Consider the following 56,488-nt stretch of genomic DNA (forward strand, 5'->3'; position numbering starts at 1 on the left):
ATCGCCGGGGCGATGTCGACGCCCGCCCACAGGCCCCGGCCGCGGACGGCCGTGACGGCCGGGCCGCCGCTCAGGAGGCCGAGTTCGTGGTGGAGGTGGTCGCCGAGGAGGGCCGCGCGTTCCTGGTACTCGCCGGAGCGGAGGATCTCGATGACCTCCAGGGCCACCGCGCACGCCAGCGGATTCCCCCCGAAGGTGGAACCGTGCTCGCCCGGCTTGTGGACGCCGAGGACCTCGCGCGAGGAGACGACCGCCGAGACGGGGACCACGCCGCCGCCGAGCGCCTTGCCGAGGATGTAGACGTCCGGGACGACGTCCTCGTGCTCGCAGGCGAACGTCCGGCCCGTTCTGCCGAGCCCGGACTGGATCTCGTCCGCCATGAAGAGGACGTTCCGCTCCCGCGTGAGCCGGCGGACGCCCGGCAGATAGCCGGCCGGGGGCACCAGGACGCCCGCCTCGCCCTGGATGGGCTCCAGCAGTACGGCCACGGTGTGCTCGTCGACGGCGGCCTCCATGGCCGCCAGGTCGCCGTACGGGACGATCTCGAAGCCGGGGGTGTAGGGACCGTAGTCCGCCCGGGCCTCCTCGTCCGTGGAGAAGCTGATGATCGTGGTCGTGCGGCCGTGGAAGTTGTTGTCCGCGACGACGATCTTCGCCTTGCCGTCGGGGACGCCCTTGACGCGGTAGCCCCACTTGCGGGCGGTCTTCACGGCCGTCTCCACGGCCTCCGCGCCCGTGTTCATGGGCAGGACCATCTCCATCCCGCACAGCTCCGCCAGCGCGGTACAGAACTCGCCGAAGCGGTCGTGGTGGAAGGCGCGGGAGGTCAGTGTCACCCTGTCGAGCTGCTCCTTGGCCGCGTCGATCAGTCGTCGGTGGCCGTGGCCGAAGTTCAGCGCCGAATAGCCGGCGAGCATGTCGAGGTAGCGGCGCCCCTCGACGTCGGTCATCCAGGCGCCGTGCGCGGTCGCGACGACGACCGGCAGCGGGTGGTAGTTGTGCGCGCTGTACTTCTCGGCGGCGGCGATGCTGCGTTGCGTGGCGGTCACCGTGAGCTCCGTTCCGGCCCGGGGCCTGCTGTTGGCTGGTACTGGCTGGTGCTGACGCCTTTGTACACCCGCCGTACACCCCCGGTGGACGAGGTTTTCCACAGCTGAACCGAGTCCGCGCCCGCACCTGAGAGAATGTTGTGCATGGCCCTTGATCGTCCGCGCGCTCTCTCCGGTATCCAGCCCACCGCAGGCTCGTTCCACCTCGGGAACTACCTCGGTGCCGTCCGTCAGTACGTGGCCCTGCAGGAGTCCCACGACGCCTTCTACATGGTCGTCGACCTCCATGCGATCACCGTGCCGCAGGACCCCAAGGAGCTGCGGGCCAACACCCGTGTCGCGGCCGCCCAGCTGCTGGCCGCCGGGCTGGACCCGGAGCGTTGCACGCTGTTCGTGCAGAGCCACGTCCCGGAGCACGCTCAGCTCGGCTGGGTGATGAACTGCCTCACCGGCTTCGGCGAGGCCTCGCGCATGACGCAGTTCAAGGACAAGTCCGCCAAGCAGGGCGCCGGCGCCACCACGGTCGGCCTGTTCACCTACCCGATCCTCCAGGTCGCCGACATCCTCCTGTACCAGGCGGACGCGGTGCCGGTGGGGGAGGACCAGCGCCAGCACATCGAGCTCACGCGCGATCTGGCCGAGCGCTTCAACGGCCGCTTCGGCGACACCTTCACCCTCCCGTCGGCGCACATCGTCCGCGAGACGGCGAAGATCTACGACCTGCAGGACCCGTCGGCGAAGATGAGCAAGTCGACGGCGAACCCCAAGGGCCTGATCAATCTGCTCGACGAGCCCAAGGTCTCGGCGAAGAAGATCAAGAGCGCGGTCACCGACACCGACACGGTCATCCGCTTCGACGCCGAGAAGAAGCCGGGCGTCAGCAACCTCCTCACGATCTACTCCACGCTCACCGGCACCACGATCGCCGAGCTGGAGCAGAAGTACGAGGGCAAGGGCTACGGCGCGCTCAAGACGGACCTCGCCGAGGTCATGGTCGACTTCGTCACCCCCTTCCGCGCCCGTACCCAGGAGTACCTGGACGACCCGGCCGAGCTGGACGCGGTGCTGGCCAAGGGCGCGGAGAAGGCCCGGGCCGTCGCGGCGGACACCCTGGCCCGGGCGTACGACCGGGTGGGCTTCCTGCCGCCCGCCAAGCACTGACGGGCACGCGCTTCGGCGGCCCCGCCGGCCGCTGAGCCATCCGGATACGGTTCACCGGCGTCCGCGCACGTCGGGACCCTTGTCCCGGGCGGGCGGGACCAGGAGATCTGGCAGTGGGAGCGGCGCAGCCGTCACACTGACCACGGGGACGTACAGGCGCCAGGAGGGAGAACGCAGTGGGGACCGTAACGCTCGGCGTTTCGATCGCGGTCCCGGAGCCGTACGGCAGCTTCCTCCAGAAGCGCCGCGAAGGCTTCGGCGACCCGCACGCCCACGGCATTCCCACGCACGTCACCCTGCTGCCGCCCACGGAGGTGGACGCCTCGTCGCTCCCCGCGATCGAACGGCACCTCGCCGAGGTCGCGGCGGCGGGGCGCCCCTTCCGGATGCGGCTCTCGGGGACGGGCACGTTCCGCCCGCTCTCGCCCGTCGTCTATGTGAACGTGGTCGAGGGCTCGGCCTCCTGCGCCTGGCTCCAGAAGCGGGTGCGGGACGGGTCGGGCCCGGTCGCGCGGGAGCTCCAGTTCCCGTACCACCCGCACGTCACCGTGGCCCACGGCATCGCCGAGGAGGCCATGGACCGGGCCTTTACGGAGCTCGCGGACTACGAGGCGGAGTGGACGATCGAGGGCTTCGCCCTCTACGAGCAGGGAGAGGACGGGATCTGGCGCCTCGAGCGCCACTTTCCCTTTGGGGCCGACGCCTTCGGGGCGGACGACGTGAGCGCGGCGGTGCCGCGCCAGGACGACGCGGGTATCCGTAGCTCATGGACTGGCTCACCCGGCTGCCCCTGATCGGCCCGCTCGTCGCGAAGGCGATGCGGACGCACGCCTGGCGCGCGTACGACACCCTCGATCGTGTGAAGTGGACGCGGCTCGCCGCCGCGATCACCTTCTCGAGTTTCGTCGCGCTCTTCCCCCTGCTCACCCTCGGCGCGGCCGTGGCCGCCTCCGTGCTCAGCGATCAGCAGACCAAGGAGCTGGAGCGGCGGGTCGCCGAGCAGGTGCCCTCCGGCGCCCTCGACGTCGGCTCGTTCACCGACAACGCCGGCACGGTCGGCCTCGTCGCCGGCGGCCTGCTGCTGTTCACCGGCATCAGCTGGCTCGGCCAGCTGCGGGAGTGCCTGCGGGCGGTGTGGGAGGTGGAGGAGGACCCCGGCAACCTCCTGCTCCTCAAGGTCAAGGACGTCACCCTGCTGCTGGGCCTCGGCGGGGTCTTCCTGCTGTCGGCGGGCTGCTCGGCGTTCGCGTCGGCGGCGGTCGGCTGGGTCGTGAAGCGGGCCGGGCTGGAAGGCGTCGGCGGGCTGCTGACGGCCCTCGGCTTCTGCATCGCCGTCCTCGCGGACTTCCTGCTGATGCTCTACGTCCTGTCGCGGCTGCCCGGCGTCCACCCCGAGCGGCGCCGGCTGGTCACCGGCGCGCTGCTCGGGGCGGTGGGCTTCGAGCTGCTCAAGCTGGTGCTGAGCGGCTATCTGCGGGGGGTGGCGGCCCGGAGCATGTACGGCGCGTTCGGCACCCCGATCGCCCTGCTGCTGTGGATCAACTTCACGGCGAAGCTCACGCTCTACTGTGCCGCGTGGACCGCCACGGACGGCGCGGCCACGCGGCACGGCGAGAAGCGCGAGCTCAGTCCTTCGGAGGGCTCGGCGGGTTCTTAGGCGGCGCCGCGTGACCCGGGCGGCGTCGCGCGGCCCGCTCCGGCAGCGGATGCCGGCGGTTGACGACGAACCCGGCCACCGCCAGCACCGCCAGCGCCCCGCCCGTCAGCCCGACGGCCGTCCACATGCCGTCGCCGCCGCCCGTGACGGCTGCCTGGGCGCCCTGCGAGGCCTGCCCGTTCGTCCCGCCCGACTTGTCGGCGGGGAAGCCGCCCTTCGGCGGGACGAGGACGCCGACCGGCTTGACGTGGCCGACCGCCTCGAAGCCCCAGTCGAGGAGCAACTGGGTCTCCTTGTAGACCTGGTTGCGCTCCTTGATCTCCGGGTTCATCACGGTGACCAGCAGCTTCTTGCCGTCGTGCTGGGCGACGCCGGTGAAGGTGTTGCCGGCGTTGGTGGTGGAGCCGTTCTTCACCCCCGCCATGCCCTTGTAGGCCGTCACCCCGTCCTGCCCGGTGAGGAGCCGGTTGGTGTTGACGATCTCCTTCGTCTTCCCCGGGTGGTCCTCGTCGGGGAACTGCGTCCGGGCCGTCGAGCAGTACTCGCGGAAGTCGGCCTTCTGCAGGCCGGAGCGGGCGAAGAGCGTCAGGTCGTAGGCGCTGGAGACCTGACCCTCCGCGTCGTAGCCGTCGGGCGTGACGACGTGGGTGTCCTCGGCCTGGAGCTCGTCGGCGTGCTCCTGCATGTCCCGGACGGTCTTGGAGACGCCGCCGTTCATCGCGGACAGCACGTGCACGGCGTCGTTGCCGGAGCGCAGGAAGACGCCCATCCACATGTCGTGGACGGAGTACGTCTGCCCCTCCTTCATCCCGACCTGGCTGCTGCCCTCGCCCATGCCCTCCATGTCGGACGGCCGGACCTCGTGCTTCTTGTCCTTCGGGAACCTCGGCAGCACCGTGTCGGCGAAGAGCATCTTCAGCGTGGAGGCGGGCGGCAGCCGCCAGTGGGCGTTGTTGGCGGCGAGGATGTCACCGGTCTCGGCGTCCGCGACGAGCCACGAGTTCCCGCTGAGCTCCCGGGGCAGCTCGGGCGCGCCGGGGCCCAGCTGGACCTGCGGGCCGGGCCGGCCCAGGAGCTCGCCGCCCACCGTCGACATCTTGGCGGGCGGCTGCTTCGGCGGCGGCTTGGCCTTGCCGTCGGCGGGCTTGCCGGGGGTCGCCGAGGCGCCGGGGGAGTGCGCCGGGGAGCCGCTGGGGCCCGGGGCCGGAACGGCGAGGGCGGGCGCGGCGGCGGCCAGGGGGAGCAGCAGCGAGGCGCCGGCGGCCAGCAGGGCCGCGCGGCGGCGTCGGGGCGTCGCGGAGTACCGCGGGGGGTGTGATGTCGTCGTCGGCACGCTGGTGAACGTACCGCCACGCTCCGCCAACCGGGACGGCGCCTCACGGCGGGCGCCCGCCGAGGACCCGATAGGACCAGTGCGGGCGCCGGAACGCATACTGAAACCCATGGCGAACGCTTCCCCCACCAAGTCCGAAGACTCCGTTCCGGCGGAGGCTCCCGCTCCGGCACCGGTCCCCGCGACCCTCTCCCGTCCCGTGTCGTGGTTCCTGCTGGCGTTCGGCGCCTGGAGTTGGGTCATCTGGGTCACTTTCGTGAAAAATCTCTGGAAGGACGGCAGCGGGCTGGCCTTCGACGACGCGGGTTCCCCGACCGCGTACTTCTGGGTGCACCTGCTGCTCGCGGTCACCTCTTTCCTTCTGGGGACGGTTGTAGGACTCATCGGGTTGCGTGGCGTGAGGGCGCTGCGGCGTAGTTCATAGCGCCGGTTGACCCATTCCCGGGACGTACGCCCGTTCCCCCTTCTACGGTGATGCGCATCACTGGGCGGGAGGGGCGCGGGGGATGCGTGAGGTCCGGGTACGAAGAGGGTTACGCGGGCGCGGGCGCGGGCGTCGGAGGCGTGCGGCCGGGGCGGCGACGGCGCTCCTGCTGCTCGCGGCGGGCGCCGGCGGCTGCCGGCTCACCCCGGGCGAGGACCGCGACCGGGGGCCCGTCCAGGTCGGCACGACCGACACGGTCACCGCGCTCGACCCGGCGGGCGCCTACGACGCCGGCTCATGGGCGCTGTACGGCAACCTCTTCCAGTCCCTGCTGACCTTCGCCCCCGGTTCGAAGAACCCCGTGCCGGACGCGGCCCGCAGCTGCGGCTTCAAGGGCGACGACCTGCGCACGTACACGTGCGAGCTGCGCCCGGAGCTGAGCTTCGCCAACGGGCACGAGCTGACGGCGGAGGACGTGAAGTTCTCCTTCGACCGCATCGCCCGGATCAAGTCCCCCCAGGGCCCCGGGCCGCTGCTGGAGACCCTGGGCTCGGTCGAGACCTCCGGCGGCGGCCGCGTCGTCACCTTCCGCCTCAAGGTCCCCGACGCCACCTTCCCCCTGAAGATCGCCACGGGCGCCGGCTCCATCGTCGACCACCGCGCGTACCCCTTCGACACGCTGCGCCGGGGCGACCGGGTGGACGGCTCGGGCCCGTACACCCTCAAGGAGTACCGGCCGGGGACGAGCGCCGAGCTCACGCCCAACGACAAGTACGAGGGCGCGGTCAAGGACGTCGGCTCCCCGGTGACCGTCCGCTACTTCCCCGAGCCGGCCCGGATGAGCGACGCCTGGCGGAACGGGACCATCGACGTCGCCGCCCGCCAGATGCCGCCCGCCGACCTGGCCAAGTACTCGCTCTCCGAGACCGGTTCCCGGATGACCGAGACCTCCGGCGCCAACGCCCGCTTCCTCGTCTTCAACCTGCGCGACGGCGCCCCGGCGAAGCCGCTCGCCGTACGGCAGGCCGTCGCGGCCGTCATCGACCGCCAGGCCCTCGCCCGGGACGTCCACCTCCGCACCGTCGAGCCGCTCTACTCGCTCGTCCCGCAGGGCTTCACCGGTCACGCCACGTCCTTCTTCGACGCCTACCCCAAGCCGGACGAGGACCGGGCCCGCCGGCTGCTGCTGGAGGCGGGCGTGCCCACCCCCGTCCGCTTCACCCTCGCCTACTCCAAGGGCGCGGCCACCGACCAGGAAGCCGCCCTGCTGCGCCGCCAACTGGAGGCCACGGGCCTGTTCGAGGTGACGACGAAACGGGTGGAGTGGACGGACTTCCAGCGGGGCTACGCCCGGGGCGAGTACGACGCGTACTGCGTCAGCTGGCTGGCCGACTTCCCCGACCCCGACACCTTCACCACCCCCCTCGTGGGCGACGGCAACGCCCTCCACTCCGGCTACTCCAGCACCCGCGTGGAGAAGCTCATCCGCAAGGCTCAGCAGAACGACCAGCGCGGCCGGGTCGCGGACGACTTCCGGAGCATCCAGAAGATCGTCGCCGAGGACGTGCCGCTGGTCCCGCTGTGGCAGCGGAAGGACTACGTGCTGAGCAACGCGGGCATCTCCGGGACGCAGTACCTGACGGACGGCACGGGCATCTGGCGGCTGTGGATGCTGGGCCGGATCTGACCGGCAGGATCTGACCAGCAGGCGCTCTTGTCCCCTCCGGGACGGTCCACTTCACTTGATCGCGCACACCTGATCGATTCCCGGAATCCTCCCGGAAGGGGACGACGTGCCGCAGCAAGAAGCTCCTGGCGCTCCTGAAGACCTCATCAAGGCCGAGACGGTGGGAGCCTGGTACGACAAGTTCGGCGACCTGTACCACATGACCCTCGGCGACAGCGTGCACTGCGGCCTGTGGGTGTCGCCGGACGAGCCCCATCCGGCGAGCCTGGACCTCGTGGCCCTCTCCTCCCAGGCGCAGGACCGCTACACCGACTACCTCATCCGCCTGATGAACGCCCGCCCCGGCGGCCGGCACCTCGACATCGGATGCGGCCCCGGCCGCCCCGCCGCCCGCCTCGCCGAGCAGACCGGGACCCGCGTCACCGGCATCTCCGTCAGCAAGGAACAGATCGCCAGGGCCCAGGAGATGGCCCGCGCCACCGGGCTGGCCGACCGCCTCGCCTTCGAGGTCGTCGACGCCATGAACCTGCCCTACGAGGACGAGAGCTTCGACACCGCCTGGGCCGTGGAGAGCCTGTGCCACATGGACCGCGCCAAGGCCCTCGGCGAGGCCTGGCGGGTGCTGCGCCCCGGCGGCCACCTGATGATCCTGGAGTCGTCCCTGGTGGCCGAGCTCACCCCCGAGGAGCTCGGCCTCTACGAGACGGTCCTGGCCTCCAACCCCCCGCTGACGTTCCCCGAGTTGTCCGCGCTGCTGGAGCGGACCGGATTCCGGACCCTGGAGTTCAAGGACCTCTCGGCCAACCTGGCGATCAGCTCGGACATGATCGCCCTGCTACTGCGCGACCGCCGCGAGGAGCTCACGGCCGCGCTGGGCGCCGAGTTCGTGGAGATGACGGACGCCGCGTACACGGGCGTCCGCACCATCATCCGGGAGAAGACGCGCTTCTTCATGATGCTGCTGAGCAAGCCCCTCGCGTAGCGGCGGGGCCCGGCCCCGGGGGCCGTCGCGCGTGGCAGTCTGGGGAGATGGACCGGATGGACCAGCACCCGTGGCGCTCGCCCGCCTCGCCGGGCGAGCCGCCCTACTACACGACCGACACGTGCGCCGGGTGCGGCGCCGTCGTCCACGGGATCCACGGCCGGTGGACGTGCGCGGCCTGCGGCGCGTGCAGCCCGTACCAGGAGCCGCCCGAGGGCTGGGCCTCCGAGATCACCCCGGAGGAACTGGCCACGAACACGGTGGGATACGACCGGCCCGCTTGAGGCCCTGTCACAGCTCGTGCCGGTCCAGGAAGTCCAGGATCAGCTTCTGCCACTCCTCGGGCCGCTCGGCCATCGGAACGTGGCCCGTGTCGATCTCCGCGTACTCCGCGCCCGCGATCCGGTCGGCCAGGAAACGGGAGTTGGCGGGCGCGACCAGCGTGTCCTGGAGGGGTGCGATGACCAGCGTGGGCACGGAGATGCCGGCGAGGTCCCCGGTGGTGTCGGACGCGCCGACCACGGCGGCCTGCTCGGCCGCGCCGGCCGGTACCCCGCGCTCCACCAGCTCCAGGAAGGGGCCGACCGCCGCCTCCGGGAGGCCGTTGAAGAACGTCTCGCCGAAGCCGGACAGCGCCACGAACCGGGCGAACGCCTCCAGGTCACCCTGCTCCAGCAGCCGCTGCCACAGGAACAGCGAGGCCCGCGTCCGGTTGTCCGCCTTGGCCAGACCCGCCGTCAGGACCAGCCCTCGCACCCGCTCCGGGTACCGGGCGGCCGCCCGTACCGAGACCAGGGTGCCCAGCGAGTAGCCCAATAGAGTGAAAGTCTCCAGCCCGGCCTCGTTCGCCGCGGCCACGATCCCGTCGGCCAGGGCGTCGAGGGCCAGCGGACCGGTGGCCCTCGGGGTGGCGCCGGAGCCCGGGTAGTCGGGGGCCACCACCGTGTGTCCGGCGGAGAGGGCGGGGAGGATGGGGGCGTAGTTGCCCTCGATGCTGCCGCCCGCGCCGTGCGCGAGGAGCAGGCCGGGGCCGGTGCCGTGAACGGTCGTTGCGAACGCGGGAATCCTTGTCATGCCCCAGAGGTTGCCCCATGACATCAGTGTCAAGGTCAAGTCTGGGTGGGGTATTCGCCAATGCGTATCGGTGAACTGTCGCAGCGTACGGGGGTCAGTGCGCGGCTGCTGCGCTACTACGAGCAGCAGGGGCTGCTCGGATCCGAGCGGGACGGCAACGGCTACCGCCGGTACTCCATGACCGCCGTCGAGCGCGTCCATCGCATCCGTGAACTCCTCGACGCGGGAATGACCACCGAGGTCATCCGCACCCTGCTGCCCTGCGCCCAGGGCGGCCCCGGTCTGCTCAGCTGCTCCCGCTCCGTCCAGGTGCTGGACGATCAACTCGCCCGGGTGGAGGAGCAGATGGCCGAGCTGGAACGGAAGAAGGAGGCGCTCGCGCGCCTGGAGCTCAGGCCCGCCTGAACGGCTGTGGGCCCGCTCCCCGAAGGGAGCGGGCCCACACCGTGAACCGGAAGCGACCGTCAGGTCAGAAGCGGCGCGTGATCAGCGCACGCTTCACTTCCTGGATCGCCTTGGTGACCTCGATGCCACGCGGGCAGGCGTCCGTGCAGTTGAAGGTCGTGCGGCAGCGCCACACGCCGTCCTTGTCGTTGAGGATCTCCAGGCGCTGCTCGCCCGCCTCGTCGCGCGAGTCGAAGATGAAGCGGTGCGCGTTGACGATCGCCGCCGGGCCGAAGTACTGGCCGTCGTTCCAGAACACCGGGCACGAGGAGGTGCACGCGGCGCACAGGATGCACTTGGTGGTGTCGTCGAAGCGCTCGCGGTCCTCGGCGGACTGCAGACGCTCGCGCGTCGGCTCGTTGCCCTTGGTGATGAGGAACGGCATGACGTCGCGGTAGGCCTGGAAGAACGGCTCCATGTCGACCACGAGGTCCTTGAGGACCGTCAGACCCTTGATGGGCTCGACAGTGATCGGCTTGGCCGGGTTGATGTCCTTGATCAGGGTCTTGCAGGCCAGCCGGTTCTTGCCGTTGATCCGCATGGCGTCGGAGCCGCAGATGCCGTGCGCGCAGGAGCGACGGAAGGTCAGCGAGCCGTCCAGGTCCCACTTGATCTTGTGGAGACCGTCGAGCACGCGCTCCTTCGGGTCGATCTCGACCTGGAAGTCCTGCCAGGTGGCCTCCGCCGAGACCTCCGGGTTGAACCGGCGGACGCGGAAGGTGACCGTGATGTACGGCGAGGCCTGCGCCTCGGCCTCCACCTTCTCGAGAGTCGGGGTGCTCATCAGTACTTACGCTCCATCGGCTGGTAGCGGGTCTGGACGACCGGCTTGTAGTCGAGGCGGATCGAGTCCTTGCCGTCCGCGTCGACCTCGCGGTACGCCATGGTGTGGCGCATGAAGTTGACGTCGTCGCGGTTGGGGTAGTCCTCGCGGTAGTGACCACCGCGGGACTCCTTGCGCGCCAGCGCGGACATGGCCATCACCTCGGCCAGGTCGAGCAGGTTGCCCAGCTCGATGGCCTCCAGCAGGTCGGTGTTGAAGCGCTTGCCCTTGTCCTGGACGGACACGTTCTTGTAGCGCTCGCGCAGCTCGGCGATCTTCTCGACGGCCGTCTTGATGGTCTGCTCGGTGCGGAAGACCATGACGTTGGCGTCCATGGTCTCCTGCAGCTCCTTGCGGAGCTCGGCGACCCGCTCGGTGCCGGTGGAGGCACGCAGCTTCTCGACCTGGTCGACGACGAGCGAGGCCGGGTCCTCCGGCAGCTCGACGAAGTCGGCCTTCTGCGCGTACTCCGCGGCCGCGATGCCCGCGCGCTTGCCGAAGACGTTGATGTCCAGCAGCGAGTTGGTGCCCAGGCGGTTGGCGCCGTGCACGGACACGCACGCGACCTCGCCGGCGGCGTAGAGGCCGGGGACGACGGTGTCGTTGTCGGCCAGCACCTCGCCCTCGACGTTGGTCGGGATGCCGCCCATGGCGTAGTGCGCGGTCGGCTGGATCGGGATCGGGTCCGTGTAGGGCTCGATGCCGAGGTACGTCCGCGCGAACTCGGTGATGTCGGGCAGCTTGGCGTCGAGCTGCTCCGGCGGGAGGTGGGTGAGGTCCAGGTAGACGTGGTCGCCCTCGGGACCGCAGCCGCGGCCCTCGCGGATCTCCGTGTAGATGGAGCGCGAGACGACGTCACGCGAGGCGAGGTCCTTCATGACGGGCGCGTACTTCTCCATGAAGCGCTCGCCGTCCTTGTTGCGGAGGATGCCGCCCTCACCGCGGGCGCCCTCCGTCAGCAGGATGCCCATGCGCCAGATGCCCGTCGGGTGGAACTGGAAGAACTCCATGTCCTCCAGGGGCAGGCCGCGGCGGTAGCAGGCGGCCTGGCCGTCACCGGTCAGGGTGTGGGCGTTGGACGTCACCTTGAAGAACTTGCCGGTGCCGCCGGAGGCGTAGATGACCGACTTCGCCTGGAAGACGTGGATCTCGCCGGTGGCCAGCTCGTAGGCGACCACACCGGCGGACTTCTTGACGCCGTCGACCTCGGTGATCAGCTGGTCCAGGACGTAGAACTCGTTGAAGAACTCCACGCCCTCCTTGACGCAGTTCTGGTACAGCGTCTGGAGGATCATGTGGCCGGTGCGGTCCGCGGCGTAGCAGGACCGGCGGACCGGAGCCTCGCCGTGGTTACGGCTGTGACCGCCGAAGCGGCGCTGGTCGATGGTGCCGTCCGGGGTGCGGTTGAACGGCAGGCCCATCTTCTCGAGGTCGAGGACCGCGTCGATGGCCTCCTTCGCCAGGATCTCGGCGGCGTCCTGGTCGACCAGGTAGTCGCCACCCTTGATCGTGTCGAAGGTGTGCCACTCCCAGTTGTCCTCCTCGACGTTCGCGAGGGCGGCGGCCATGCCGCCCTGCGCGGCGCCGGTGTGGGAGCGCGTCGGGTAGAGCTTGGTGAGCACCGCGGTGCGGCTGCGCTTGGTCGACTCGATGGCCGCGCGCATGCCGGCGCCACCGGCGCCGACGATGACGGTGTCGTACTTGTGGATCTTCATGGTCGCGTCAGCCCCGGGCTCTAGCGGATGTTCGGGTCGAAGGTGAAGATCACCAGCGTGCCCAGCAGGACGGTGAACACCGTGGCGGTGTACAGCAGCATCTTCAGCCAGAAGCGGGTGTTGTCCCGCTCCGCGTAGTCGTTGATGACCGTGCGGAGGCCGTTCGCGCCGTGCAGCATCGCCAGCCACAGCATGATCAGGTCCCAGGCCTGCCAGAAGGGCGAGGCCCAGCGGCCCGCCACGAAGGCGAAGCCGATCTTGCTGACGCCGCCGTCGAGGACGAGCTGGATCAGCAGGTGGCCGAGGACCAGGACGACCAGCACGATGCCGGACAGGCGCATGAAGAGCCAGCCGTACATCTCGAAGTTGGTGCGCGTCGCCTTCGGGGTCTTCTTGGTGCGCTTGCGCGGCGCCTCGATGACGGGGGCCGGGTTGTCGACGTCGTAGAGCGAGACGTCGTTCACGGCGGCAGCGGGGGTGGTTTCAGCGGACATCTCGCGACTCAGCTCCCGAACAGCGTGCGCAGCGTGTGCTGGAGCACGGGGTAGAAAGCGCCTGCCATCAGCACGACCCAGACACCGACAACGGTCCACAGCATCTGCTTCTGGTACCGCGGTCCCTTGGACCAGAAGTCCACCGCGATGACGCGGAGGCCATTGAGAGCGTGGAAGAGGATGGCGGCCACGAGGCCGTACTCCATCAGGTTGACGATGGGTGTCTTGTACGTGGCGACGACGTCGTCATATGCCTCGGGGGAGACACGGACGAGAGCGGTGTCGAGGACGTGTACGAACAGGAAGAAGAAAATGAGGACGCCGGTGACTCGATGAGCCACCCAGGACCACATGCCTTCCCGGCCGCGGTACAGCGTTCCAGCCGGCACGGAAAACCCTCCGGGAGCGGGGATTGGGGCCTGCCGGCTTCACTGTCGGTCGGGCCCGGCCGGGTACGGTCCACCGGCCCTGGCCATCGTAGCGACGCCTTGTCGGTTCGGTCCCCCGGGGTACGGCAGGTGTGATCAAACAGGCACGTACGGCCTAGGCCCAGCGGGAACCCGGGGCCCGCCGATGCCTTCCGAGTCCGGGCCGAGACCGCGTCGAGATCCCGTCGAGTCCTGCCCGAGACCGCTCCGAGACCCCGTCGGGAATCTGCCGCCGTCCCGTGGAATCCGCGCTTCCGGCGTGTCCGGCGGGATGTGGGGGGTAGTCAGGGAGAAAACCCATATCTTCGACATCAAAGCCCCAAATGGGAGGTTTGCTCCATGGGACGGTCTGTCAGGATCACCCGGGCTTCTGCCGTCCGGGGAACGGTGGCCAGCTGCGCCCTCCTCGCCACCATGAGCCTCATGGGCTGCCCGCGCGACGGCCACGCCGGGCACCCGGGCGCCGACGACTCCCGCTCCGCCCAGGGCTCCGCCGCCGCCCCGGCCGCCTCTCCCGCCGCCTCGGACCCGGCCACCGTCTCCCCGTCCACGCCCGTCCCGCAGGGGCCCCCGGCCGTGGTCCCGGCCGTCCGGGAGTTCACCCAGCGCTCCGGCCCCGGCTGGCGGCCCGCGCCCGGCGCCCGGGTGGTGGCCGCCGCCGGGAAGCCGGCCGACGAGGCCCGCCGACTCGCCGCCGACCTGGGGCTCACCTACGACGCCGGGCCCGCCCGCGCCGGCGACGTGGAGCTGATCGCGCGCGCCGGGCAGGCCGGCGGCCCCGAGTCCTACGAGCTGACCGTCCAGGACCGCAAGGTCACCGTCACCGCCCCCGAGGCGGCCGGCCTGTTCTACGGCACCCGGACCGTCGTCCAGGCCGTGCGCGGCGGCGGGGGACTGCCCGAGGGTGTGATCAAGGACGCACCCGACCGCCCCCAGCGCGGCCTCAACCTCGACACCGCCCGCAAGCACTTCACCGCCGACTGGATCGAGTCCCGGCTGCGCGAGCTCGCCGACCTCAAGCTCAACCAGCTCGGCCTCCACTTCTCCGACGACCAGGGCTTCCGGATCGAGAGCTCCTCCCACCCCGAGGTCGTCTCCCCGCAGCACCTCACCAAGGCCGAGCTCCGCCGGATCACCACCCTCGCCTCCGACCTCCACATCACCGTCGTCCCCGAGATCGACTCGCCCGGCCACCTCGGCGCGGTCATCGCCGCCCGCCCCGCCCTCCAGCTCCGCGACGCGAGCGGGACGGCGGCGCGGGGCGCGGTCGACATCGGCAACCCCGAGTCCGCGCGGGTCGTCGACGACCTTCTGCGGGAGTTCGCCCCGCTTTTCCCCGGCCCCTGGTTCCACCTCGGCGCGGACGAGTACCGCGCCCTGATGTCCCGTGACCCGCAGGCCGCCTACCCCCGGCTGGCCCAGCTGGCCCGTCGGCGGTTCGGCCCCCAGGGCCGGGTCCAGGACCTGGCCACGGCCTGGCTCAACGACCGGGCGGCCGTGGTGCGCGGCTTGGGCAAGACCCCCAAGGCGTGGAACGACGGCTTCTTCGCGGGCGGGGTCGTCAGCCCGGACAAATCCATCGAAGTCGAATACTGGACGGGCAAGGAGACCGGCGCGCGCCGCCCCCAGGACTACCTGAACGAGGGACGCTCGGTGGTCAACCTGAACGACGAATACCTCTATTACGTGCTCGGCGAGCCCAACGATTTCCGCTACCCGACGGGGGAGCGGATCTACGGCGCGTGGTCGCCGCCCGTCCTGCGGGGCACGGGCCCCGTCCCGGCGAACGTCGCGACGGGCGCGGACCGGGTGCCCGGCGGGCGGCTCGCGGTCTGGTGCGACCGCGCGGACGCGCAGTCGCCGGAGCAGGTGGCGTCGGGAATCCGGCTTCCGCTCGCGGCGGTGTCACAGAGACTGTGGGACCCGAGGCCGCCACGATTGTCGTGGGCGGACTTCGCGGCACTGGCGGCGAAGGTGCGGCGGTGACTCGAGGGGGCTTGGCCCCCTCGAACCCCCGGACGGGGACGGCCGGGGCCGCCACCCCCCACAGGAGAGGCCCCGACCGCCGTCCGCTGCGAACCCTGGTGGGGCACGCATCTCTTACAGCGCCGGTAATCGAAAATTCGTCACTCCCCACTTCCCCGGACCGGGGCAGGTCGTCCGGAGCGCGTAATATCACCCGCTCGTAGCCGTTTGACCACGCCACGCCTCCCGGGGGTCTTGCTGATGTATCCGTGCGGTCGATGCCGCGCTGTCGCCGTGGGCCCCGACGGCCGGTGCGCCGCCTGTGGTGCCTACCAGCAGCCGCACCCGTCCGCGCAGCCGCATCCCACGCAGGCGCATCCCGGGCAGCCGCCGTACGGGTACGCGTACGCGTACCCACAGCCGTATCCGTACCCGGGCGCCATGCCCGGCCTCCCGGGCGGGCTTCCGTTCGGCGGGGTGGACCTGCGGCGCGGCGTACGGATCGCCCTGAACGTTCTGCTGGGCGTGGTAGCCCTGCTGGCGATGCTGCAGATCGCGGCCATCGGCCAGCAGCGCGGCGTCATTCAGGACATCCTCGCGAACGGCCATCCGGGCTCGTCCGCGAGCGACGCCGCCGTCGACGACGCCGACTCCTTCGCCGACGCGATGACCGTGCTGTCGTTCCTCGGCATGGCGGCCACGGCCGTCCTGTGGGTGATCTGGTTCCGCCGGGTGCGCCTCAACGCCGAGGTGTTCGCGCCCGGTACCCACCGCTTCGGCAGCGGCTGGGCGGTGGGCAGCTGGTTCACACCGGTCGTGAACCTCTGGTTCCCCAAGCAGATGGCGAACGACATCTACCGGGCCAGCGCCCCCGGCGGCCCGCAGAGCGCCCCCAAGGGCCTGCTCAACGCCTGGTGGACGCTGTGGATCGCGGCCAACGTGCTCAACACGGTGGGCGACGGCATGTCCTCGGTCGCCTCCAGCAGGCTCCGACGGCCCCTCGCCGACTCCGACTGGAAGGGCGCCGTGGAGCTGCTGAACAGCTCCCTCGCCGTCAGCGGCTTCTCCGTACTGCTGCTCCTGGCCGACACCGCGCTCGCCCTGCTCGTCGTCCGGCAGCTGACGCGGATGCAGGAGCAGCGGGCCATGGCCGGCCCCCCGGCGATGCCGCCCGTCCCGCCCGTCGTCCCGCCGGCCGTCCCGCCGTACGGGGTGCCGTTCGGCGGCGCCCCCTACGGCCCGCCGCCTGGGCAGAATCCTTTCAGCGCCGGTCCGGCGGCCTCCTGAACCGCGAGTACGACCTGTGGTGCAGGATGTGAGCGTGCAGGGGGACGACGCTGAGCTGACCGTCGCGGTGCGCGCGGCGCAGAGCGGGGACGAAACGGCATTCCGTACGGTCTACCGGACCGTGCAGCCGCGCCTGCTCGGGTATGTGCGCACGCTGGTCGGCGAGGCCGACGCGGAGGACGTGGCCTCGGAGGCGTGGCTCCAGATAGCCAGGGACCTGGAGCGGTTCACCGGCGACGCCGACCGCTTCAGGGGCTGGGCGGCCACGATCGCCCGCAACCGCGCCCTCGACCACATACGCATGCGCGGCCGGCGCCCGGCCATCGGCGGCGACGAGAGCGAGCTCGCCGCCCGGGCCGCCGACGCGGACACCGCCGGGGAGGCGTTGGAGGCCCTCGGCACGGGGCGTACCCTCGCCCTCATCGCCCAGCTCCCGCAGGACCAGGCCGAGGCCGTGGTGCTGCGGGTGGTCGTCGGCCTCGACGCCAAGAGCGCCGCCGGAGTGCTGGGCAAACGGCCCGGCGCGGTGCGCACCGCCGCGCACCGCGGTCTGCGGCGGCTGGCCGAGCTGGTGACGGCGGGCCCCGGCGGGCCCCCGGCCGGCGACGCCGGCCGGGACCGGCGGGCCGGTGGGGCGACAGTTTCTTCCGGTGTGACGCAAACGCGCGCGCGGACGCAGAAGGACATGTGATGGCGGACGACCACCGGTACGACCACGACTGGCTGGATGACGACGCCGTGGAGCGGCTGCTGCGCGGGTTCCCTGCCGGGGGCGAAGCCGGGGCCATGACGGGCACGACCGGCGCCGGGCCCGCCACGGGCTCCGCGGTCGGCGGCGAGGTCGGCGTCGTTCCAGCGGAATCCATCGCGGAGCGCGCCACCGGGGGCGAGATCGACGCTGCCTCTGCGGACGCTGCCGCTGGATCCCCCGCCGGAAGCGAGGCCGAGGCGCTCCTCGCCATGCGGCTGAACGCGGCCTTCCGCTCCCTGACCGACATCCCGTCCGACATCCCGTCCGCCGTCGACGCCCCGCTGCCCGGCGAGGAAGCCGCGCTCGCGGCGTTCCGCGCCGCGCGCGCCACCGCCGCGCCGACGCCGGCCTCGGCCCCGGCCGCCAAGGCCGCGGCCTCCCCCCTCGCCGCCCTGCGCGACGCGGGCTCGCGGCGCGTCGAGGCCGTGCGCTCGTTCCTGCGGCGCCCCGCCCGGACGGCCCTCGCGCTGGCCCTCGCGGGCTGCGCGGTGGGCGGTGTCGCGGTCGCGGCCGGGACGGGCGTGCTGCCCGGGCCGTTCGGCAGGTCCGGCAAGGAGCCGTCGCCCTCCGCCAGCGTGACGCTCGCCGACGAGACCGACGTCGCGACGGTCGGCCCCGGCACGCCCGCCCCCGGCACCACTCCCTCCCCGGGAGCGAGTGCCCGTCCCACCGGCCGCCCGGACCCCGCCCGTACCCCCGGTGCCAAGGAGTCCGGACCGGCGTCCGGTTCCTCGGCGAGCCCGTTCCACGGTGACGAGGACGACGCCCGGGGCGAGAAGGGCGACAAGGGGAACAAGGACGGCAAGCCCGGCAAGGACGGCGGGAACAACGATCCCGGCACCCTGGACGGCGCCAAGGCGGGCCGCGTCTGGGCCGCCAAGATCTGCCGCGAGTTCCTCGCCAACGGCAAGCGCAACGGCAATGGCAACGGGAACGGCAACGGCAAGGGCGTCGACGAGGACGAGGCCCGCACCCTGGAGCGGTTCGCCGGCGGCTCGTCGGCCGTCCACACGTACTGCGAGCGCGTCCTCGCCTCCGACGGCCAGGGAAGCAAGAGCAGCACCGGCGGCAAGGGCGACGAGGACGGCGACGGCTCGGTGTGGGACGACCTCGTCAACCGCGCCCCGCGCTCCCGCAGCCTGCCCCGCGTCAGCGCGCCGGCCCCCGCCCCGACACCGGGTGTGACACTTTTCGAGGCGTCGGCGCTGTAGGTAGTGAGCCGACTGGTCATCGGCTGCGCGGAGCCGAAGTTCCCCCCCATTAGTCGGCTCCGCGCACCTGGCGCGGGCGGGGCTCTTCCCCCGGTCCTGCCCGCGCCCCCCTTCCTCCTTCGCCGTGTGTGGCGACCGGGACGGGCACCTCCGGAGGACTACAGTCCGAAGTGGAGGCTTCCGGAACCCGAGCAGCGGGAGGCGTTTCCCATGACGACCCGATCGCGATCCACCGAGTCCGGACTGCCCGTCAAGCCGGTCTACGACCCGGAGGCCCTCGCCGGCTGGGACCCCGGCGACCGGCTCGGCGCCCCCGGCGCGTACCCCTTCACCCGTGGCGTGTACCCGACGATGTACACCGAGCGCCCCTGGACCATGCGTCAGTACGCGGGCTTCGGCACGGCCGCCGAGTCCAACGCCCGCTACCGCCGGCTCATCGCCGACGGCGGCCACGGCCTGTCCGTCGCCTTCGACCTGCCCACCCAGATGGGCCACGACTCCGATGCCCCCATCGCGAGCGGCGAGGTCGGCAAGGTCGGCGTCGCCGTCGACTCGGTCGAGGACATGCGGGAGCTCTTCGACGGCATCCCCCTCGGCGACGTCTCCACGTCGATGACCATCAACGCCCCGGCCGCTCTGCTGCTCCTGCTCTACCAGCTGGTGGCCGAGGAGCAGGGCGTGTCCGGCGAGCACCTCACCGGCACCGTCCAGAACGACGTCCTCAAGGAGTACATCGCGCGCGGGACGTACATCTTCCCGCCCAAGCCCTCTCTCCGCCTGACCGCCGACATCTTCCGCTACTGCCGGACCGAGCTCCCGCGCTGGAACACCATCTCCGTCTCCGGCTACCACATCGCCGAGGCCGGGGCCTCGCCCGTGCAGGAGGTCGCCTTCACCCTGGCCGACGCCGTCCAGTACGTCCGCACGGCCATCGCCGCCGGCATGGACGTCGACGACTTCGCCCCCCGGATCTCCTTCTTCTTCGTCTCCCGGACGACCCTGCTCGAAGAGGTCGCCAAATTCCGGGCGGCCCGGCGGATCTGGGCCCGGCTGATGCGGGACGAATTCGGGGCGAAGAACCCCAAATCGCAGATGCTGCGCTTCCATACCCAGACCGCCGGGGTGCAGCTCACCGCGCAGCAACCCGAGATCAACCTCGTGCGCGTCGCCGTCCAGGGCCTGGCCGCCGTGCTCGGCGGCACCCAGTCGCTGCACACCAACTCCTACGACGAGGCCATCGCCCTGCCCAGCGAGAAGGCCGCCCGGCTCGCCCTGCGCACCCAGCAGGTGCTCGCCCACGAGACGGACGTCACCGCCACGGTCGACCCGTTCGCGGGCTCGTACGCGATCGAGTCGATGACGGACGAGCTGGAGTTCGCCGCCCTGGAGCTGATGGACGAGGTCGAGGCCATGGGCGGGGCCGTCGCCGCCATCGAGCGGGGCTTCCAGAAGGGCGAGATCGAACGCAACGCCTACCGCGTCGCCCGCGAGACCGAGACGGGCGACCGCGTCGTCGTGGGCGTCAACCGCTTCCGCGTCGACGAGGAGGAGCCGTACGAGCCGCTGCGCGTCGACCCGGAGATCGAGACGCGGCAGTGCGAACGCCTGGCGAGGCTGCGGGCGGACCGCGACGACAGCGCGGTCACGCGCGAACTGGACGCGCTGCGGCGGGCGGCGGAGAGCGAGGCGGAGAACGTCCTGCCCCCGATGCGGGAGGCCCTGCGGGCCCGGGCCACGGTGGGGGAGGTGTGCGGGGCGCTGCGGGAGGTGTGGGGGACGCACGCGCCGGCGGACTCGTTCTGACCGCCGCCCGGACTGAGGGACACTGGTGGGATGTCCTCCCCCCGCCGGGCCTGTCCCGTATGTACCCGTGAGATCGCAGTCGTCGGCGGCCGCTTCGCCCGCCACGACCCGCCGGGCCGCCGCCCGGCCTTCACATACGAGCTGATGTCCTGCCCCGGCTCGCGCCGCTCGGCCCCACTCCTGGCGACGGAACCGGTGCTCTTCGACCCGGAGCGCCCCCCGATGGACGGCCAGCAGCAGCTGTTCTGACCGGGGGCCGAAATCAGCCCCTCCGGCGATTGAGGAGCGGGGTCTGGGGCGGAGCCCCAGGAAATGGTGAAAGGGCGGGACTGGGGCACCCCTCCCGGCCTAATGGCAGACGATATCTTCAGCCGGACGCTGTCCCGTCTTGAGAAACTCGCTGACAGCCGCGTCGCCGCAAGCGTTCCCGTTCGCCAGGTACGCCCCGTGGCCGCCGGAGTCGACGGAGACCAGCCGCGCCCGCTCGCCCAGAGCGGCCCGCATCTTGAGGGCGCCGCTGTGGGGGGTGTTCGGGTCGCGCAGGTTCTGGAGCATCAGGATGTTCGAGGGTCCCTGGGAGGTGATCCGGCCGGGCTTGTCGGCCGGCTCGTCCTTCCAGAACGCGCAGGGCATGACGCCGACGGGCATCCCCGCCGTCAGCGGGTGCCGGACCCGGTCGGCGGCCACGGCCCGCCGGTAGGCGGGAAGCGACTTCGGCCAGGCGACGTCGTTGCAGATGGTCGCCGTCCGTACGGCCGCGTCGTGCTGGGACACCGCCAAGGGCAGGACGTCGGGGACCGTCAGCTCACCGGTGGTGTCGCGGGCGGCGCGGATCAGTTTCGCCAGGGGCGCGAAACCCTCCCGTGAGGTGAGGGTTTGAAGCAGCCCCATCCGCAAACGGTTGCCGGTCAGCTGGTGCCCGTCGGCGAACGTACGCGGTGAGGCGTCCAGCTTCGCCGCCAGCGCGAGGAACATCGGCTGGACGGCCACGGGGGTGTCGGCCAGCCGGTCGGGGTTGCCGGGCGCCGACGCCCACTTCGCGAAGTCGGGGAAGCGGTCCTCGACCCCGACGGCCATGTTCGCCAGCCACCCGCGCGCGACCCGGGCGGGATCGGGGTCGCCCGAGCTGTCCAGCACGACCCTGTCGGTCCGGTCGGGGTGCTTCTGCGCGTACTGGGCCGCCACGTACGTGCCGTACGAGACGCCGTACACCGACAGCTTCCGCTCGCCGAGGGCCTGGCGGAGGAGGTCGATGTCGCGTACCTCGTTGGCGGTCGTGAACGAGCGGAGGAGCGGGCCGCCGTCGCGGGCGCAGGCGTCGGCGATGCGGCGGGCGCGGACCACGTTCTCACTGATGTCGCCGTCGGGGCCGGGCCAGGGGATGAAGTGACTGATCTCCAGGTCGTCCTTGTCCAGCCCGCAGTCGGCGAGGCTGCTGCCGTGGCCGCCGACGCCGCGCGGGTCGAAGCTCACGACGTCGTAGGCGCCGCCGGTCTTCTCGCGTATGTCCGCGCCCTTCCGCTCCAGCAGGCTGACGCCGGAGCCGCCGGGCCCGCCGGGTATCAGCAGCAGCGTCCCCCGCCGCGCCTCCGGGTGGTCGGTCCGCAGCCGGGACACCGCGAGGTTGGCCCGTGGGCCGTCCGGGGCGCGGTAGTCGACCGGTACGGACAGGTCGGCGCACTCCCTGGCGGGCGCGTCGGCGCAGGGTTTCCAGCGAAGGGAGGGCGCGCCCGCCGGTGCGGCCTGTGCCGGTGCGGCGAGGGTGGCGGCGACGGCGGAGGTGGCGAGGGCGAACAGGATGGATTTGCGGGTGCGTTGGTTCGTCATGCGGACAAGGCTCGTCGGTCGACGCCGTTCTGCCCATCCGGCCCACCGTTCCCTTAAGGGTGGGGAAAACCCCACGGTCACGGGGGAATTGGCGCCTGCGAAACGCGTCATGACCGTTAGAGGTGGAGTGTCAGTGATTGGCCGGTAACGCGGTGTTGTGGGGCGTAAGGGGCGGCCATGACGCGCCACAACGGCTTGAACGCGTCAATCCCCGACCCGCGTAACGGTGTTGGGGTGTGACTGACCTGGCTGTATACGGTGCCCGGCTGGCGCGGGTCAGCCGTCGTTTCCGGCAGGCCGTATCCGGGCCTTAGCCGCGTGCGCCCGGCCGAATAGTTTTCCAGGCGTCCGCACGGGAACGGCCTCGAGAAAGGGCACGGAATGACCACGTCCGGCAGTGAGTACACGATCCTCGTCCGGCCTTCCGTCGAAAAGCAGTGGGTCGGCGGGGGCTCCGTCCGGCTCACCGTCTACAACCTCACCGACGAGGACAAGAACATCTCGACCATCGAATTCGACGTGGCCCAGGGCCAGACCGTCAGCAACAACGTCGGCCTCGTCGTCGTCCAGCAGGGTCAGCGCGTCACGGGAACGGTCGAGAGCTGGAAGCGGAAAATCCCCGCGCACGGCACGAACTTCGTCATCGTGACCTACTCCGGCACGCTCGACCCGCTGCCCAGGAACATCAAGGTCGACGGCGTCCCGGCGGACGTGCCGGAATACGACACGCCGCCCACCCCGGTCACCGACCTGCGGGTCGAACGGGTCCTCGGGCGCTCCGTGCTGCTCGACTGGACGCCCTCGACCGACGAGGTCGCCGTGATCGAGTACCACATCACCGTCAACATGCCCGGCCGCGACCCGGTCGTGGTCACCGGGCCGCCCGCGCTCGTGGGCCGGCTGACGCCCGAGACCGACTACGAGGCGACCGTCGTCGCCATGAACATCCGCGGCCTGTTCTCCTCGCCCACCACGATCGAATTCAACTCCGGTGAGCCGAAGGGCGAACGGCCCGCCTGGGACATCCCGGTGATGCCGTTCATCGACTACGCCGGCGGAAACACCGTCTCCGGCGACTGGCACATCAACGAGATCACGCCCATCGCCCAGGCCACGGGCGTCCGCGGCGTTTCGCTCGGCTTCATCACCGTCGCGAACGACCAGATGGAGCCGTGCTGGGGCAGCATTCCCACCTACGACGCCATCAACGGCAAGCACAACGCCGACGACGTGCGCGCGTTCAAGGAGCTGGGCGGCCGCCCGGTCATCTCCATCGGCGGCTGGACCAATCACATCGCGGAATACGTCCACACGGACGTGGAGCGGGTCTACGGCTGGTACTCGGCCATTCTCGACGCGTACGACATCGACCGCATCGACTTCGACATCGAAGGCGCGGCCCAGAAGGACAAGGCGTTCCTCGCCCGCCACATCAGCATCGTCCTGATGCTGCTGGACGCCCGGCCCCAGCTCCGCATCTCCTACACCCTCCCCGTGGACGCCGGCCGCGAGCGCCGCCCCGCCGACGTCTACGGCCCCGACGACCCGAACTGCCCGCCGGACCTTGTCGCCGGGTTCAACACCGACGGTCAGGCGTTCATCGGCATGCTCGCCGACGCGGGCATCCTCCCGTCGCTGTTCAACGGGATGACCATGACCATGGGCAACGCCAACCGCCCCCAGGGCACGGAGGCCGTCATCGCGACGCGCTTCATGCACCGCACGGTCAAGCAGGCCTACCCGCACCTCACGGACGCCGAGGTCTGGGCCCGGCTGGGCGCCTGTCCCATGTACGGCATCAACGACGGCGGCGAACGCTTCCACGAGCAGGACATGCACGACCTGGTCGCCCACGCCCGCGACGTCCGGCTGGGCTCCATCGGCGGCTGGGACGCCCAGCGTGACTGGAACTCCAACCGCACGACGACGAAGTGCGGCGTCGACTCGGGCGACATCTCCCAGTGCACGTGGGAGCCCCAGACGCCGGGCACGTACCTGAAGATCGAGGCGGCCTACCAGGTCTGACGCGCACGGGGGCTCGGGTCCGGGGGCAGTGCCCCCGGACCCGTTCGCTCACCAGCCCAGCCCCTCCAGCCCGGCCGGGAGCCCGGGGCCGTCCTCGGCGTCGTATATGACGCCGAGGCGCTGGGTCGCGCGCGTCAGGGCGACGTACAGGTCGCTCGTCCCGAACTCGCCCGGCTCGACGACGATCACCGAGTCGAACTCCAGGCCCTTGGCCTGGCGCGGGTCGAGGAGGACCACCGGGCGGGTCAGGTCCGGCTCCGGCCCCGCCGAGGCCGCCGGTACGGCGGCGCGCAGGGCCGCGTGGTGCCGGTGCTGGGCGATGATCGCGATGCGGGCCATCTCGCGGGACGTCTCGGAGACGACCGCGTCGGCCACCGCGTCCGCCAGGTCCGCCTCCGAGTCGCCGTGGACGGCGCACATCCACGGCCCTTCCCCCGTGGACCGTACCGAGCTCGGCGGTTCGAAGGACGGGTTCACGGACCGGACGACGCCGGCCGCGAGGTCCATGATCTCGGCGGGCGTACGGTAGTTGACGCCCAGCCGCACGTGCTCCCAGCGGTCGCCGACGTGCGGGGTGAGGATGGCTTCCCAGGTGCCGCAGCCGCCGGGTTCGGCGGTCTGGGCCGGGTCGCCGACCAGGGTCATGGAGCGCGTGGGGCAGCGGCGCATCAGCAGCCGCCAGGCCATGGCGGACAGCTCCTGGGCCTCGTCGACGATGATGTGGCCGAACGCCCAGGTCCGGTCGGCGGCGGCGCGTTCGGCGGCGCTGCGGTGGTCGGCCTCCTCGTGGCGTTCGGCGAGGCGTTCCGCGTCGATGAGGTCGTGGGCGGCGAGGATCTCGGAGTCCTCGTCCTCGCGGTCCTCGAACTCCTGGGTGCGGGAGCCGTAGGAGAGGTCGAGGACGCCCTGGGCGTAGCGGACGCGTTCCTGGCGCGCGGCCTCGGCGGCGGCGCGGGCGGCGGAGTCGTCCTCGCCGAGGAGTTCGGCGGCCTCGTCGAGGAGGGGGACGTCCGCCGGGGTCCAGGGGCCGCCGTCGCGCCGGATGGCCGCCGCGTCCTCGTCGGGGAGGTGGGTGGGGTCGGTGAGGTAGTCGGCGATGAACTCCTGCGGGGTGAGCGCGGGCCACAGGTCGTCGATGGCGGCGTGGACGTCGCGGTTGGCGGCGACGGCCTTGCCGAGCTGGGCGATGTCGTCCGGGCCGAGGAGGCTGGGGCCGCCGTAGGGGTCGGCGCCGAGGCGGTCGGCGATCTGGGCGGTGAGGGCGTCGATGACGCGGAAGGCGAAGTAGGGGCGGGCGAGGTTGTGCGGCAGCCTGGTCTCCCGTGCCAGGCTGCGGGCCTCGGTGGCGATGTCGGTGGTGAGCAGCAGCTCGCCGTCGTCGTGCCGGATGGCGATGGGGGCGTCGGGCTCGGGCACGGTCTGCCGGTCGCGGACGTGCGCCGCGAGGGCGTCGGCCATGGTGGCCGCGCCCTTGATCTCGGCGGCCCGGGGGGTGTCGGTGCCGGTGGCGCGGACGCCCGGGTAGAGCTCGGCGGGCGTGGCGAGGAGGACGCCGGTCTCGCCGAGCGCGGGCAGCACCTCGCTGATGTAGCCGAGGAAGGCCGGGTTGGGCCCGACGATCAGCACGGCGCGGCGGGCGAGCCGCTCGCGGTGGGCGTAGAGGAGGTACGCGGCGCGGTGGAGGGCGACGACGGTCTTGCCCGTGCCGGGGCCGCCCTCGACGACGAGGACGCCCTGGTGGGGGGCGCGGATGATGCGGTCCTGCTCGGCCTGGATGGTCTGCACGATGTCGTGCATCCGGCCGGTGCGGGCGGCGTCGAGCGCGGCGAGGAGGACGGCGTCCGCGTCGCTGCCCTCGTGGCCGGTACGGGCGGTGTCGGTGAGATCGAGGATCTCGTCGTGGAGGTCGGTGACCCGGTGGTTCTCGGTGGTGATGTGACGCCTGCGGCGCAGCCCCATGGGGGTGTGGCCGGTGGCGAGGTAGAACGGCCGGGCGACCTCGGCCCGCCAGTCGATCACCAGGGGCGTGCGGTCCTCGTCGGCGGCGCGGATGCCGATGCGGCCGATGTGGTGGTCGGCGCCGTCGCGGAACAGCAGCCGCCCGAAGCACAGCCCGTGTTCCCCCGCGTTGAACGCCGCGAGCAGCCCGGACTGCTCGGCCACCATGACGTCGCGCTCCTGTCGCGCCTGGAAGGTGGTGCCGTCCATCGCCAGGGCGTCCTTGACCGCCGCCTCGGCGCCGGTGCGCAGTTCGGCGAGCCGGCGGTGAAGCAGATCGATGAATTCCTGCTCATTGCGCATGTCCGTGTTTGACAATTCCACTCCCGCACGGATATGATGGCCTCATAAAGCTTCCCCATGTGTTGAGTTGGACAACGCATGGAACCCATCAATATACGCGGAGAAATACCCCGGGCGTCAATACGCTCCGGGGTTTTGTTGTATTTACGCCTTGTAGCTGCGCCTTGTAGCCGCGTCTTGTGTTCACGCCTCCTCGTCCGTCGCCAGCCGCGCGTGCCGCTCCACGTCGTAGCGCACGCCGGAGTAGAGGAGCCGTTGCCGCTCGCGCCCCTCGACGGCGAAACCGGCCGCTGTGGCGACCCGGCAGGAGGCGATGTTGTCGACGCGGTGCCCCAATTCCAGCCGGAACAGTCCCAGCTCGTCGAAGGCCCACCGGCACACCGCGCGGCAGGCCGCCGTGGCCGCTCCCCGGCCCCGCGCGGATTTCGTCGTCCAATAGGAGACCCAGCCCGTGGAATGCCGGCGGTCGACCGCGCTCACCGTGATGTCGCCGAGCACGGCACGCGGATCCGCCCGTTCGACGACGGCGAAGGAGTATGCCGCGTCCTCCTCCCGCTGCCCGGCCCGCCGCCGTATCCACTGCAGCGCCTCCTCGGCCGTGTCGACCGGCTGGGGCGCCTGCCAGCGCATCAGCGGGTCCGCGTGGGCCTCCAGCAGGGCCTCGACGTCCCCCGCCGTCCACGGCCGCAGCAGGAACGGACCACCGGGCACCGCCATCTCCTCTGTCTCCTCGCGCATGCGGCGAGTGTGCGCCACGGACTTATGTCCGTACAACTCCAGTCCCGTTAGCGTGTGTTCGAGCGCGCGCGGGAATGAGGTTCGCGTGACCGGTTTCGTGAGCGAAGAGTTCGAGGGGCTCCAGGCACAGGTCCTGGGGCTGGCCGGGCGTCAGGTGTCGTCCCGGGAGGTCGTGGAGCGTTCGCTGCGGCGGATCGAGGCGACCCGGAGGACGCTGAACGCCTTCCGGGTCGTCCGGGCCGAGGCCGCGTTGCGCGAGGCCGACGAGGCCGACCGGCGGCTCGCGGCGGGGGAACGGCTGCCCCTGCTCGGCGTGCCCGTCGCCGTCAAGGACGATATGGACGTGGCCGGCGAGCCGACCGCGTTCGGCTGCCCGGGGGACTTCCCCCCGAGAGGGGCGGACAGCGAGGCGGTGCGGCGATTACGGGCCGCCGGCGCGGTGATCGTCGGCAAGACGAACACCCCCGAGCTGGGGCAGTGGCCCGTCACAGACGGGCCGGCCTTCGGGGTGACCCGCAATCCCTGGAGCATCGAGCACACCCCCGGCGGCTCGTCCGGCGGCGCCGGCGCGGCCGTCGCCGCCGGGCTGGTGCCGGCGGCCCTCGGCTCCGACGGCGCCGGGTCCATCCGCATCCCGGCCGCCTGGACCCACCTGGTGGGCATCAAGCCCCAGCGCGGGCGGATCTCCACCTGGCCGGACCGCGAGCCGTTCCGGGGCATCACCTGCTTCGGGCCGCTGGCCCGTACGGTCGCCGACGCGGCGCTGCTGCTGCACGCGGCGAGCGGCTCCCACGACGGCGACATCCACCGGCCGCCGACCGTCGACGTGGTAGCGGCGGCCACGCACGAACCCCGCCGCCGGTTGAGGATCGCGCTGTCACTGCGGCCCGCCTTCGCGGCCGTGCGCAACGCCCTCGCCCCCGCCGTGCGGACGGCGACCCTGCGCATGGCCGAGACCCTGGAGGCCCTGGGGCACGAGGTCGTGGAGGAGAACCCGCGCTACGGCCCCATCGGCCTCGCCTTCGTGCCGCGCTCGATGGCCGGCATCCGGGACTGGACGGCGCGCGTGCCCGACCGGGCGCTGCTGGACGTCCGTACGCGCGCCAACGCGCGCGGCGGGCTGCTGCTCGGCGGCGAGGTGCTGCGGGCGGCACGGGCGGCGGAGGCGCCGCTGCGGCGGCGCATCGGGGAGATGTTCTGGCGCTTCGACGCCGTCCTGACGCCCACCACGGCCGTACCGCCGCTGCGCACGGGCGCGCTGGCGGGGCTCGGCACGTGGGAGACCGACTCCCGGATGATCGCGGCCTGTCCGTACGCCTGGCCCTGGAACGTCCTCGGCTGGCCCGCCCTGAGCGTGCCGTCCGGCTTCACGGAGGACGGCCTGCCGATGGGGGCGCAACTGCTGGGGCCGTCGAACAGCGAGCCGCTGCTGATCTCACTGGCCGCGCAGTTGGAGGCGGACCTGCGCTGGCACGAACACTGGCCGGAGGGGCTTCCTGCGCCCCGCTAGGGGCGCGGGGAACCGCGCGACCAGCCACGACGCGCCAGCAGGCGACGACGCACCCGGCCTCCGGGCGGAGCGCTACGGCGCCAGAATGTCGAGCTCCGCCATCGCACCCGCAGCGATCTCACGGGTCAGGGCCTCCGCCCCAGCCGCGTCGCGCCCGCGCACGGCCTCGGCGACGCGGACGTGGAGGGTGACGGCGGCCGGGTCGGGGTCGGTGAACATCACGTGGTGGTGGGTGCGGCCGGTGAGGACCTCCGCGACCACGTCGCCCAGCCGCGCGAACATCTCGTTGCCGGACGCGCGCAGGATCACCCGGTGGAAGGCGATGTCGTGCACCAGGTAGGCGTCCAGTTGCTGGCCGCGCGAGGTGGCGACCATGCCCAGGGCGTGCTCGGTGAGCTCGGCGCACTGCTCGGGCGTGGCCCGCAGGGCGGCCAGCCCGGCGGCCGCGGGCTCGATCGCCGAGCGCAGCACGGTCAGCGAGCGCAGCTGGCGCGGCCGGTCGGGGCCGGCCAGGCGCCAGCGGATGACGCTCGGGTCGTAGACGTTCCACTCGTCGGCGGGCAGGACGGTCACGCCGACGCGGCGCCGGGAGGCGACGAGGTTCATGGACTCCAGGACGCGTATGGCCTCGCGGATGACCGAGCGCGAGACGTCGAAGCGCTCCTCCAGCTCGTCCGTGCGCAGCACGCTGCCCGCCGGATACTCGCCCGCCGTGATCGCGGGCCCGAGGGAGTCGAGCACGCGTGCGTGGAGCCCCTGCCCCTGTTTGTCCATGCGATCAGCCTAAACGTCGCCGGCGAGGCCATTAAGTATGACGTTTTAGTCACAGGGTCTTGAATACGTCGTACTCAATGCGTTTCAGTGAAGCCTCAACCAACAACCGATGTCGACGGAGACAGCGAGGTAGGCGTGATGGTCGTCGTGGTGATGGGCGTCGCCGGCACGGGCAAGACCACGGTCGGCCCCCTGGTGGCGGAGGCCCTGGGCGTCCCCTACGCCGAGGGCGACGACTTCCACCCGCCCGCCAACATCGCCAAGATGTCCGCCGGCACCCCGCTGGACGACGACGACCGCGCCCCCTGGCTCGACGCCATCGGCGACTGGGCCCGCGGCCGGGCGGACGGCGGTGGCGTCGTCAGCTGCTCCGCGCTCAAGCGCGCCTACCGCGACCGGCTGCGGGCCGCCGCGCCCGGGCTCGTCTTCCTCCACCTCACCGGCGACCGCGAGCTGATCGCCGGGCGGATGGCCGCCCGCAAGGGCCACTTCATGACCACCCGGCTGCTGGACTCCCAGTTCGCCACCCTCGAACCGCTCGGGGCCGACGAAGCGGGCATCGCCGTCGATGTCGCGCCCGAGGCGGCCGTCATCGCCGAGCGGGCGGTAGCCGCACTGCGGCGCCTGTAGGCCCCAGAGGCAGAGGCACCCCCTTCCCCCCTCCCCCATTAGGAAGCCCCGTGAGCACTCTCAGCGTCGAGATGCTGGCCGCGGCAGCACCCACCGCACCGATCACGTCGGCGGGTCACGCACAGCTGGGCATCGCCGTCCTCGTCGGCATCGCCGTCATCGTCCTCCTCATCAGCCGCTTCAAGCTGCACGCGTTCCTGTCCCTGACCGTCGGCTCGCTCGTCCTGGGCGCGGTCGCGGGCGCCCCGCTGGACAAGGTCATCACCAGCTTCACCACCGGCCTCGGCTCGACCGTCGCCGGCGTGGGCGTCCTCATCGCCCTCGGCTCGATCCTCGGCAAGCTCCTCGCCGACTCCGGCGGCGCCGACCAGATCGTCGACACGATCCTGGCGAGGGCGAGCCGCAGCTCCATGCCGTGGGCGATCGTGCTGATCGCGGGCGTCATAGGCCTGCCGCTGTTCTTCGAGGTCGGGATCGTGCTGCTGATCCCGGTCGTCCTGCTCGTCGCCAAGCGCGGCGGCCACAACCTGATGCGGATCGGCATCCCGGCGCTGGCCGGCCTGTCCGTCATGCACGGCCTCGTGCCCCCGCACCCCGGCCCGCTCGCCGCGATCGACGCCATCGGTGCCAACCTGGGCGTCACGCTGGCCCTGGGCGTCCTCATCGCCATCCCCACGGCGATCATCGCCGGGCCGCTCTTCTCCCGCGTCGCGGCCCGCTGGGTCGACGTCACCCCGCCGGAGAAGCTCGTCCCGCAGCGCCCGTCGGAGGAACTGGAACGCCGCCCCGGCTTCGGGATCACCGTCGCCACGGTGCTGCTCCCGGTCGCGCTGATGCTGGCCAAGGCGCTCGTGGACGTCGTGGTCGACGACCCGAAGGCGCATGTGCAGCGGGTGGCCGATGTCATCGGCTCGCCCCTGATCGCCCTGCTGGCGGCGGTGCTCGTGGGCATGTTCACGCTGGGCCGCGCGGCGGGCTTCAGCCGCGAGCGGCTGTCGGGCACGGTGGAGAAGTCCCTCGTCCCGATCGCCGGGATCCTGCTGATCGTGGGCGCGGGCGGCGGCTTCAAGCAGACGCTGATCGACGTGGGCGTCGGCCGCATGGTCCTCGACATATCGAAGGACTGGTCCGTCTCCGCGCTGCTGCTGGCCTGGCTGATCGCCGTCGCCATCCGCCTCGCGACGGGCTCGGCGACCGTCGCCACCATCTCGGCGGCGGGGCTCGTGGCCCCGCTCGCCGCCGACATGAGCACGACGCACACGGCACTGCTGGTGCTGGCCGTGGGCGCGGGTTCGCTGTTCTTCTCCCACGTGAACGACGCGGGGTTCTGGATGGTGAAGGAGTACTTCGGGATGAGCGTCGGTCAGACGCTCAAGACGTGGTCTCTGATGGAGACGGTGATCTCGGTGGTGGGGCTGGGGTTTGTGATGCTCCTGTCGCTGGTGTTGTAGGGGTCCCTACACCCCCGCGTACCGGGCGCGCCGCGTGAGGTTCAGCGCGGCGGCCCGGTCGGCCTGGTGGCCGACGAGGAAGGTCCGGGGCGTCGCGACAGCCGCCGCCAGGCCGGGGGGCCGTAGGGCCCCGTACGACGTGAAGCGGCGCACCCCGCAGTCGTGACAGCGGGCCTCACCGCCCCGCTGGGCCCACCCGGCCCGGTGCGCGCACCTCATCGCGGCCACGCGGGCAGGACGTGCGCCTCCCGGAAGTGACTGCGCACGGCGACCATGGCGTCGACGGCCGCCTCGGTGAGCTCGCCGTATTCCCCGGCGGCCCGCCGGGCCGTGTCGAGCCGTACGCACTCGGCGCAGCCGACGGGCGAGGCGCTCGGCGCGGCGGCGCTGCCGCGCAGGCCCGCCGCTTCCCGTTCCGCCCGCGTCGCCAGCCGCAGCGCGTCGGCGGGCGCCTCCCATTCCCGGCCGCCTCCGGGCCGCCTGATCTGCACGCGCGGGCCGACGTTGCCCATCACCTGGGCGAGCGTCGCGCTACGCGTGTCCACCACGTATGCGCCTTCGCGGTAGGTCACGGAATCTCCCCTTCGAGTTGACCTTACGCAGAGCGGTTTCAGCGTCGCGCGCCGGAGCTACGCTCAACAGGGGTCGGCTGTTGTCCAGCCACGAGACAACAAAGGGGAGTTGAGATCGTGGAACACCTGTCCGGTGATGACGACTCTGCGCGAGCCACGCTTGCCATCGAGCTTCGGCGCCTCCGGGAGGAGTCCGGCAAGTCGCTCGCGCAACTTTCGGAAGACACCTCGTACGACCGCACGTACCTCCACCGCCTGGAGACGGGGGAGCGGCTGTCGCAGCGCCCGGTGATGGAAGCGCTGGACGCCGTCTACGGGACGGGCGGGTTGTTGGTTCGCCTCTGGCGGCTGGCGCGGCAGGAGACCTTCATCGACAGGTTCCAACAGTTCATGCTGTTCGAGGCCAAGGCCGTGATCATGCACAAGTTCATGGTGGCCATGCCCGGCCTGCTTCAGACGGAGGATTACGCGCGGGTGGTGTTGTCCTCCGAGCCGAAGCCCGGTGGTGACAACGAGGTGGAGGATCAGGTTGCCGCCCGGATCGGCAGGCAGGATCTCCTGCACCAAGACCCTCCGCCGACCGTCCGGATCATTCTCGACGAAGGCGTACTGCGACGCCCGCCCGCGGACCGAAAGGTTTGGCGCGGCCAGCTGTCGCACATCATGGACTCGGCCTCATCGTCGAACATGACTATTCAGGTACTCCCCTTCGCCGCCGGTGTGCACGACCTGATGGGTGGTTCGCTGTCGCTGCTGTGGCTGCCGGACGGCCACGCCGTCGCCTACCTGGAAGGCAGCAAGTCCGGCGACCTCATCGATGATCTGCATGAAGTCTCGCAGTTGCGGCTGTCCTACGATCGCGTGCGGGACTTGGCTCTCCCGCCCCCGGAGTCGCTGGCATTCATCCAGCGCGTCATGGAGGAGAACGCATCATGAAGGCACACCTGGACTTGAGCGCGGCCAACTGGCGCAAGAGCAGCTACAGCAACGGCGGCGATGCCACCTGCGTCGAAGTCGCCGACAACATACCCGGCGCTGTCCCCGTCCGGGACAGCAAATCCCCCCACGGGCCTGCCCTGGTGTTCCCCGCCACGGCATGGGAAATCTTCATCGCCACCCTCCAATAGCGCCGCATCCCGCTGTGTCCCACGCCACACCACCTCCCCACCCCCACCCGTCACATTCCTTCCCCAGCATCCGTCAGTGCGGTGACGAAGCAAGCCCGAACGGGCCCCACCCGGAAGGAAACGGCCACCGTGACCGACAAGACCCAGACCTCCCGCATGTCGAACCCCCTCGACCTGATCCCCGAGATCGCCGAGGTGTCGGCGGCCCTGTTCAAGGCCATCGGAAACGGTTCGGTGCCCCGCACCACCTTCGCCCTCATGCACCTGCGTGCTGGGCAGATCGTGGGTAACACGTACCTCACCGTCTTCCACTCCAACACCCTCCGCACCGCAGGCGAGTCCGAGGAGCGGATCACCGCCGTGGCGTCCTGGAAGGACGCGCCGTACTTCACGGACGCCGAGCGGGCCGCGCTCGCGCTCGTGGAGGGCGTGCTCACGCCGAACCCCCACGGTGAGCGGGTGACCGACGAGGTGTACGCCGAGGCGGCCCGGCACTACGACGCGAAGGCCCTCGCGACCCTCGCCGTCGCGATCGGCCAGGTCAACTTCTTCATGCCCATCGCTCTCATCGGGCGGCCCCTGCCCGGCAAGGCGCCGGCCGAGCAGTGGACCTGAGTCCCTAGGGGCACCCTGATCGCGAATTGGGTGGTTCACCGGAGGTGTTGGGGCCGGGGCCCGGACAATCATGGGCTGTATGTCAATGACGAGCCGCAAGGCCCTCGCTCCCGCCCTCGCCCTCGCCGCCTGCGCCGCCGGGGTCGCAGCCACTCTGGTGGCCACCCCGGCGCAGGCGGCTCCCGCAGCCGCGGCGAAGCCGCCCGCTCTCGCCTGGGCACCCTGCGCCGACGCGCCCACCCGCGATTGCGCCGATCTGTCCGTACCGCTCGACTACCGCGATCCCAAGGGGCGTTCGATCGGTATCGCCGTCTCCCGGCTCCGCAGCGACCGGCCCGAGGCCAGACGCGGCACGCTCTTACTCATCCCCGGCGGGCCCGGCGGCTCCGGCCGGGACTGGCTGGGACGGGTGGGGGAGAGGCTGCGGGAGGAGACGCGTGGCGTCTACGACATCGTGTCGTTCGACCCGCGCGGCGTCGGCGGGAGCACACGGGCCGACTGCGGACTCGACCGGGACGACCTCGAAATCACCAAGATCCGCCCCTGGCCCGCGCCCGGCGGGGACATCAGCGGGAGCATCGCGGCAGCCCGCCGCGTCGCCGAGAGCTGTGCCCGCGTGGGCGGCGCGCTGATCCGCTCCTTCTCCACCGCCAACGAGGCCCGCGACATCGACCGGATCCGTCAGGCCCTCGGCGAGCGCAAGCTCTCGGCGTGGGGCGTCTCGTACGGGACGTATGTGGGCGCCGTCTACGCGCAGAAGTACCCGGACCGCGTCGACCGGCTGGTGCTCGACAGCAGCCTCGACCCGGATCCCTCCCGGGTGGGCCGGGGCTGGACGGCGAACATCGCGGCGGCCACGGAGGACAGGTTCCCGGACTTCGCGCGGTGGGCCGCCGACCCGGCCCGGGACGCCCGGCACCGCGTCGCCGAACGGCCCGAGGACGTCCGGCCGTCGGTCCTCGCGCTCGCGGAGCGGCTGGACCGGGTACCGGAGCGGGGGCCCGACGGGACGGAGCGGCTCACCGGGAACCGGCTGCGGGCCCGGCTCCAGATGGCCCTCTACGACGACAGGGCCTTCCCCGGGCTCGCCGAACTGATCGTCTCGGCCCGCGCCGCGGGCGACGCCGCTCCACCGGCCGTGGAGCCGGCGTACGGGTCGCCCGAGGAGGCCGCCACCCTCCTCGGCGTCCTCTGCAACGACGTGCGCTGGCCCCGGTCGCCTGCCTCGTACGAGCGCGCCGTCGCAGCCGACCGGCTCCGGTACCCGCTGACGGCCGGGATGCCCGCCAACGTCATGCCGTGCGCGTTCTGGAAGAACGACACGGCGGAGAAGCCGGTGCGGATCACGGACGAGGGGCCCTCGAACATCCTGATGGTGCAGAACCTCCGAGACCCCGCCACGCCGCACAGCGGAGCGCTGAGGATGCGGGAGTCCCTCGGCGAGCGTGCCCGGATGGTCAGTGTCGACTCCGGGGGCACGGCGCGTACCTCCGCAGGGGGAACGCCTGCGGCGACCGGATAGTCACCGCGTTCCTCGCCACGGGCGAGCGGCCGGAACGGGACGTCCTGTGCCGTTAGGCGCCCGTGCCGGGCGGGGCTCCCCCCTGTTGGAGTCCCGCCCGGCACGGAGCGGCTCGTCCGTCACCCCGTCAGCGTCGCCAGGTACGCCGCCACGTCCCCCGCGTCGTCCGTCGCCAGGCCCACGTACCCGTCCGGGCGGATCACGAAGTACCCCGAGCCGTACGCCTCCTTGACGTGCCCGTCCACGTCCACCGGCCGGAACACGCGGGCCCACTCCGGCACCGCGGGCACCGCCGGTTCCCCGTCCCCCAGGGCCAGGACCGTCGCGTGCGTCCCCTGGAAGACCTCGAAGAGGCGGACCCGCGCCCCGGAGGCGGGGTCCTCGCACGGCGCGTCCGGGGCGCGGTCGCCCGCGCGCAGGGCGCCCTCGGGGAGGTCGTGGCGCAGCTCGCGGGTGAGGGGGCTGTCCGGGTAGCCCACGTGGAGCTGGTGGGTCTCCGGGCCGCGCCGGGGCCGGCCGCCGTCGTCCTCGTGGTGGATGCGGGTGCTCAGGCCCAGGACGTCGGCCGCGACTCCCATCCGTTCGGTCGCGTAGGTGTCGAGGAGGGAGTCCGGCGCCCCGCGCCGCAGGACCGCCTCCAGCTTCCAGCCGAGGTTGTAGCCGTCCTGGATGCTGGTGTTGAGGCCCTGGCCGCCGGCCGGGGAGTGGACGTGGGCGGCGTCCCCGGCGAGGAAGACCCGCCCCTCGCGGAACCGTTCCGCCATGGCCATGCGCGGTTTGAACGCCGACACCCAGTGGACCTCGCCCACCGTCAGGTCGCTCCGGCCCGTCCCCTCCTCGATCAGGCGCTGGAGGGCCTCCGTGGTGCCGTCCCGCTCGGGGTCGATCCGCGCGTCGGGGTCGTCGTGGCGGGCGACGAGCTGGAAGGTCTCGACGCCCTCCAGCGGGCGCAGCGCGAGCCTGCCGCCCGGGGCGTCCGGCCAGACGTGCCAGTGGGTGCGCTCCAGCCCGTCGACGACGACGTCGGCGAGGAGGGCGGCGCGCTCGTCGACGGGCTCCGCGGTGAAGCCGACGCCCAGCGCGTGGCGCACGGCGCTGCGGCCGCCGTCGGCGCCGACCAGGTAGCGGGCCCGTACGGTCTCGGTCGTGCCGTCCGACCGGGTGAGGGTGGCGGTGACGCCGTCGGCGTCCTGCTCGAAGCCGGTCAGTCCGGTCTCGAAGTCCACGTGGCCGCCGAGCTCTTCGAGCCGCGCGGCGAGGATCTCGACCGTGCGCCACTGGGGCAGCATCATGATCTCGGCGTAGGGCACGGCCGGCGTGGGCTCGGCGCGGTCGAACATGTCCCATTCGCCGACCTGCCGGTCGCCGTCCCAGACCATCAGCGGCGGGCACGGGCCGCCCGCGGCGCGCATGGCCCCGAGCACGCCCAGGTCCTCGAAGACCTCCAGCGAGCGCGGCTGGAGGCCCGCGCCGCGCGAGCCGGGGAAGCCGCGGTCGGCGCTGTCGACGAGGCGGTGGCGTATGCCGCGCCGGGCCAGGTCGACGGCGAGGACCAGGCCCGTCGGCCCGGCGCCCGCGATCAGGACGTCCGTGTGCGTGGTCGCGTCGGTGGTGTGCACGCGATCCCCCCTCTTCCTTAACGTTGTTAAGTTCGGAACGCTCCTCAGCGTGCACTTAACGTTGTTAAGGTGTCAAGGTGGCAACTCGAATTGACAGAGCCCAGGTGGTTGTGGCCGCGCTGCGCCTGCTGAACGAGGTGGGCCTCGAAGGCCTCACCCTGCGCAGGATCGCCAAGGAGCTGGACGTCCAGGCACCGGCGCTCTACTGGCATTTCAAGAACAAGCAGGAACTGCTCGACGAGATGGCGACGGAGATGTTCCGCCGCATGGACGCCGCCCTGTGCGCCGTCGACCGCTCCGGCTGGCAGGTGTTCATGGCCGACGCGGCCCACGTCCTCCGGGACGCCGTGCTCGGCTATCGCGACGGCGCCAAGGTCTTCAGTGGGACGCGCTTCAGGGGCACGGACTACGCGGGTCCCGTGGACGGGTTGATGGCGACGCTGGTGGAGGCCGGGTTCCCGCTGCCGAACGCCGCACGCGCCTGGTTCACCGTCCAGTGCTTCACCATGGGCCACGTCATCGAGCAGCAGTCCGTGTACCCGTTCCCTGGCGGCGAGCGCGACCCCTACTACGACGAGGCCCAGCGCGCCCAGCGCCTGGAGGGCCATCCGCTCACCGCCGACGCGGGGCAGGTGTTCTTCAGCGACCTCGACGCCGGCTTCGAGGCCGGCCTGCGCGCCGTCATCGCCGGCATCGAGGCCACACTGCTGCCCGCTCCACCCGCACTACCCGCCGAGTGACCTGCGCAGCATGGGAGTGAACCGCCGCTCCACGAACCGGTGCAGCGCCCACGCCAGCACCAGCATCACCAGCAGCGTCAGCGCGAACGTCGCGTACGACGGGACGCCCAGCCCCCGGTGCAGCCCGCCGATCACCACCCACCCCAGGTGCTCGTGCACCAGGTAGAACGGGTACGTCAGCGCGCCCGCGAAGGGCAGCCACCGCCACGTCGCCCAGTCCGTCCGGCCCGTGGCCACCGCCGCGACGGCCGCGTACCCGAGGGCGAGAACGGCGATGACGACGTAGGCGGAACGGGTGGAGAAGTAGTGGGGGTTCGGCGGGTGGACGAGGCCCGCCACCGCGTAGTGCTGGCCGAGCAGGAAGCTCACGCCCACGATGCCCCAGGCCACCGCGTCATTGCCGAAGCGGTGCACCAGGTACAGACCGACGCCGCCGATGAAGAACGCCGAGTGCTCCGGCATGAACACCACGCGCAGGAACTCGACGTGCGAGGCGGAGGTGATCACCGTCATCAGCGTCCACACCGCGCAGAACAGCACCACCCTCCGGCGCGAGGCCCCGGGCAGCACGACGAACAGCGCGAAGAGCGCGTAGAAGCGCAGCTCCGCCCAGAGCGTCCAGCACACCCCCAGCACCCGGTCGGCGCCGACGGGCTGCTGGAGCATGCTGAGGTTGACGAGCGTGTCGCTGGGGGAGACGGTCTTGTACGTCACCCACGGCAGCGCGAACACGAGCGTGACGAGGATGATCGCCGCCCAGTACGCGGGGTAGAGACGGGCGGCGCGCGAGGCGAAGAAGGACCGCAGGGGGCGGCCCCAGCCGCTCATGCAGATCACGAACCCGCTGATGACGAAGAAGATCTGCACCCCCAGGCAGCCGTACGCGAACGCCGAGGACAGGTGCGGGAACTCGTGGCGGGGCGAGGCGCCCCACGCCCGGCTGACGTCGCCGTCCCGGCCGCCGTAGTGGTAGAGCGCCACCATCAGGGCGGCGACGAGCCGCAGGCCGTCCAGGGCGTACAGACGCCGCCCGGGGCCGGCGGAGCGCGGTGCGGGCTGCTCCGTGCGGGGCTCGGGCAGGGCGGGGAGGGTGGCCGTCATGCGGGCGTCACTCTTTTCGCTTTCGTCAGCCGCCGCTTGACGGCTCGCACCCGGCGGGCCAGCTTCCGGACGGCGGGACTGCGGGGGAGGAAGGCGAGCTGGGAGGGGATCCCGCCGGGCAGGGCGAGGGCGGTGAGGCGGCGGCGCTTGAAGTAGCGCCAGGTGTGGGGGGTGAGGTGCGTCGAGAGGTAGCGCTCCGCCGCCGGGCGGAGGTGCGGGTAGATCTGGGGTTGCATCGCGTAGCCGACTGCGGCGAGTAGGTCGCTGAGGTCTTCGGGTGCGGGTCCGTGGGTGGCGTTGGGCCCACCCGTTCCGCCCTGCGGAACGCCTGCCCACAACGGGTCTTCCACGTCCGGCAAGAGCGCGTCCACCAGCGTCACCGGGACTCGGTTGCTGTTCTGGTACGGCGTGAGGCGGTCCAGCAGCAGGTCCGTGCCGGCGCGGGCGACAGGGAGGTTGTGGAACGTACGGGCGGTCAGCAGTGCGGTCGAGAAGCAGGCGACGACCAGCGCCGGCCGCAGCCGCTGGTAGACGACCTCGGCCAGGACGGGCGAGTCCAGGACCGTCAGCCGGGCGTCGAGCCGGGCGGCCTCCTCCTCCAGCATCCGCGACCAGCGGGCCGGCGCCGAGGGATGCGGCTTGAAGAGCACGTCGCGGTGGCCACGCCGGACCGCGCCGCGCAGCATCCGTACGTGCAGCTGTTCCTCCTCCTCGGGGGAGAGGATGTCCAGCGCCGAGAGGTACTGCCCGAGGAGCAGCGCCGCGCCCTCGGGGGCCTCCGGCGGTTCCGGGCAGCTCTCGGAGAGCTCGGCCAGCACCTTGGCGAACGCCTCCGCCGGCACGGTCTCCGCCTCGACCCCGAACTCCGTGAGCAGCAGCGGCTTCAGCCCCGGCACGAGGTCCAGGTGGAGGAGGCGCCGGACGCGCGTGCCGATCAGCGGGTCGAGCTTGCTGCGGGTGGGCCCGTAGCTCATCAGCCCGTCGGCGTAGACGTCCAGGGGCGCGTCGGGGAAGAGCTGGGCGAGGGCGAGGGCCGGGTTGACCTGGATGGATTCGAGGACGATCGTCACGTCGTCCGTGCCGAGCCCCCACAGCAGCCGCAGGTACCGCTGCCACAGGGGGGCGTCGTCGGGGCGCGGGGACCAGCCGGCGGGGTGGAAGGGGCTGATCGCGTCGTTCCAGGACAGCACCCCGTCGAAGCGGGTGAGCAGCCGCTCGAAGCCGGGTGCTCGGTCGGGGCCCGGGGTGGTCTCGGGGATGACGGCGGTGTTGGCGACGACCAGGTAACGGCGCTCGGCGGCGGGCAGTTGCCCCGCGTCGAGGGCGGCGGCGAGGGTGGCGGCGCCGAAGAGCGTGGAGACGAGCAGGAGCTGGACGCGCGGCCGGGTCGGCGGGTGGGAGGTCATCAGGCTGCCGCCCTCCATCGGGCCGGGACCGGCAGGGCGGGCCTGCGGCGCAGTCGGCGCAGCCGGGCCGCCCGGTCCTCGTCCATGGAATTCAGCGCGTCCTTGACGAGTTCCCGGGGCATGCGCCGCAAGGCGTCCGCGCTCAGGGAACGCAGCGCCCGGGCGACTTCGGGTTCGAATCGTTCGATGGTCCCCAACTGGTGGGACATAATCGCGCAGTACGTGCGGACGGCCTTGGGGAGGAGCTTTTCCGCGTCCGGGTCCTTCGCCGTTTCCTCGATTACCTGATCGAAAGCGCGCAGGAAATGGAGCTGGCGTACGTCGCCGATCTGGGTGAGCGAAGTGGCGACGCCCCGGCGGTAGAACACGCCGAGCAGTCCGGTCACCGCGAAGGACCGCGCCTCGCGGTGCAGCCGCCAGATCCACGGCCGGTCCTCGGCGGTGCGCAGGCCCTGCGGGAAGTGCAGCAGGCCGTCGTCCAGCAGCCGCCGGTGGTAGACGCCCGCCCAGGCGTAGGCGTAGTCGACGGACGTGGAGCGGTCGGCCGGCAGTATGGCCTCGCGCGGCGACAGCGCCACCCCGCGTCGTCCGACGGGCACCCGGCGGACGGTCCGCGTCCGGCCCGTGCACTGCACGTGATCGGCGCGGACGAAGTCGACGTCCAACTCCTCCGCGACGGCCAGGAGTCGCTCGTAGTAGCCGGGGGCCAGCCAGTCGTCGCCGTCGAGGAAGGTCACGTACTCCCCGCGTGCCAGCTCCAGCCCGGTGTTGCGGGCCGTGGCGAGGCCGCCGTTCTCCTCGTGCCGCACCAGCACCGCCCCCGGCACCTCGCGCTCCGCGCGCTCGAGGATCTCCGGCGTCCCGTCCGTCGAACAATCGTCGACGAGAATGAATTCGAAGTCCTCACGTGCGTTCGCACTCAGACTTCGAAGTGTGTCGGGAGCGTATGTCTGCACGTTGAAGAACGGCACGATGACCGAGAGCTTGACCACTCGCGTGACGCTATGTGGTGCCCCGGCATTCGTTCTGACGAAGGGCACAAGGAGAGGTGAACGAAGCGCGGCGGATCGATGAACCGCCCTTGTGCGTCAACCGATTCTCCGATCGTCGGTGTGCTGTTTACCGGCTGTTGAAGTCCCGTTGGGCGGCCAAACGGAATGCATTTCTATCGTCGGCGACGTGCCCTCACGCAATGAATCCCCGCCCCGGGTGGCCGTCCTGGCGGACTCCGACACCCGGTGGAAATGGGGAGCGCTCACCGCACACCGGCTCGCCCCCGGGGGCGAGCTCGACGGCTTCCTGCTGAGGGGCCGCGCCACCCCCACGGTCCGCCAGCTCGCCGAGGTGGGCGTCCGCGCGGACGCCCTCCGCGAGGTCACCGGGGCGGAGTTCACCCGGGCGGCGGGCCGGGAGCGGTACGACGTGATCGTCCTGGCCTGCGTCGGGGGTGCCGTGCAGGCGATGCTCCACGGGCTCGCTCACGCGTGGGGCGCGGCGGGGGCCGGCTCCCGCCCTGTCGTCGTCACCGGCTACGTCGGCGTCGTCTACGAGAAGCTCGCCGACGGTCTGCTGCTGCGGCACGGCGCGGACGTCGTCCTCGCCAACTCCCGCCACGACGCGGAGCGTTTCCGCGCGGTCTACGAGGGCGTCGGAGCCCCTTCCGACAGCGTGACCGAGTGCGCGCTGCCCTTCCTGGAGGGAGGGAAGCGCGGGCTGAACGAGGGAGCCGGCCTCCGGCCGTTCACCGTCGTGTTCGCCGCCCAGCCCTCCGTGCCGGACGGCCGCGCCGACCGGACGTACCTCCTCGAACGCGCCGCCCGGCACGCCCGCGCCCACCCCGGCCGGGACGTCCTCATCAAGCTGCGCAGCAAGCCCGGTGAGCACACGACGCACATCGAGGAACTTCCGTACCAGAAGCTGTCCCGTTGTCTTTCGGGCGGCCTGCCGTCCAACTGCCGCCTGGTCTACGGGCACATGGGCGACGTCCTCGACCGTACCGACCTCCTGGTCACGGTCAGCTCCACCGCCGCCCTCGAAGCCCTCCACCGGAACGTGCCGACCGCCGTCCTCACCGACCTCGGCATCCGCGAGGCCCTCGGCAACCACCACTTCCTCGGCTCCGGCTGCCTCACCTCCTGGGACCGCCTCGACGCGGGCCACCTCCCCCAGGCGGACCCCGCCTGGACGGCCCGCCAGGGCGTGGGGATGGGCGAGCAGGCGTTCGACACGGCCCGCGCCCGCGTCGCCGAACTCGCCCGCCGCGCCGCGCCCCCGCCGCTCGCCCCCTACTACACGGCCGAGACCGCCCCCGGCTACCTCCCCGGCATCCTCGCCCGCCACGGCTTCGACCCCGAAGGCCGCCCCCTGCGCGAGCCGGCCGCGCCCGGCCGCGAGGAGAGCGCGCTGCGGCGCGCGACGCGTGGCGCGCTCCGGGAGGCCGCGCGCGGGGCGTACCGGCACGGGGTGCAGCGTGTGGCGCCCGTCATCCGGCGGCTGGGGGAGCTGTAGCCATGAAGGAGTACGCGATGCCTGTGTCACCGGCCACCGTTCTGGCCGTCATCCCCGCTCGCGGCGGCTCGAAGGGGGTGCCCGGCAAGAACCTCGCCCCCGTCGGCGGCGTCCCGCTCGTCGCCCGCGCGGTCCGCGCCTGCCGGGCGGCCCGGCTCGTCACGGACGTCGTCGTCTCGACGGACGACCCGGCGATCGCGGCCGCCGCGCGGGGGGCGGGCGCGGAGGTCGTCCAGCGACCGTCCTCGATCGCGGGGGATGGGGCGAGCAGTGAGGCGGCGGTGTTGCATGCGATGGATGCGTGGGAGGCGATGAGGGGGCTGCGGGTGGGCGCGGTGTTGCTGGTGCAGTGCACCAGTCCGTTTCTCACGGCGGAGGATGTGGACGGGGTGGCCTCGGCGGTGGTCGAGGGCGGCGCCGACACGGCGCTGACGGTCACGCCCTTCCACGGCTTTGTGTGGCGTGAGCAGGCCTCCGGCGGTGTGCCCCAGCCCCGCCCTTTCACCGTTTCCCAGGGGCTCCGCCCCCGGACCCCCGCTCCTCAAGCGCCGGAGGGGCTGAAATCAGCCCCTCCGGCGCTTGAGGACGACGGGGGGCTGGGGGCGGAGCCCCCAGTTACGGGAAGGGGCGGGATCGGGGTCAACCACGACAAGACAGTCCGCCCCCGCCGTCAGGACCGCCCCCAGGATCTCCTCGAGACCGGCGCCGCCTACGCCATGGAAGCCACCGGCTTCCGCAAGCACCGGCACCGTTTCTTCGGCCGCACCGACCTCGTCCGCACCGACCCCTCCCGCGTCCTGGAGGTCGACGACCCGCACGACCTCGCCCGCGCCCGCGCCCTCGCACCCCTGCTCGACGCCGAGAACGCGCCCGCTCTCCCCGCCCGCCACGACATCGACGCCGTCGTCCTCGACTTCGACGGCACCCAGACCGACGACCGCGTGCTCATCGACGCCGACGGGCGCGAGCTCGTCGCCGTCCACCGCGGGGACGGCCTCGGCGTCGCCGCGCTGCGCCGGGCCGGGCTGGCGGTGCTGATCCTGTCCACCGAGACCAACCCCGTCGTCGCCGCGCGCGGCCGCAAGCTCGGCGTGCCCGTGATCCACGGCAGCAGGCGCAAGGACGTGTCGCTCAAACAGTGGTGCGAGGAGCACGGCGTCGACCCCCAGCGGGTGCTCTACGCCGGCAACGACGTCAACGACCTGCCCTGCCTGGGCCTCGTCGGCTGGCCCGTGGCCGTCGCCGACGCCCATGGCGTCGTCCGCGCCGCCGCCCGCGCCGTGACCGCCGCCCCGGGCGGCCGTGGCGCCGTCCGCGAGATCGCCACCTGGCTCCTCGGCGAAGACCTCGGCAGCGGCACCACCGTCTGACCTCAGCCAGTCCCGCCCCCCGCCCCGCCCCCGTTCTCCCCTCGTCATCAAAGGAACCGCCCCCTCATGAACCCAGTGAACCCAGCACCGCGCAGCGGAATCCGCAGCGGAACCCGCACCCGGCTCCTCGGCGACCGGCCCGTCGGACCCGGGCACCCCGTCTACGTCACCGGCGAGATCGGCATCAACCACAACGGCGACCTCGCCACCGCCCTCGCCCTCGTCGACGCCGCCGCCGACGCCGGCTGCGACGCCGTGAAGTTCCAGAAGCGCACCCCCGAGATCTGCACCCCGCGCGACCAGTGGGACGTGGAGCGCGACACGCCGTGGGGCCGGATGACGTACATCGAATACCGCCACCGGGTGGAATTCGGCGAGGACGAGTACCGGGCCATCGACGAGCACTGCGCGCGGCGCGGCATCGCCTGGTTCGCCTCGCCCTGGGACGCCGAGTCCGTCGCGTTCCTGGAGAAGTTCGACGTCCCCGCCCACAAGGTGGCCTCCGCCTCCCTCACCGACGACGAGCTGCTGCGCGCCCTGCGCGCCACCGGCCGCACGGTGGTCCTCTCCACCGGGATGTCCACGCCCAGGCAGATCCGGCACGCCGTCGAGGTGCTGGGCAGCGACAACATCGTGCTCTGCCACGCGACCTCGACCTACCCGGCCAAGGCCGCCGAGCTCAACCTGCGGGTGATCAACACCCTGATGGCCGAGTACCCCAACGTCCCCATCGGCTACTCCGGCCATGAGACGGGCCTCCAGACCACCCTCGCCGCCGTCGCCCTCGGCGCCGCCTTCGTCGAGCGCCACATCACGCTCGACCGCGCCATGTGGGGCTCCGACCAGGCCGCGTCCGTCGAACCCGGCGGGCTCAGCAGGCTCGTGCGCGACATCCGCGTCGTGGAGGAGTCGCTGGGCGATGGGGTCAAGCGGGTGTACGACAGCGAGCTGGGGCCGATGCGCAAGCTGCGCCGGGTCGCGGGCGTCGTCGCCGAGGCGGGCGACCGCGAACCCGTCGCGGTCTGACGGGCCGGCCGTGACCCCGCCCGGGGGGCCGGCCGACGGACCGGTCCCGGAGGCGGCGGAGGCTCCCGTCCGCCGCCTCCGGGGCCCTCGCCGGCCCGAAGCCCCCACCCTGGCCTTCGTCGAGAGCCCGGTGCAGCTGCTGAACGTCCTCGAATGGGCGTACCGCGTCACCCACGGCCCCCGGCCGTTGTGCGAAGGGGTGCCGCGCCAGCCCGGCGCCCGGGACATCACCCCGCTCGGCGGCGATCTGCTCGTCGTCGTCCTCGCCCCGCACGACCCCATGACCCGGGGTCAGCTGCGGCGGATGGCCGAGCTGGCCCGGGACCAGGGCCACGGGGTGCGCTGGGAGGAGGCCCGGGGCGGGCCGGGGGCGCCCTTCGCCACCGTCGGGGCGCTCGCCGGGCCGCTGCGCCGGGCGCGGCGCGTCGTCATCGGCGACCCGTTCTCGCGCTACGTTCAGTTGCTGCTGACCATCACCCGGGCGCGGGAGCTGATCGTGGTGGACGACGGCACGGCCACCATGGAGTTCGTCTCCCAACTCGCCCGGGGCGAACGCTTCGTGCGCTGGCACCGGCGGGACGCCACCCCGGGGGCGCGCGACATCATCTTCGCGCCTGTATCCGCATCGGCGCGCCGGAAACTCACTCCGAACAACCACCGTTCGGTGGAAATCTTCACCTCGATGCCCGTGGAACCGCCACCCGGAGTGACGGTCACGGCCAACGACTTCGCCTGGACCAGGGCCACTCAGGGCCCGCCCACCCTCACCCGGGGCACCGATCTCGTCGGTACCTCGCTCGTCGAGACCGGGGTCGTGGACCCCGAGCGCTACCTCGAGGCGGTCGCCGCGCTCGCCCGCGCCCATGGCGCCACCCGCTACTTCGCCCACCGCCGCGAGAGCACCGACAAGCTCCGCCGCATAGCCGTCGAGCTGGGGCTGGAGGTCGTCCGACCCGAGCTGCCGCTGGAGCTGATCGCCCGGCGCGGGCCCATCGGACACACGGTGCTGAGCTTCCCCTCCACCGTCGTCCACACCCTGCCCCTGGCCCTCGCCGGCACCGGGGTGACCGTCGCCGTCTGCGACATCGACCCCGCCTGGCTCACCGAGCACGCCTCACCCCGGGCCGAAGGTTTCCTCTCCGGAGTCACGGACTGCGCCCGCGCCGTACGACGCGTACCGTACGCGCCCGTTCCATCGGGGCGTGTCGCCGAAGGTACGCCGTAAATACGGGTCATACCCCTCGACCGGGCCATCCATGCGGCTGAACTTTTCGTGATCGAGGGACAGTTGCCCCATTCGGGGCTCTACCCTTCACAGGGTGAATCACCTGATGCCCTGCGAAGCCGATCCCGAAACCACCGACGGCGAACTCCCCGGTCTCCTCCCTCCCGGGCTGCGCAGCGAACTCATCTCCTTCCGGCGCGACTTGCACATGCATCCCGAGCTGGGAAACCGTGAGTTCCGCACCACCGCGCAGGTCCGGGCGCGGCTGGAGAAGGCAGGGCTCAGACCGCGTACGCTCGCGAACGGCACGGGCCTGATCTGCGACATCGGGCGGGACGGGGCGCCGTACGCCGCCACCGGCGGCCGGCGGCCCGTCCTCGCGCTGCGCGCCGACCTCGACGCGCTGCCCATCCCGGACACCAAGACCGTCCCGTACCGCTCCACCATCCCCAAGATGGCCCACGCCTGCGGTCACGACGTCCACACCACCGTCGTGCTGGGCGCGGGCCTGGTCCTGGCGGACCTGGCCGAGCAGGGGCTGCTGCCCAACCCGGTGCGGCTGATCTTCCAGCCCGCCGAGGAGGTGCTGCCCGGCGGCGCCCTCGACGCGATCGAGTGCGGGGCGCTGGACGGGGTGGGCCGCATCATCGCCGTCCACTGCGACCCCAAGGTCGAGGTCGGCCGGCTGGGCCTGCGGACCGGCCCCATCACCTCCGCCTGCGACCGGCTGGAGGTCCGCCTCGCCGGTCCCGGCGGCCACACCGCCCGCCCCCACCTCACCACCGATCTGGTGACGGCCGCCGCCCGGGTCGCCACCGACGTCCCGGCGGTCCTCGCCCGGCGGGCCGACGCCCGCTCGGGGCTCTCCCTGACCTGGGGCCGGCTGGAGACCGGGCACGCCCCCAACGTCATCCCGCAGCACGCCGAGCTCTCCGGCACCGTCCGCTGCCTGGACCTCGCCGCCTGGCGGGAGGCCGCCGACCTGGTGCACGCCGCCGTCGACGAGGTCGCCACCCTCCACCGGGCCAAGACGGAGATCAGCTACATCCGCGGCGTCCCGCCCGTCGTCAACGACGCCGACGTCACGGGGCTGCTCCGGCGCGCCATGGCCGCCCGCCGGGGGCGGTACTCCCTGGAGGACACCGAGCAGAGCCTCGGCGGCGAGGATTTCTCCTGGTACCTCGAGCACGTACCGGGCGCGATGGCCCGGCTCGGAGTGCGTCCGGTGGGGGATACGACCCGCCGTGACCTGCATTGCGGCGATTTCGATGTTGACGAGGAAGCGATCGCCGTGGGGGTGGAGCTCTTTACCGCCGCGGCATTGCTGGACGGCAACCGAATGTAGGCATTCGGGTCAAGAAGGGTTGACGACGATCCGATAACGGCTTCCTAGCACCCCTTTTATCTGTATCTACGCGCGTTACGATGCCCGCGAAAGACAGCGCCAATGGAGGCGCTTCGAGTGAAGGGGCCCCTCGTGCGCCGGGTATCCACTATCGCCGTCGCGGGCATCAGCACCGCGGCTCTCGCATTCACTCTCACCGCCTGTGGTGAGTCCTCTACCGAGTCCAGCAGCGGCGGAAAGGGCGTCGGCCTGGCGTTCGACGTCGGCGGCCGTGACGACCACTCCTTCAACGAGTCCGCCGCCCGTGGCGTGGACAAGGCCCAGAAGGACCTGGGTGTCCAGAGCAAGCTGATGACCGCCAAGAACGGTGAGACCGAGGCCGACCGCGAGCAGCGGCTGACCTCCCTCGCCGAGTCGGGCTACAACCCCGTCATCGGCGTCGGCTTCAACTACTCGAAGTCGATCGAGAAGGTCGCCAAGGACTTCCCGAAGACCACCTTCGGCATCGTCGACTCGGTCGCCCCGGGCAACAACATCGACAGCATCACCTTCGGTGAGCACGAGGGCTCCTACCTCGCGGGTGTCGCCGCCGCCCTGAAGTCCAAGAACCACAAGGTCGGCTTCATCGGCGGTGTGAACAACGCCCTCATCCAGAAGTTCCAGGCCGGCTTCGAGCAGGGCGCGAAGGACACGGACTCCAGCGTCCAGGTCACCTCGCAGTACCTGTACCCGAACAACGACAAGGGCTTCAACGACCCGGCGGCCGCCAAGGACAAGGCCAAGGGCATGCTCGACTCGGGCATCGACGTGATCTACACCGCCGCCGGTCTCTCCGGCAACGGTTCGATCGAGGCCATCGCCGGCCAGAAGGGCGCCTGGGCGATCGGTGTCGACTCCGACCAGTACCAGCAGCCCGGCCTGGAGAAGTACAAGAGCTCCATCCTCACCTCCGTGGTGAAGAACGTGGACGTGGCGGTCTTCGACCTCATCAAGAGCGTCAAGGACGGCAAGCCGCTCACGGGCCCGCACGCCTACCTGCTCAAGGACGGCGGCGTGTCGCTGGCCACCTCCGGTGGTCAGATCGACGACATCAAGGACAAGATCGAGGCCGCGAAGAAGAAGATCGTGGACGGCCAGGTCAAGGTCCGCACCGCCCCGTGACGCGAGTGACCGGTTCCGGCCGGTCCGTCATGACGTCATGACAGCGGGCCCGGCGGCGGGGGAGCTCCCCCGCCGCCGGGCCCGTACATACGAGCCAACGCTACGCGCGTAGCACGGCATTGACGCGTGTAGCGTCGCCCCCGCCCCGCCGAACCCTCCGACCCCCGCACGGCTGGTCCGGCTTTCCTCCCGCTCCCTTCCCCGAGGAGAGTGCGCCATCAAAGCGTCCACAGAAGAGCCCAAGAAGGAGCCAGCCGCACCGGCGGTAGAGCTCGCGGGCATCACCAAGCGGTTCCCCGGAGTCGTGGCCAACCACGACATCCACCTCACGGTCCGCCGCGGCACCGTCCACGCCCTCTGCGGCGAGAACGGCGCCGGCAAGTCGACCCTGATGAAGATCCTCTACGGCATGCAGAAGCCGGACGAGGGCACCATCACCCTCGACGGCGAGCAGGTCTCCCTGTCCAGCCCCGCCGACGCCATCTCGCGCGGCATCGGCATGGTGCACCAGCACTTCATGCTGGCCGACAACCTCACCGTGCTCGAGAACGTCGTCCTCGGCGCCGAGAAGCTCCACGGCATCGGCAACAAGGCCCGCAAGAAGATCAAGGAGATCTCCGACGCGTACGGCCTGGGCGTGCGCCCCGACGTCCTCGTCGAGGACCTCGGCGTCGCCGACCGCCAGCGCGTGGAGATCCTCAAGGTCCTCTACCGGGGTGCCCGCACCCTGATCCTCGACGAGCCCACCGCCGTCCTGGTCCCCCAGGAGGTCGACGCGCTCTTCGACAACCTGCGCGAGCTCAAGGCCGAGGGCCTGACGGTCATCTTCATCTCCCACAAGCTGGGCGAGGTGCTCTCCGTCGCCGACGACATCACCGTCATCCGGCGCGGCACCACCGTCGGCACCGCGATCCCCAGCGAGACCACCCCCAAGCAGCTCGCCGAGCTGATGGTGGGCGAGGAGCTGCCCTCGCCGGAGACCCGTGAGTCCACGGTCACCGACGTGCCCATGCTCACCGTCGACGGCCTCCACCTGTCCGCCACCGACTCCGACGGCGTCGTCCGCGCGGTGCTCGACGGCATCTCCTTCACCATCCACAAGGGCGAGGTCCTCGGCCTCGCGGGTGTCGAGGGCAACGGTCAGGCGGAGCTCGTCGAGGCCATCATGGGCATGCGGACCCCGGACGGCGGCGTCGTCACCCTCGACGGCGACGACATCACCAAGACCCCCACGCGCAAGCGCCGTGAGGGCGGCATGGGGTACATCCCCGAGGACCGCCACCGCCACGGCCTGCTGCTGGAGGCCCCGCTGTGGGAGAACCGCATCCTCGGCCACGTCACCGAGAAGCCCAACAGCAAGGGTGGGCTCCTCGACACCAAGGCCGCCCGTGAGGACACCGAGCGCATCGTCCGCGAGTACGACGTCCGCACGCCCGGCATCGAGGTCACCGCGGCCTCCCTGTCCGGCGGCAACCAGCAGAAGCTGATCGTCGGCCGCGAGATGAGCCACAACCCCAAGCTCCTCATCGCCGCGCACCCCACCCGGGGCGTGGACGTCGGCGCGCAGGCGCAGATCTGGGACCAGATCCGCGAGGCGCGCCGCGAGGGCCTGGCGGTGCTGCTGATCTCCGCCGACCTGGACGAGCTGATCGGCCTCTCCGACACGCTCCGGGTGATGTTCCGCGGCCGCCTGGTCGCCGACGCGGACCCCGCGACGATCACCCCGGAGGAGCTGGGCTCCGCCATGACGGGCGCCGCGTCGGGCCACCTCGAGCACGAGGAGGGCGCCGAGGAGGCCCCGGAGGCCCCGGATTCCGGGGATGCCCCGGAGACCCCGGAAACCCCGGCGGACCCGAAGGCCCCGGCCGAGGCCGACAAGCCGGCCAAGGGCGAGGACGCCGACAAGGCCGACGCCGACAAGGCCGACGCCGACAAGGCCGACGCCGACAAGGCCGACGCCGACAAGGACGACAAGTCCTCCGAGGAGCCCTCCTCGGAGGAGAAGAACGACGAGAACCCGGAAGGCGGTGACTCGAAGTGAAGAAGTTCGACAAGAACAAGCTGATCCTTGGCCTCGCCGCCCCGGCCCTGGCCATCGTCACCGCGCTGGTGATCACCTCGATCATCATCGGGGCCACCGGCAAGGACCCCTTCCACGCCTACCAGGTGATGGTGGACTTCGGCTCGAAGGCCGACAGCCAGGTCTGGATCATCAACAAGGCGACGCCGTACTACCTGTCCGCGCTGGCCGTGGCCATCGGCTTCCGGATGAACCTGTTCAACATCGGCGTCGACGGCCAGTACCGCATCGCGGCGTTCTTCGCCGCCGTGGTCGGCGGCGCGCTGACGATGCCGGGCATCATCCAGATCCCGATCATCATCGTCGTCGCGATGGCGATCGGCGCCGTCTGGGCCGGTATCGCCGGTCTGCTGAAGGTCACCCGCGGCGTCAACGAGGTCATCAGCACGATCATGCTGAACGCCATCGGCGCCTCGGTGATCGGCTACTTCCTCCAGGACGGCCGCCTCGCGCAGAAGGAGGGCAACCTGATCCACACGCCCTACCTGCCCGACTCGGCCCACTTCTTCGAGATCCCGACCCAGCCCAAGCCCATCTACGGCTTCGTGGTGATCGCCGCCCTCGCCGGCGCCGTCTACTGGTTCGTCCTCAACCGCACCCGCTTCGGCTTCGACCTCCGCACCGTCGGCCGGTCCGAGTCCGCGGCCCACGCCTCCGGCGTGAGCGTCAAGCGCATGGTGATCACCTCCATGCTGCTGTCCGGTGCCATCGCCGGTCTCGTCGGCATGCCGACCCTGCTCGGCGTGTCGTACAACTACGGCACCGACTTCCCGGCCGGTATCGGCTTCACCGGTATCGCCATCGCGCTGCTCGGCCGCAACAACCCCATCGGCATGGCGCTCGCCGCCCTGCTCTGGGGCTTCCTGGAGCGCACCGGCACCCAGCTGGAGTTCGAGGGCTACGCCCAGGAGATCGTCGGCGTGATCCAGGGCGTCATCGTCCTGTGCGTCGTCATCGCCTACGAGATCGTGCGCCGATACGGCCTCAAGGCCCAGCAGCGCAAGGTCGGCGAGGAACTCGCCGCCCAGGCCCGTAAGAGCGACAAGGCGGAGGTTTCCGCGTGAGCACCACCTTCACCTCCGCCATCGCGGAGAAGCTGTCCGGCAGGAACCGGCCGGAAGGCAAGCGGGGCAAGCTCTCGACCCCCGTCGTCCTGCTGATCCTCGCCGGCGCGATGATCCTGCTGGCCGCCCTGCGCGAGATCACCGGCGCCAACGACCTGACCTCCTCCGGTCAGTTCTCCGGCGCCCTCGCCGCCGCCGTGCCCATCGGTCTCGCCGGTCTCGGCGGCCTGTGGGCCGAGCGCGCCGGCGTCGTCAACATCGGCCTCGAAGGCATGATGATGCTCGGCACGTTCTGTGCCGGCTGGATGGGCTGGCAGCACGGCCCTTGGATGGCGGCCCTCGCCGGCGTCGTCGGCGGTGCCGTCGGCGGACTCATCCACGCCGTCGCGACCGTCACCTTCAACGTCGACCACATCATCTCCGGTGTGGCCATCAACATCCTGGCCCTGGGCGTCACCCAGTACCTGGCCAAGATGTGGTTCGGCGCCGAGGGCAGCGCCGCGCAGAAGGCGGGCGGCAACGACAAGCAGTCGCCGGTCATGGAGAACATGCCCAACTTCTCCATCCCGGGCCTGTCCGACTGGCTCCACTCGGTCGAGAAGCACCACTGGTTCCTCGTCTCCGACGTCGCCGGTGTCCTCGACGGCCTTGTCTCCGACGTGTCCTGGCTGACGATCGTCGCCGCGCTGCTCTTCGTCGGCACGTTCTTCGTGCTGTGGCGCTCGGCCTTCGGCCTGCGCCTGCGCTCCTGCGGCGAGAGCCCGGTGGCCGCCGAGTCCCTCGGCGTCAACGTCTACACGTACAAGTACGCGGCCGTCATCGTCTCCGGCGCCATGGCCGGCCTCGGTGGCGCGTTCCTCGCCATCGGCACCCACATGTACTCCGACGGCCAGACCGGCGGTCGCGGCTACATCGGTCTCGCCACGATGATCTTCGGTAACTGGCGGCCGGGCGGCGTGGCCATGGGCGCCGGCCTGTTCGGCTTCATGGACAGCCTCCAGCTGCGCTCCGGCGGCCCGACCGTCCACGCCCTGCTGCTGCTCGTGGCGGTGCTGCTCGTCGGCCTCGCCCTGTGGCGCCTGAAGCAGGGCAAGAAGAAGCCCGCGATCATCAGCGGTGTCATCGCCGCGGCCCTCGTCCTCTGGTACGCGCTGACCAAGACCGTCCCGCTGGAGTTCGTCGACGCCACCCCGTACGTCGCGACCCTGCTGGTCCTGTCGCTGTCCGCGCAACGCCTGCGGATGCCCAAGGCCGACGGCAAGCCGTACCGGAAGGGCCAGGGCAAGTGACCGACTCCCCTGACTGGGAGGCCCTGCGCGGGCGGGCCCGGGTCGCCATGTCCCGGGCCTACGCCCCGTACTCCAACTTCCCCGTCGGCTCGGCCGCCCTCGTGGACGACGGCCGCGTCGTCACCGGCTGCAACGTGGAGAACGCCGCCTACGGCGTCGCCCTGTGCGCCGAGTGCGGCATGGTCTCCGAGCTGATCGCCACCGGCGGCGGCAAGCTGACCCACTTCACCTGCTGCGACCGCCACGGCAACATCCTGATGCCGTGCGGCCGCTGCCGTCAGCTGCTCTGGGAGCACGGTGGCCCCGAGCTGGAGGTGGACACGACGACGGGCGTCCGCCCGCTCGCCGAGCTCCTCCCCGACGCGTTTGGGCCCTCGGACCTGAATCGTTGAAGATGTCCCTAAGCGCCGGACGGGCTGATCTTTCAGCCCGTCCGGGTCACTTTCCGGACCCGGGAAGACCTGAGGACTACGAACTTAAGGAAAATGTGCTGATGGACGCCATTTCCGTTATCCGCACCAAGCGTGACCGCGGTCGTCTGAGCGACGAGCAGATCGACTGGATGATCGACGCGTACACGCGGGGCGAGGTCGCCGACGAGCAGATGTCCGCGCTCGCGATGGCCATCCTGCTCAACGGCATGGACCGCGCGGAGATCGCGCGCTGGACCGCCGCGATGATCAAGTCCGGCGAGCGCATGGACTTCTCGTCCCTGCCCGTCCCCACCGCCGACAAGCACTCCACCGGCGGCGTCGGCGACAAGATCACCCTCCCGCTGGCCCCCCTCGTCGCCGCCTGCGGCGCGGCCGTCCCGCAGCTCTCCGGCCGCGGCCTCGGCCACACCGGTGGCACCCTCGACAAGCTGGAGTCCATCCCCGGCTGGCGCGCGCTGCTCTCCAACGACGAGATGCTGGACGTCCTGCGCAACGTGGGCTCGGTCATCTGCGCCGCCGGCGACGGCCTGGCCCCGGCCGACAAGAAGCTCTACGCCCTGCGCGACGTCACCGGCACGGTCGAGGCCATCCCGCTGATCGCCTCCTCCATCATGTCGAAGAAGATCGCCGAGGGCACGGGCTCGCTCGTCCTCGACGTGAAGGTCGGCTCGGGCGCCTTTATGAAGAACCTCGCGGACGCCCGTGAGCTCGCCTCCACGATGGTCGGCCTCGGCACCGACCACGGCGTCAAGACCGTGGCCCTGCTCACCGACATGTCGACCCCGCTCGGCCTCACCGCGGGCAACGCCCTCGAGGTCCGCGAGTCCGTCGAGGTCCTCGCGGGCGGTGGCCCGGCGGACGTCGTCGAGCTCACCATCGCCCTGGCCCGCGAGATGCTCGACGCGGCCGGCATCAAGGACGCCGACCCGGCCAAGGCGCTGGCCGACGGCTCCGCGATGGACGTCTGGCGTCGCATGATCATCGCCCAGGGCGGTGACCCGGACGCCACCCTGCCGGTCGCCCGCGAGCAGCACGTGGTGACGGCCGCCGAGTCCGGCGTCCTCACCAAGCTGGACGCCTACGCGGTGGGCGTCTCGGCGTGGCGCCTGGGCGCGGGCCGCGCCCGCAAGGAGGACCCGGTGCAGGCCGGCGCGGGCATCGAGATGCACGCCAAGCCGGGCGACACGGTCAAGGCGGGCCAGCCGCTGATGACGCTCAACACCGACACTCCGGAGAAGTTCGAGTACGCGCTCAAGGCTCTTGAGGGCGGCGTCGAGATCTCGGCGGCGGGTACGGACTTCACGCCGAACCCGATCGTGCTGGACCGCATCGCGTAAGCGCTGTCGATACGACGAAAGCCCCCGCCTTCAGTGCAAGGTGGGGGCTTTCGCTTTTACTGCCGGCGGATCAGGCCTTCTTGACCACACTGGACTTGAGCTGCATGGCGCCGAAGCCCTCGATCTTGCAGTCGATGTCGTGCCCGGCCACGCCGCTCACCAGGCGGATGTTGCGGACCTTGGTGCCGGCCTTGATGCCGGTCGGGTGGCCCTTGACCTTGAGGGTCTTGACCACCGTGACGTCGTCGCCGTCGGAGAGGGCGTTGCCGACGGCGTCGCGGATCACCCCGCTCTCACCGGCGTCGCCGGCGTCGCTCGCGGCCGAGGGCGTCCACTCGTGGCCGCACTCGGGGCAGACCAGGAGGGCACCCATCTCATAGGTGTAGGTGCCGGAGCACTCGGGGCAAGGGGGGAGGGTCTCGTCGTTCACGGAGAAAGGATATTTCAGGGCAGGGACCCGCGCGTGCGGAGCCGAGGCCCTCATTTTGTATATTGCGCAAGCCAGGAACTGTGGGCGCGAGTGCCCCGTTGATCAAGACGACGGGGACCGGGACAGTGGTTTGTGGAGGAAGTTCATGGGTGTGCCCCTGACCAAGGGCGGCAACGTGTCGCTCACCAAGCAGGCCCCGGGCCTGACTGCGGTGACGGTCGGGCTGGGCTGGCGGGTCCGTCCCGCCGCAGGCGCCGACTACGACCTGGACGCCAGCGCCCTGCTGTGCGATCAGGCCGGGAAGGTCGTCTCCGACCAGCACTTCGTCTTCTTCAACAACCTCCGGAGCCCCGACGGCTCGGTCACCCACTCGGGGGACGTGGGCACGTCCGGGGGAGAGGACCGCGAGCAGATCCAGGTCGAGCTCGGAAGAGTCCCGGAGTCGGTGACGAAGATCGTCTTCCCCGTCTCCCTCTACGAGGCCGAACAGCGCCACCAGACCTTCGGCCAGCTCGACAGCGCCCACATCCGCGTCGTCGACCGCGCGGACGGCCGCGAGCTGGCCCGCTACGACCTCAAGGGCGACGGCTCGACGGAGACCGCGATGGTCTTCGGCGAGCTCTACCGCCACGGGACGGAATGGAAGTTCCGGGCGATCGGGCAGGGGTACGCGTCGGGGCTCGCGGGCATCGCGGCGGACTACGGCGTGGACGTCCTGCGGGAGGCGGCGACGCCGACGCCTCCGCCTCCGCCGGTTCCGGCGCCGGTTCCTGCGGCTCCGCCCGTACCGCCGGCGCCGACTGTCGCACCCGCCCCACCAGCAATCGATTACGTATCAGGGAGCTCCACCGTGACGTGCTTCTTCGACCCGAGCCATGGCCCCGGCATGACGACGGTCCTGTGGTCCCCGCAGTGGGGCGTCCCCCGCCAGGTCCAGACGTGCGGCGGCTGCGCCCAGCGCGTCCAGACCACG

52 protein-coding genes and 1 pseudogene (2 of these 53 only partly in view) are annotated in these 56,488 nt (G+C 71.5%); 35 read left to right on the forward strand and 18 right to left on the reverse strand.

The annotated features are described in order from the left end of the window. Positions 1–1,049: the 5' portion of an ornithine--oxo-acid transaminase gene (gene rocD, locus EKH77_RS19660; RefSeq protein ID WP_126915647.1), read on the reverse strand. Its footprint begins 160 nt before the window's first position; 1,049 of the gene's 1,209 nt are visible here — the first part of the coding sequence; its start codon is at positions 1,047–1,049; its stop codon lies beyond the left edge, outside the window. Positions 1,050–1,193: 144 nt separating this feature from the next. Between rocD and trpS the strand changes: the two genes are divergently transcribed. From trpS to EKH77_RS19675, 3 genes are all read left to right on the forward strand, one after another. After that, positions 1,194–2,210, forward strand: coding sequence for a tryptophan--tRNA ligase (trpS, locus tag EKH77_RS19665; protein ID WP_126915648.1), 1,017 nt, complete (start codon positions 1,194–1,196; stop codon positions 2,208–2,210). Positions 2,211–2,386: 176 nt separating this feature from the next. Continuing rightward, positions 2,387–3,004 carry a 2'-5' RNA ligase family protein gene (locus tag EKH77_RS19670; protein ID WP_126915649.1) on the forward strand — a complete coding sequence of 206 codons (618 nt, stop codon included), beginning with the start codon at positions 2,387–2,389 and terminating at the stop codon, positions 3,002–3,004. Beyond that, the gene (locus EKH77_RS19675) at positions 2,977–3,867 is read left to right on the forward strand and encodes a YihY/virulence factor BrkB family protein (RefSeq protein ID WP_126915650.1); all 891 of its coding nucleotides are present in this window, start codon (positions 2,977–2,979) and stop codon (positions 3,865–3,867) included. The genes EKH77_RS19670 and EKH77_RS19675 overlap by 28 nt, the downstream gene beginning before the upstream one ends. On the opposite strand, the gene EKH77_RS19680 is transcribed toward EKH77_RS19675, so the two are convergent. After that, entirely contained in the window at positions 3,836–5,299 is a 1,464-nt protein-coding gene (locus EKH77_RS19680) for a D-alanyl-D-alanine carboxypeptidase family protein (protein ID WP_397613120.1), read from the reverse strand. The genes EKH77_RS19675 and EKH77_RS19680 overlap by 32 nt on opposite strands. A gap of 100 nt (positions 5,300–5,399) precedes the next feature. Between EKH77_RS19680 and EKH77_RS33865 the strand changes: the two genes are divergently transcribed. From EKH77_RS33865 to EKH77_RS19695, 4 genes are all read left to right on the forward strand, one after another. Next, complete coding sequence (locus EKH77_RS33865) at positions 5,400–5,624, forward strand: SCO4848 family membrane protein (RefSeq protein ID WP_240667767.1); 225 nt, start codon at positions 5,400–5,402, stop codon at positions 5,622–5,624. A gap of 82 nt (positions 5,625–5,706) precedes the next feature. Further along, complete coding sequence (locus EKH77_RS19685; protein ID WP_126915652.1) at positions 5,707–7,311, forward strand: ABC transporter substrate-binding protein; 1,605 nt, start codon at positions 5,707–5,709, stop codon at positions 7,309–7,311. A gap of 106 nt (positions 7,312–7,417) precedes the next feature. Continuing rightward, positions 7,418–8,293, forward strand: coding sequence for an SAM-dependent methyltransferase (locus EKH77_RS19690; protein WP_240667431.1), 876 nt, complete (start codon positions 7,418–7,420; stop codon positions 8,291–8,293). Between the two features lie 56 nt (positions 8,294–8,349). Continuing rightward, positions 8,350–8,577 (forward strand): hypothetical protein, encoded by a 228-nt coding sequence (locus tag EKH77_RS19695; RefSeq protein WP_126915653.1) that lies wholly within the window; start codon positions 8,350–8,352, stop codon positions 8,575–8,577. 7 nt (positions 8,578–8,584) lie between these two features. On the opposite strand, the gene EKH77_RS19700 is transcribed toward EKH77_RS19695, so the two are convergent. Continuing rightward, entirely contained in the window at positions 8,585–9,367 is a 783-nt protein-coding gene (locus tag EKH77_RS19700; protein WP_126915654.1) for an alpha/beta fold hydrolase, read from the reverse strand. A gap of 60 nt (positions 9,368–9,427) precedes the next feature. Between EKH77_RS19700 and EKH77_RS19705 the strand changes: the two genes are divergently transcribed. Beyond that, positions 9,428–9,772: a MerR family transcriptional regulator gene (locus EKH77_RS19705; RefSeq protein WP_126915655.1), complete on the forward strand. Its 345-nt coding sequence runs from the start codon at positions 9,428–9,430 to the stop codon at positions 9,770–9,772. 64 nt (positions 9,773–9,836) lie between these two features. Here EKH77_RS19705 and EKH77_RS19710 read toward each other — a convergent pair whose 3' ends face one another. The 4 genes from EKH77_RS19710 to sdhC are packed head-to-tail and all read right to left on the reverse strand — an operon-like array spanning position 9,837 to position 13,232. Continuing rightward, entirely contained in the window at positions 9,837–10,595 is a 759-nt protein-coding gene (locus EKH77_RS19710) for a succinate dehydrogenase iron-sulfur subunit (protein WP_126915656.1), read from the reverse strand. After that, positions 10,595–12,349, reverse strand: a complete 1,755-nt coding sequence (sdhA, locus tag EKH77_RS19715) for a succinate dehydrogenase flavoprotein subunit (protein WP_126915657.1) — start codon at positions 12,347–12,349, stop codon at positions 10,595–10,597. Before sdhA ends, EKH77_RS19710 begins: the two co-directional genes overlap by 1 nt. 20 nt (positions 12,350–12,369) lie before the next feature. Further along, a complete protein-coding gene (locus EKH77_RS19720; protein ID WP_126915658.1) occupies positions 12,370–12,843 on the reverse strand; it encodes a succinate dehydrogenase hydrophobic membrane anchor subunit in 474 nt (157 codons plus the stop codon). Positions 12,844–12,851: 8 nt separating this feature from the next. Beyond that, positions 12,852–13,232 carry a succinate dehydrogenase, cytochrome b556 subunit gene (sdhC, locus tag EKH77_RS19725; protein ID WP_126915659.1) on the reverse strand — a complete coding sequence of 127 codons (381 nt, stop codon included), beginning with the start codon at positions 13,230–13,232 and terminating at the stop codon, positions 12,852–12,854. A 378-nt stretch (positions 13,233–13,610) separates the two neighbouring features. On the opposite strand from sdhC, the gene EKH77_RS19730 reads away from it, so the two are divergent. The 6 genes from EKH77_RS19730 to EKH77_RS19755 all read left to right on the forward strand — a co-directional run bounded on the left by EKH77_RS19730 (position 13,611) and on the right by EKH77_RS19755 (position 20,537). Further along, a complete protein-coding gene (locus EKH77_RS19730; protein WP_126915660.1) occupies positions 13,611–15,257 on the forward strand; it encodes a beta-N-acetylhexosaminidase in 1,647 nt (548 codons plus the stop codon). Between the two features lie 420 nt (positions 15,258–15,677). Continuing rightward, on the forward strand, positions 15,678–16,523 hold the full coding sequence (locus tag EKH77_RS19735) for a DUF4328 domain-containing protein (protein ID WP_164737821.1): 846 nt from the start codon (positions 15,678–15,680) through the stop codon (positions 16,521–16,523). Between the two features lie 34 nt (positions 16,524–16,557). Continuing rightward, positions 16,558–17,214, forward strand: coding sequence for an RNA polymerase sigma factor (locus tag EKH77_RS19740; RefSeq protein WP_126915662.1), 657 nt, complete (start codon positions 16,558–16,560; stop codon positions 17,212–17,214). Then, the gene (locus tag EKH77_RS19745; RefSeq protein ID WP_126915663.1) at positions 17,214–18,485 is read left to right on the forward strand and encodes a hypothetical protein; all 1,272 of its coding nucleotides are present in this window, start codon (positions 17,214–17,216) and stop codon (positions 18,483–18,485) included. Before EKH77_RS19740 ends, EKH77_RS19745 begins: the two co-directional genes overlap by 1 nt. A 210-nt stretch (positions 18,486–18,695) precedes the next feature. Then, a complete protein-coding gene (locus EKH77_RS19750; protein WP_126915664.1) occupies positions 18,696–20,288 on the forward strand; it encodes an acyl-CoA mutase large subunit family protein in 1,593 nt (530 codons plus the stop codon). A gap of 30 nt (positions 20,289–20,318) precedes the next feature. Continuing rightward, positions 20,319–20,537: a hypothetical protein gene (locus tag EKH77_RS19755; RefSeq protein ID WP_126915665.1), complete on the forward strand. Its 219-nt coding sequence runs from the start codon at positions 20,319–20,321 to the stop codon at positions 20,535–20,537. 99 nt (positions 20,538–20,636) lie between these two features. On the opposite strand, the gene EKH77_RS19760 is transcribed toward EKH77_RS19755, so the two are convergent. Then, positions 20,637–22,115, reverse strand: coding sequence for an alpha/beta hydrolase (locus EKH77_RS19760; RefSeq protein WP_126915666.1), 1,479 nt, complete (start codon positions 22,113–22,115; stop codon positions 20,637–20,639). Positions 22,116–22,496: 381 nt separating this feature from the next. Here EKH77_RS19760 and EKH77_RS19765 point away from each other — a divergent pair, with 381 nt between their 5' ends. Next, the gene (locus EKH77_RS19765) at positions 22,497–24,140 is read left to right on the forward strand and encodes a fibronectin type III domain-containing protein (RefSeq protein WP_126915667.1); all 1,644 of its coding nucleotides are present in this window, start codon (positions 22,497–22,499) and stop codon (positions 24,138–24,140) included. A 48-nt stretch (positions 24,141–24,188) separates the two neighbouring features. On the opposite strand, the gene EKH77_RS19770 is transcribed toward EKH77_RS19765, so the two are convergent. After that, a complete protein-coding gene (locus EKH77_RS19770) occupies positions 24,189–26,441 on the reverse strand; it encodes a HelD family protein (protein ID WP_126915668.1) in 2,253 nt (750 codons plus the stop codon). Between the two features lie 183 nt (positions 26,442–26,624). After that, on the reverse strand, positions 26,625–27,179 hold the full coding sequence (locus tag EKH77_RS19775) for a GNAT family N-acetyltransferase (protein WP_126915669.1): 555 nt from the start codon (positions 27,177–27,179) through the stop codon (positions 26,625–26,627). On the opposite strand from EKH77_RS19775, the gene EKH77_RS19780 reads away from it, so the two are divergent. After that, the gene (locus EKH77_RS19780; protein WP_126915670.1) at positions 27,178–28,689 is read left to right on the forward strand and encodes an amidase; all 1,512 of its coding nucleotides are present in this window, start codon (positions 27,178–27,180) and stop codon (positions 28,687–28,689) included. The two genes, EKH77_RS19775 and EKH77_RS19780, sit on opposite strands and share 2 nt — an antisense overlap. 72 nt (positions 28,690–28,761) lie before the next feature. Here the strand turns inward: EKH77_RS19780 and EKH77_RS19785 are convergent, their stop codons facing one another. Then, entirely contained in the window at positions 28,762–29,463 is a 702-nt protein-coding gene (locus EKH77_RS19785; protein ID WP_126915671.1) for a FadR/GntR family transcriptional regulator, read from the reverse strand. Between the two features lie 138 nt (positions 29,464–29,601). On the opposite strand from EKH77_RS19785, the gene EKH77_RS19790 reads away from it, so the two are divergent. Together EKH77_RS19790 and EKH77_RS19795 are read left to right on the forward strand one after the other, a co-directional pair. Then, complete coding sequence (locus EKH77_RS19790) at positions 29,602–30,093, forward strand: gluconokinase (RefSeq protein ID WP_126915672.1); 492 nt, start codon at positions 29,602–29,604, stop codon at positions 30,091–30,093. 50 nt (positions 30,094–30,143) lie between these two features. Further along, positions 30,144–31,544: a gluconate:H+ symporter gene (locus EKH77_RS19795; RefSeq protein ID WP_126915673.1), complete on the forward strand. Its 1,401-nt coding sequence runs from the start codon at positions 30,144–30,146 to the stop codon at positions 31,542–31,544. A gap of 6 nt (positions 31,545–31,550) precedes the next feature. On the opposite strand, the gene EKH77_RS19800 is transcribed toward EKH77_RS19795, so the two are convergent. Both EKH77_RS19800 and EKH77_RS19805 read right to left on the reverse strand, forming a co-directional pair. Next, positions 31,551–31,763, reverse strand: coding sequence for a DUF6255 family natural product biosynthesis protein (locus tag EKH77_RS19800; RefSeq protein ID WP_240667768.1), 213 nt, complete (start codon positions 31,761–31,763; stop codon positions 31,551–31,553). Beyond that, positions 31,760–32,092, reverse strand: a complete 333-nt coding sequence (locus EKH77_RS19805; RefSeq protein ID WP_164737665.1) for a hypothetical protein — start codon at positions 32,090–32,092, stop codon at positions 31,760–31,762. Before EKH77_RS19805 ends, EKH77_RS19800 begins: the two co-directional genes overlap by 4 nt. 141 nt (positions 32,093–32,233) lie before the next feature. On the opposite strand from EKH77_RS19805, the gene EKH77_RS19810 reads away from it, so the two are divergent. The 4 genes and pseudogenes from EKH77_RS19810 to EKH77_RS19825 all read left to right on the forward strand — a co-directional run bounded on the left by EKH77_RS19810 (position 32,234) and on the right by EKH77_RS19825 (position 35,436). After that, complete coding sequence (locus EKH77_RS19810) at positions 32,234–33,052, forward strand: helix-turn-helix domain-containing protein (protein ID WP_346429063.1); 819 nt, start codon at positions 32,234–32,236, stop codon at positions 33,050–33,052. Then, entirely contained in the window at positions 33,049–33,243 is a 195-nt protein-coding gene (locus EKH77_RS19815; RefSeq protein ID WP_126915677.1) for a DUF397 domain-containing protein, read from the forward strand. Before EKH77_RS19810 ends, EKH77_RS19815 begins: the two co-directional genes overlap by 4 nt. A gap of 156 nt (positions 33,244–33,399) precedes the next feature. Beyond that, positions 33,400–33,858 (forward strand): carboxymuconolactone decarboxylase family protein, encoded by a 459-nt coding sequence (locus EKH77_RS19820; RefSeq protein WP_126918170.1) that lies wholly within the window; start codon positions 33,400–33,402, stop codon positions 33,856–33,858. A 79-nt stretch (positions 33,859–33,937) separates the two neighbouring features. Further along, positions 33,938–35,436: pseudogene (locus tag EKH77_RS19825) on the forward strand (alpha/beta hydrolase). 63 nt (positions 35,437–35,499) lie between these two features. On the opposite strand, the gene EKH77_RS19830 reads toward EKH77_RS19825, so the two are convergent. Further along, positions 35,500–36,999, reverse strand: coding sequence for an FAD-dependent monooxygenase (locus tag EKH77_RS19830; protein WP_126915678.1), 1,500 nt, complete (start codon positions 36,997–36,999; stop codon positions 35,500–35,502). A 77-nt stretch (positions 37,000–37,076) separates the two neighbouring features. On the opposite strand from EKH77_RS19830, the gene EKH77_RS19835 reads away from it, so the two are divergent. After that, positions 37,077–37,739, forward strand: a complete 663-nt coding sequence (locus EKH77_RS19835; RefSeq protein ID WP_126915679.1) for a TetR/AcrR family transcriptional regulator C-terminal domain-containing protein — start codon at positions 37,077–37,079, stop codon at positions 37,737–37,739. Here the strand turns inward: EKH77_RS19835 and EKH77_RS19840 are convergent. Genes EKH77_RS19840 through EKH77_RS19850 form a run of 3 tightly spaced genes read right to left on the reverse strand, consistent with a single transcriptional unit; the run spans position 37,725 to position 41,238 of the window. Further along, the gene (locus tag EKH77_RS19840; RefSeq protein ID WP_126915680.1) at positions 37,725–38,840 is read right to left on the reverse strand and encodes an acyltransferase family protein; all 1,116 of its coding nucleotides are present in this window, start codon (positions 38,838–38,840) and stop codon (positions 37,725–37,727) included. The two genes, EKH77_RS19835 and EKH77_RS19840, sit on opposite strands and share 15 nt — an antisense overlap. Beyond that, positions 38,837–40,246, reverse strand: a complete 1,410-nt coding sequence (locus tag EKH77_RS19845; RefSeq protein WP_126915681.1) for a polysialyltransferase family glycosyltransferase — start codon at positions 40,244–40,246, stop codon at positions 38,837–38,839. The genes EKH77_RS19840 and EKH77_RS19845 overlap by 4 nt, the downstream gene beginning before the upstream one ends. After that, positions 40,246–41,238: a glycosyltransferase family 2 protein gene (locus EKH77_RS19850; protein WP_126915682.1), complete on the reverse strand. Its 993-nt coding sequence runs from the start codon at positions 41,236–41,238 to the stop codon at positions 40,246–40,248. The genes EKH77_RS19845 and EKH77_RS19850 overlap by 1 nt, the downstream gene beginning before the upstream one ends. A 187-nt stretch (positions 41,239–41,425) precedes the next feature. On the opposite strand from EKH77_RS19850, the gene EKH77_RS19855 reads away from it, so the two are divergent. The 11 genes from EKH77_RS19855 to EKH77_RS19905 all read left to right on the forward strand — a co-directional run bounded on the left by EKH77_RS19855 (position 41,426) and on the right by EKH77_RS19905 (position 55,085). After that, entirely contained in the window at positions 41,426–42,754 is a 1,329-nt protein-coding gene (locus tag EKH77_RS19855) for a DUF6716 putative glycosyltransferase (RefSeq protein ID WP_126915683.1), read from the forward strand. Between the two features lie 17 nt (positions 42,755–42,771). Beyond that, positions 42,772–44,124, forward strand: a complete 1,353-nt coding sequence (locus tag EKH77_RS19860) for an acylneuraminate cytidylyltransferase (protein WP_126915684.1) — start codon at positions 42,772–42,774, stop codon at positions 44,122–44,124. Positions 44,125–44,190: 66 nt separating this feature from the next. Beyond that, positions 44,191–45,150: an N-acetylneuraminate synthase family protein gene (locus EKH77_RS19865; protein WP_397613010.1), complete on the forward strand. Its 960-nt coding sequence runs from the start codon at positions 44,191–44,193 to the stop codon at positions 45,148–45,150. 10 nt (positions 45,151–45,160) lie between these two features. Continuing rightward, positions 45,161–46,375 carry a hypothetical protein gene (locus EKH77_RS19870; RefSeq protein WP_346429064.1) on the forward strand — a complete coding sequence of 405 codons (1,215 nt, stop codon included), beginning with the start codon at positions 45,161–45,163 and terminating at the stop codon, positions 46,373–46,375. A 106-nt stretch (positions 46,376–46,481) separates the two neighbouring features. Then, positions 46,482–47,720: an amidohydrolase gene (locus EKH77_RS19875; RefSeq protein ID WP_126918173.1), complete on the forward strand. Its 1,239-nt coding sequence runs from the start codon at positions 46,482–46,484 to the stop codon at positions 47,718–47,720. A gap of 132 nt (positions 47,721–47,852) precedes the next feature. Then, a complete protein-coding gene (locus EKH77_RS19880; RefSeq protein ID WP_126915685.1) occupies positions 47,853–48,881 on the forward strand; it encodes a BMP family lipoprotein in 1,029 nt (342 codons plus the stop codon). A gap of 304 nt (positions 48,882–49,185) precedes the next feature. Further along, entirely contained in the window at positions 49,186–50,922 is a 1,737-nt protein-coding gene (locus tag EKH77_RS19885) for an ABC transporter ATP-binding protein (RefSeq protein ID WP_240667434.1), read from the forward strand. Continuing rightward, positions 50,919–52,025 carry an ABC transporter permease gene (locus EKH77_RS19890; protein ID WP_126915686.1) on the forward strand — a complete coding sequence of 369 codons (1,107 nt, stop codon included), beginning with the start codon at positions 50,919–50,921 and terminating at the stop codon, positions 52,023–52,025. The genes EKH77_RS19885 and EKH77_RS19890 overlap by 4 nt, the downstream gene beginning before the upstream one ends. Beyond that, positions 52,022–53,314, forward strand: coding sequence for an ABC transporter permease (locus EKH77_RS19895; protein WP_240667435.1), 1,293 nt, complete (start codon positions 52,022–52,024; stop codon positions 53,312–53,314). Before EKH77_RS19890 ends, EKH77_RS19895 begins: the two co-directional genes overlap by 4 nt. Further along, positions 53,311–53,706, forward strand: coding sequence for a cytidine deaminase (locus EKH77_RS19900; protein WP_126915687.1), 396 nt, complete (start codon positions 53,311–53,313; stop codon positions 53,704–53,706). Before EKH77_RS19895 ends, EKH77_RS19900 begins: the two co-directional genes overlap by 4 nt. A gap of 95 nt (positions 53,707–53,801) precedes the next feature. After that, positions 53,802–55,085 carry a thymidine phosphorylase gene (locus EKH77_RS19905; protein ID WP_206279887.1) on the forward strand — a complete coding sequence of 428 codons (1,284 nt, stop codon included), beginning with the start codon at positions 53,802–53,804 and terminating at the stop codon, positions 55,083–55,085. A gap of 70 nt (positions 55,086–55,155) precedes the next feature. On the opposite strand, the gene EKH77_RS19910 is transcribed toward EKH77_RS19905, so the two are convergent. Continuing rightward, entirely contained in the window at positions 55,156–55,515 is a 360-nt protein-coding gene (locus tag EKH77_RS19910; protein WP_240667436.1) for a zinc ribbon domain-containing protein YjdM, read from the reverse strand. A gap of 145 nt (positions 55,516–55,660) precedes the next feature. Between EKH77_RS19910 and EKH77_RS34375 the strand changes: the two genes are divergently transcribed. Then, positions 55,661–56,488 carry the 5' portion of a TerD family protein gene (locus EKH77_RS34375; protein ID WP_126915690.1) on the forward strand. The gene runs 285 nt beyond the window's last position, so the window shows 828 of its 1,113 coding nt (coding positions 1–828); the start codon lies at positions 55,661–55,663; its stop codon lies off the right edge, out of view.

This window comes from Streptomyces luteoverticillatus, from assembly GCF_003970715.1.
Lineage (GTDB): Bacteria > Actinomycetota > Actinomycetes > Streptomycetales > Streptomycetaceae > Streptomyces > Streptomyces abikoensis.

Coding starts and splice junctions, on each gene's coding strand:
- EKH77_RS19720 (WP_126915658.1), bottom strand. CDS start 12,843: ATGTCCGCTGAAACCACCCCCGCTGCCGCCGTGAACGACGTCTCGCTC.
- EKH77_RS19765 (WP_126915667.1), top strand. CDS start 22,497: ATGACCACGTCCGGCAGTGAGTACACGATCCTCGTCCGGCCTTCCGTC.
- EKH77_RS19840 (WP_126915680.1), bottom strand. CDS start 38,840: ATGACGGCCACCCTCCCCGCCCTGCCCGAGCCCCGCACGGAGCAGCCC.
- EKH77_RS19845 (WP_126915681.1), bottom strand. CDS start 40,246: ATGACCTCCCACCCGCCGACCCGGCCGCGCGTCCAGCTCCTGCTCGTC.
- EKH77_RS19760 (WP_126915666.1), bottom strand. CDS start 22,115: ATGACGAACCAACGCACCCGCAAATCCATCCTGTTCGCCCTCGCCACC.
- EKH77_RS19770 (WP_126915668.1), bottom strand. CDS start 26,441: ATGCGCAATGAGCAGGAATTCATCGATCTGCTTCACCGCCGGCTCGCC.
- sdhA (WP_126915657.1), bottom strand. CDS start 12,349: ATGAAGATCCACAAGTACGACACCGTCATCGTCGGCGCCGGTGGCGCC.
- EKH77_RS19790 (WP_126915672.1), top strand. CDS start 29,602: ATGGTCGTCGTGGTGATGGGCGTCGCCGGCACGGGCAAGACCACGGTC.
- EKH77_RS19755 (WP_126915665.1), top strand. CDS start 20,319: ATGTCCTCCCCCCGCCGGGCCTGTCCCGTATGTACCCGTGAGATCGCA.
- EKH77_RS19705 (WP_126915655.1), top strand. CDS start 9,428: ATGCGTATCGGTGAACTGTCGCAGCGTACGGGGGTCAGTGCGCGGCTG.
- EKH77_RS19780 (WP_126915670.1), top strand. CDS start 27,178: ATGCGGCGAGTGTGCGCCACGGACTTATGTCCGTACAACTCCAGTCCC.
- EKH77_RS19680 (WP_397613120.1), bottom strand. CDS start 5,299: ATGCGTTCCGGCGCCCGCACTGGTCCTATCGGGTCCTCGGCGGGCGCC.
- EKH77_RS19730 (WP_126915660.1), top strand. CDS start 13,611: ATGGGACGGTCTGTCAGGATCACCCGGGCTTCTGCCGTCCGGGGAACG.
- EKH77_RS19800 (WP_240667768.1), bottom strand. CDS start 31,763: ATGAGGTGCGCGCACCGGGCCGGGTGGGCCCAGCGGGGCGGTGAGGCC.
- EKH77_RS19685 (WP_126915652.1), top strand. CDS start 5,707: ATGCGTGAGGTCCGGGTACGAAGAGGGTTACGCGGGCGCGGGCGCGGG.
- EKH77_RS19860 (WP_126915684.1), top strand. CDS start 42,772: ATGCCTGTGTCACCGGCCACCGTTCTGGCCGTCATCCCCGCTCGCGGC.
- EKH77_RS19820 (WP_126918170.1), top strand. CDS start 33,400: ATGTCGAACCCCCTCGACCTGATCCCCGAGATCGCCGAGGTGTCGGCG.
- EKH77_RS19875 (WP_126918173.1), top strand. CDS start 46,482: ATGCCCTGCGAAGCCGATCCCGAAACCACCGACGGCGAACTCCCCGGT.
- EKH77_RS19775 (WP_126915669.1), bottom strand. CDS start 27,179: ATGCGCGAGGAGACAGAGGAGATGGCGGTGCCCGGTGGTCCGTTCCTG.
- EKH77_RS19750 (WP_126915664.1), top strand. CDS start 18,696: ATGACGACCCGATCGCGATCCACCGAGTCCGGACTGCCCGTCAAGCCG.
- trpS (WP_126915648.1), top strand. CDS start 1,194: ATGGCCCTTGATCGTCCGCGCGCTCTCTCCGGTATCCAGCCCACCGCA.
- EKH77_RS19865 (WP_397613010.1), top strand. CDS start 44,191: ATGAACCCAGTGAACCCAGCACCGCGCAGCGGAATCCGCAGCGGAACC.
- EKH77_RS19675 (WP_126915650.1), top strand. CDS start 2,977: ATGGACTGGCTCACCCGGCTGCCCCTGATCGGCCCGCTCGTCGCGAAG.
- EKH77_RS19700 (WP_126915654.1), bottom strand. CDS start 9,367: ATGACAAGGATTCCCGCGTTCGCAACGACCGTTCACGGCACCGGCCCC.
- EKH77_RS19785 (WP_126915671.1), bottom strand. CDS start 29,463: ATGGACAAACAGGGGCAGGGGCTCCACGCACGCGTGCTCGACTCCCTC.
- EKH77_RS19710 (WP_126915656.1), bottom strand. CDS start 10,595: ATGAGCACCCCGACTCTCGAGAAGGTGGAGGCCGAGGCGCAGGCCTCG.
- EKH77_RS19815 (WP_126915677.1), top strand. CDS start 33,049: ATGAAGGCACACCTGGACTTGAGCGCGGCCAACTGGCGCAAGAGCAGC.
- EKH77_RS19735 (WP_164737821.1), top strand. CDS start 15,678: ATGCCCGGCCTCCCGGGCGGGCTTCCGTTCGGCGGGGTGGACCTGCGG.
- EKH77_RS19695 (WP_126915653.1), top strand. CDS start 8,350: ATGGACCAGCACCCGTGGCGCTCGCCCGCCTCGCCGGGCGAGCCGCCC.
- EKH77_RS19745 (WP_126915663.1), top strand. CDS start 17,214: ATGGCGGACGACCACCGGTACGACCACGACTGGCTGGATGACGACGCC.